This is a genomic window from Bradyrhizobium ottawaense, assembly GCF_900099825.1.
GTDB lineage: Bacteria > Pseudomonadota > Alphaproteobacteria > Rhizobiales > Xanthobacteraceae > Bradyrhizobium > Bradyrhizobium ottawaense_A.
On sequence record NZ_LT629693.1, the window covers coordinates 5,998,417 to 6,056,087 of the forward strand.

A 57,671-nucleotide genomic window follows, 5' to 3' on the forward strand; every position below is an offset into this window, starting at 1 on the left:
GAACTTGATGACCAGGGTTCCATTTCAGTTAGTTGGCGCGCCCCAGTACTAACACGGGTGACAGCCACATCGTCCCGACTAATACGGAACCCATGGGAGCTTATTCACCGGCTGACAGCGTCAAATTTGCTGCAGTGCATGAGTCTCTTGATGGCAGATTTTGGTGCAAAAGTCGGTTGAGAGAGGCCGCGAAGCGTGATTCCGTTGTGTTGAGGCGATTCTCGGTGAGGTCGATCCATGATGGGCCGTCTGAAGAGTGACCAAGGTCAACTGTTCTACGAGTTTCATCTTGGCGACGCTGTTCCTGAAGATCAGTCGCGGCGCGAGCGCAAAAAGATTGAGATGCGGTTCGCACACTTGAAGCGCATCCTGCGGCTCGATCGGCTTCGACTGCGCGGCCCACGAGGCGCCCAAGATGAGTTTGTTCTGACCGCCATCGCCCAGAACCTGAGGCGGCTTGCGTCGCTGGCTGCGCGACCACCACCCGCTCATGCCCTGTGTATTGCGTAGCGTAGGAGTGGCGTAGCGAGCGTCAGGGCCGGCGGATCAAAGCCGGTCGGCCTCAGCGAATGGCCTAACGACATCCATCAGTTACAGCCGACTTTTGCAACAAAATCGGCACAAAGCTGACGTAACCGCCCCTTTGGTGAAGGTCCGTTGTTGAGTGAAGAGCAGACATCAAAGATTTGCTGCTTGAGGTTTACTTCAACCGGAACTACGCGCGTCGTCAGACCTTCGGGGTGGGGGGTGGTCAATTCTCTGGCGCGAAGAGAATGCGGACCGGTGGTCCTCCTTCATACGCAAAAAATTCGGTATCAATCCGAAAAGCCCACCTTGGGACGACGTCCGATACACGTCGTTTTTTGGGAGAAAAGCGGACACCGCATTTTAAGCGCGTCAAGTCCGTTCATCCAAACCGGACATGGGCTGTTGCTCGTTTGGCCCGCACTGACGGTAACGTTCTTCACGGTAATCTGAGACTCGTCACAGGTCCTTAGTGCTAGTCTGCGTAGAGGCAGGTTCTGCGTCTGTGCGGTCCAAGAGCATGCCAGACAAACTAAAAAAGCTGTGCATCTTCACCGAGAGCGGCCCGCTGATTGCGCTAGCCATCGCGGCGGTGATGGTGCTCGGCATGGTCGGACCCACCTCGGCGCAGTTCTTCAATTTCGGCGGATTTCAGCAGCGGCCGCAGCCACAACGCGGTGGCGGCGGGTTCGGTGGCGGCTGGTTTGGTAATGACACGTTTGCGCCGTTCCAGCAGCACGCGCCCCAGCCTCGTTTGGATCGGCGGCAAACACGATCGCCCGTGCGCGAGGATTATTCAAAAGCGCCGCCGCCCGAGAAACGCGACACCGTACCGGAGCGCCACATTCTTGTGCTCGGTGACGCCATGGCGGACTGGCTCGCCTATGGTCTTGAAGACGCCTATGCCGAACAGCCCGACATGGGCGTGATCCGCAGACCCAAGACCGTCTCCGGCCTGATCAAATATCAACCGAAGGGCGATCCGGCCGATTGGGCCGCCGCCGCCAAAGGCATTCTCGCCACCGAAAAAGCGGACGCCATTGTCGTCATGCTCGGGCTCGACGACCGTGTCGCGATCCGCGAGCCGGCGACCGATAAATCCGACAATAAATCGCCGGACATGAAGAGCGACAAGAAGGACGCCAAGGCCAAACCTGATGGCAAGCCTTCAAGCGCAAAACTCGCCGCGAAGCCCGATGGCGCAACCAAGGCGACGGATTACGAATTGTCGCCGGACGATGCCGCCGACAACAGTGATGCGCCGCCGGTCATAGTACCGGAGAAAAGGGCGCGCTCGCCGAACGGCCTCTATGAGTTTCGCGAGGAACCCTGGGTCGAGCTCTACAAAAAAAAGATCGAAGAGATGATCGGCGTGCTTAAGTCCAAGGGTGTGCCGGTGCTATGGGTCGGTCTGCCGGCGGTATATGGCCCCAAGGCGACCGCCGACACGCTGTTCCTGGATTCGCTCTATCGCGATGTGGCCGGCAAGGCCGGCATCGGATATGTCGATGTCTGGGACGGCTTTGTCGACGAGGCCGGCCGCTTCTTGCAGAGGGGCCCGGACTTCGAAGGTCAGATCCGACAGCTACGCTCTTCCGATGGCGTGTATTTCACCAAGGCTGGCGCGCGCAAGCTCGCGCACTATGTCGAGCGCGAAATCACGCGCCTGCTCGCCGCGCGTTCGGCGCCGATCACACTGCCAACTGAGCCTGCGACGCCCGATGCCAACGCCGTGCCCGGTCAGCCCGCGCCGCGGCCTCTCGCAGGGCCAATCCTGCCGTTGGTCGCCTCCTCGGTCGGCACCGATCGATTGCTCGGGGGGCCGGGAACGCGACCGGCCGCGGTCGATGCGCTCGCCGCACGTACGCTGCTCAAGGGTGAAGCGCTGACGCCGCCCCCCGGCCGCGCCGACGATTTTGCGTGGCCGCGCCGCGAAGTCGGACGCGAAGAGGCCAAGGGTGAGACGCCAGTGGCATCGACATCGCTCGATGCCAACGCCCGGGCGCCGGCGGCATCGCTAATGTCGAAAAAGCATCGCCGCTAGAGTTAAGGATTATCTTTTGACGGTTTCCTCCACTGTATCCACCGATCAGGTGATATTATCGTCGCCAGCGCGCCCCCCGCAAAAAAGGACGGCAGCATGTCATGGAATTGACGGGACTTGGTTGTCTTGACATTCTTGGTGCTCCTGTTCGGCCTTGGTGCTCCTGTTCGGCGCCGCAATGATAGCGAACGTGAGTGACGGACCCGATGTACGTCCGGTGCCGCGAGCAGGTCGGCACCTTCCTTGCGTGAACTTGATGTAAGTAAGCCGGTAAGGACCGTTGCACTGCCTTTGCCTCATCCCATGGCGCGCATCAAGCACCTGCACAGGTGGATCTCGTTTCCACACCCGAGGAGCAACAACATGAAGCAACACATCCCGGAGGAATTTTCCACCAGGTTGATCGACTGGGGTCCCTTCGTGACCATGGGCAACACGATGCCGCCGCGAGATCCCGATGAGGACGAAGAGGACGAAGAGGACGAAGAGGAAGATGACAACGCCGACGAACCGTCGGTCGTGCGGGAGCCGGACGAAGACTAGACTAGCCTGTAGTTGGCAGTCGGCGTATAGTATCTCCCATGTGTTGGGACGCGAAAGACGTTGCGCTGCTCAAAAAATTCTGGGCCGGAGGACAGAGCGCCTCGCAGATCGCGCGCCGTCTCGGGTGTAGCCGGAACGCGGTCTGCGGCAGGCTAACTCGTTTGGGCCTGAAGCGTGGTCACAAGCCGCCAACAGCAAAACCCAAGATAAGGCCGGTCCCGAAGCGAAGGCCGGCGTTGTTGGCCGCCTGTGCCCGCCCGGTGGCAAAGAAGGTGTCGCGGAAGACAATAGGGAGGCAGCCGAAGAAGTTCAGCAAGCGCCAGCTTTACGCCATGCTAGCTGACGCGGTCAGGAACACGGGCTAGCCCGCTCACCCCGACATCGTTGCCGCGCTGCCTCCCACCTCGTTCAGTTCGAACGGCTTCCTTATTGCCCGCAATCCCCGACGCACCTGAACGCGCCAGGGCGGTAATCCGAGACTCAGCAGTGACTGAACGATATCGTTCAGCGTCGTACAGCTGATTGCGTGCCGCTTCACTTCCGAGTTTGTGAAGGTTTGCGGATGGCGGCCCCATGATGGTGGCGCGGCGGGCAGGGTGGGGCCGGCGTACGCAAACCTCCAATGGAGGAAACCGCGGAAGGTGTGGAGGCGAGGTCTTGCGTCAGGCGCTATGGGGATTTCGACGCTGGCGGTCTGTTGCCGAGGTGCGTTGAAGGCTTGTTTGGGAAGCGATTGAGGGGGCGACGAACGCGGTCGGCCGATTGCGATAGGCAGAATCGGCGTCGCGCAGCGGACGACGGCTATCGAGAGCGACGCGAGGGCAAGCATGATCATTGCCAGCCAAGAGCCGGCGAAGCAGCAGGGCCGCGATGGGGTGTGGCCGCGAATCTGATCTGATCATGATGTGTCGATCCTGATCACGATTGGAGATGCCGCCGGCCGGTAACGCGGCGAGGCGCCGCGCTGGAACCTCTCGATGACGATCATGCGACCGCCGCAGCACGGACACGGGTTCGGCTTGGGTTCGGTGGCCTCGGGGCAGCTGGTATCGCCAGCCTCGGGCTGTGCCGCCGTCACGTCGAGCATGCGGCGCGCTTGAACGATGTTGTCGGCGCGGGTTCCGCTGGCAAGCAGGCCGTAGTGGCGAATGCGGTGGAATCCTTGCGGCAGGACGTGGATCAGGAATCTGCGGATGAACTCGACGGTGGCGAGTGTCATGACCTTCCGGCGATCACGACCTTCAGCGCGATAGTCCTTCCATCGGAAGGTTACGCCGTTGCGGTCGCAGGCAATCAGCCTGCTGTTGGCGATGGCGACGCGGTGGGTATAGCGCGACAGATAGGCCAGCACGGCCTGTGGGCCGCCGAACGGACGCTTGGCATAGACCACCCATTTGGCTTGGCGCAGCGGAGCCAGATGACCCGCGAACGCCTGTGGGTCGGCGAGAGCGGCGTGAGCGCCGAAGAACTGGAGACGACCGGCCTCGTGTGCGGCGAGGAGCTTCTCCAGAAATAGCCGGCGGACAGTCGCGAGAGCACACGCACCGGGAGGAAGAAGCCGGGGCGGCACGTCACCCAGCGCTCGCCGTCGAGCGAGATGCCGCCGCCCGGCACGATCATGTGCACGTGCGGATGATGGGTCATGGCGGAGCCCCAGGTATGGAGGACCGAGGTGATGCCGACGCGGGCGCCGAGGTGCTTGGGGTCGGCGGCGATGGTGCTCAGGGTCTCGGCCGAGGTCTTGAACAGGAGGTCGTAGACGACCGCCTTGTTGTGATAGGCGATGTCGGCGACGGCCGCTGGCAGCGTAAATACGACATGATAGTACGGCACCGGCAGCAGATCGGCTTCGCGCGCGGCCAGCCATTCCTTTGCCGCCGCGCCCTGGCACTTCGGGCAATGCCGATTGCGGCAACTATTGTATGAGATCTGGCTGTAGGCGCACTCCTCACAGAGCGCGACATGGCCGCCGAGGGCTGCCGTGCGGCAGCTCTCGATCGCCGACATCACCTTCAATTGGCCCAGGCTGACATGGCCGGCATTGGCCCGGCGCCATGCCGGGCCGTGGCCGCGGAAGATATCCGCGACCTCCAGCGATGGACGCGACACGAGGAGCCCGCGTCAGGTCGGCGGCTCGGCCTGTGTCAGCGTGATGCGGTCGAGCGGGCTCATGACTTGCTGGATCGTCTTTGTGGCGACGCGGGTATAGAGCGCCGTGGTGTCGAGCTTGGCATGGCCGAGCAGGACCTGGATCACCCGGATATCGATGTTCTGCTCGAGCAAGTGAGTGGCGAAGCTGTGCCGCAAGGTATGGAGCGATACGCGCTTGTCGATCTCGGCTCTATCGGCGGCGGCATGGCATGCGCGGTTGAGTTGGCGCATCGTCAGTGGGTTCAGCCGGTTCTGTCCCGGAAACAGCCAGCCTTGTGGCCGCGCCAGCTTCCACCAGGCCCGCAGCAGAGCGAGCAGATGCGGGGACAGCATGACATAGCGATCCTTGCGGCCTTTGCCTTGCTCGACCCGGATCACCATGCGCTGGCTGTCGATGTCGGATACCTTCAGTGCCACCACTTCAGAGCACGTAATCCTGCTCCGTAAGCCACGCTCAACGCCGTCTTGTATTTGAGCGATGGTGCCGCATCGAGCAGGCGCGCCACTTCCTCCGGACTCAGCACCACCGGCAGCTTGCTGGGTTCATGGACGAATGCCGTGCGCTCCACGATATCCGGCCGCCCGAGCGTGACCTTGAAGAAAAACCGCAGCGTCGAGATGGTCTGGTTGAGAGTAGGAACACCGGCGCCGCTCCCCGCCAAATGGAGTTGGTAGCGACGGAGGTCTTCGAAGTTCGCCGTATCGGGCGAGCGGCCGAGATAGGCGGCGAAGTTCTTGACCCTTTGAAGGTAGTCATGTTGGGTCTTCGGCGCGAACTTCCGGATCGTCATATCTTCGATCATGCGCCGGCGTAACGGGCTCATTGCCTGGTCGGTCATGGGGAGGCTCCTGTCTGGAGTGAGGGTTGCAACTCCTCATCTTCAGACAGGACGCGCCTCTTATCTCTCCCCACCCCGCGCGGTTGGCTGCGGAGCGCTACCGCGCGAGCGGTTTAGTCCTTTGGCACAAAGCTGACGTAACCGCCCCTTTGGTGAATGTCCGCTGTTGAGGCGATATTGTTGCAAAAGTCTTTTTGGAGTGCCGAACGAAAATTCTTAGAGCTGCTGATGCGTTTTCCGCGCGGCGACCTAAGGGGCCATATCGTTTCATCCAAAATCGATCACGGACCTCCGCTGTGGCGTTGAAAAGCGGCGCAGCAGCAGAGAAGTCCAAAAACCAACTTTCGCGAGATTTTCAGGGTCGTTCGATTTTCGACTTTTGCAACAATATCGAGGCAAGAGCAGACATCAAAGATTTGCTTTTGACGTCGACTTCAACCGGAACTAGGCGCGTCGTCAGACCTTCGGGGTGGGGGGTGGTCAATTCTCTGGCGCGAAGAGGATGCGGACCGGTGGTCCTGGTTCATACGCAAAATTTTCAGTTTTTTAAAACAGAAAACCCACTTCTATGGTTGAAAGCTACAAGACGACCTATGGGCACAAGGCTGACATAACCGTGGTCTTGATGTCCGTTGTTGAGGGAAGAGGCGCGCATATTGAGGCGTTGCCCCATTTGCGAACCGACTAGCACATCCCCGCAGACTTCGCGCCAGATCCGTCTTGCCTCGACTGGCGCCCCATGCTTCGCCAGAGATCGATGATGTACGTTCGGGCCTCCGCTAGGTCAAACCGAGATCCGCGCGCCGCCGCCAACTCAAATGAACCGTCGCCCAATCTGTCTTTAGCTTTATGGACGGCGTTTCGGGCCGATCTGTCTAGTCTTAACGGCGAAGCCATAAGGGCACCTGCCAATACAGCAACGTCTTCATCTGCTCCGAGCTGAACCAGCGGCGAGAGCAGGGACCGGATCGTTGACCAGTTGTAGAAGGTTGCCCCGTGCTTCGGAAGATCAATCAGCAAGCGAACATGAATAGCCAAGGCTTCGGTCGGCTCGGCCTGCGCCGCTTGAAGATCAGCAATCAGGTGCTTGATCCGGTGGGTGCCCAGATGATTGCCCCCCATGTTCGCCCATTCCACGGATGTCTGGTACTCATCGATCGCTTTGTTGGGGTCCTTGAAGCTTTCTACGCCGCCTCGGGCATAATGAATGTACCCCATCAGGGTGGGCTGCATGGCCGTCTGCCCAATTTGGGTGACTTCGCTGACCAGTTCGGCGGCGCCATCGAGATCTCCAGCCCGCGCCTTCACGAAAGCCGCCATGCATAGGGACATGATCTCACAGGTGGTGTTACTCGCGCTTCGTGCCTGTTCGACCGCCGTCATGTGGTGCTCGATGCACCGGGTCGTGTCCCCGGACCACTGGGCCATCTGACCGGCAACACCGGAAAGCCAGCCTTGGCTCGATCGGAACCCGGCGGCTTCGATCTGGAAGCCCCGTTCGATGAAAGCGGCGGCCTTCTTCCGATTTCCCTCATCGTGGAAAACGTGGCCGGCAGCCCCGGCAAGGAGGATGGGTGCCTGTTCGAGCTCATCGGCGCCCGGCCTGGCCATGATCCGCTCGTACCACTTACCGGTTTCCACTCCGCGATGTGAGTAGTTGAACAGGAACAGAGGGGCCGCCAAGTCCGCTGCCAGTTTCAGATCGCGCGTTAAGGCCCGCTCGAAGGCTGCGCGGAGATTAGACAACTCATCGTAAATCGCGATGACGGCGCTGGCTTCTTTGGCGCTTGCGATTTGTCGGCTGAGCTTCCGGCATCGGGCCGCATAGACCTCGGCATGCCGGGTTTCCACGGTCTGCAGCAAACCTGCCTCGTCGAGCTTCTCCCGCCCGAAGGCTTGCACGGTTTGGAGCATTCTAAAAAGCTGATGGCCGCCCACGTCCCGCGCCAGGAGCGAGGATTCGACCAGTTCGTCGATCCCGCTGAGCACGTCGGATTCGTTGGGCATGTCCCCGGCACAGACAGCCAAAGCCTGTTCTTCGTGGAAGGAACCGGAGAACACGGAGAGCCGCTGCAGAACCTGGCGGCTGTTCGGGTCGAGTAGGTCGTACGACCATTCGAGCGTCTGCCGAAGCGTTTGCTGGCGGCCGGCGCGGCGCCGAAAGATACTCGAGTGAAGATCAAGAGGTTTTGCTACCCCGTCCTCAATGCTCTCCAATGTAAGGCGGCGCAGATGACCGGCCGCAATCTCGATGGCGAGGGGAATGTATTCGAGATTCGCGCAAATCCTCTGGATGAGGGCGAGATCGTCCGGGGTCGGCTGAAACCGCCGGTCGACTAGTCGGCTCCGCTCCACGAACAGGCGAACGGCCGCTGACTTCCCGGGGCCGTCCCGCAGGAATCCAGGGAGGAGACCTGGTAGAGGGCCTCGCCCTCTACTCCAAGCGTGCGCCGGCTCGTGTTGATCAGGAACAGCTCGCCACAGGTCGAACCCAGCTCGGTGACCGCGTCGCAGATCGGGTCGAGCACATGCTCGCAATTATCCATCAGCAGGATCGCCCGGGCGTCGTGCAGACGCTCGAGGACCTGGATTCGCCGCTCTACGCCGGGGAGTGGCGGAATCAGCAGGGACTCTGCTATGGCGGGCCAGACCTCGCTGCCCCGCTCAAGCGCCGACAGATCAACAAGCCATGCGCCATCGGGGAAGGAGGATTCCAGAAACCGGGCGAACTCTATGGCCAGCCGCGTCTTACCGATTCCGCCAGGACCAACAAGGGTTATCAACCTCGACTCGTGGGCCATTCGGCCAAGATCGTCCAGCTCCCGCTCGCGGCCGAGGAACGAGCTCAGATTTGCAGGCAGATTGCCTCCGGCGGTCTCCCGCTTGCCGCCGATCGGCGGGAAGGCGCTCGGCAGGTCCAATGTGCAGACCTGGTAGACGCGGATCGGTTCGATGCCCTTGAAGTGGTGTTCGCCCAGGTCGGAAAGTTCGAACGGCGTCTGAACACGGTCGATCGCCAGCCGCTCCGCCGTGACGTCCGAAAGCAGGATTTGATCAGCGTTGGCGGCGCTCTGCAACCGCGTGGCCGTTGGCAGGGCAGGGCCGAAGAAGTCGCTTCCCCGCGCCCGCGTCAGGCCCGTGTGGATGCCAAACCGTATCTGAAGCCGCCCGGTGGGACCCCAGGCGGCGCCGCGCATCTCGCGTTGCGCGTCGATCGCCGCCAGCACCGCGTCCCGCGGCCGCTCGAAGATCGCTAACACACCGTCCCCTGTGTGCCTGAACGGATCGCCGGAACGGCGGCGGATGGCCGCGTGGAGGATCTGGTCGTGCAGATCCATGGCGGCCATCATATCGTTGGGATAGCGGCGGAGCAGGGCGGTGCTGCTCACGACATCGGTTGTGAGAATCGTGCTTTCCCGGCTGCACGCCGACGATTCAGTCCTGACCATGGATGGGTATTCAGCCAAGAAAATGCGCTCTGCTCTTTCCCCGTCCTCAGGCCGAGGCCATCGGCACGGCCCCTAACCTGGGTCGTAGGTTCAAGTTAAGAAAACGGCCGGCCCCCGCACAAGGCGGTCAGAGGCATCGAAGTTCTACGTCAGATCACATCGCTCCGCAATCTCGAGGCTGTTTCCCGGCCTAGCTCCGACTACAACCGCGCTCACTCGGCCGCCCGGCCTCATGCCGCGCGAATCCTGAAGATGGCAATAGTGCGCGTTGGCGGTAGGAGTGTGATTGGAGCCGATTGGCGTTGTTGCCGACTTTCGAGATTGGCACAAAACGGGCGCATGACTTGATGCGCTTGACGTCAGCTTACGGCACGAAAGCAGACGCCCTTGGCAAGCTTTCGTTGCAGCATGTTCCGGATGCACGCTCTCCATGTCCGTTGCTGAGATGACAGACGTTGCCAACGCTAACGCCAGATCGCCCGCTGCCATTTACAAAATGGTCATCCGCTTAGGCGCCCCCTTGAGGCCTGTAAGAACTGGGGCCGAAGGCGACGGGGAAATAATGCCGCATCGCGTGTCTGGAATTCCGCACCGCGGACTGCATCGAGAACTAAAACTCAATTTAGTGGTGTTGGCAGATTGCGAACCTACATCACCTTCAAGCATTCGGCGTTCTAGTGAAACCCCCCACTATGGATTGTCACCACTCCAAGCTCAACGGTACTGTGTTTGGCACGCATGATTGGCCTGACTCTCTACGGGGCCAAGCGGCCATGTATCGGAAACTTGCCGAACAGACCGACGATCCTTTCGTGAAGAACGAGCTGCTTGAGTTGGCGTCGGTCTGCGACGAGGTCGCCAATAACATCGAAGACCATCTGACAGGCGGGTAAAGCAGACAATGCGTTGCGAGCAGCGAGATCTGATTTGACCCGAAGCCCCTGTGACCAGAAGCGAGTGCAGGAGCTTCCATGCCGATACAGGTCCGGTAGGATCGGTGCGATTCCCACGGGCTCGAGAATTGGAGTATGGTGTCCCGTACCGAGCTCTTGGTCTCTGAAAGCGCCATGACTGTCTTCTCTGTCCATCATAAAACGACGTATCGCTACAAGCGCCCGATTAGACCTGGTCTGCATCAGCTCCTATTTCGCCCGCGAGACAGCTTCGACCAACGACTGCTGGATTGCCATCTTAAGGTCGTTCCCGAACCTGCTGAGGTCAGATGGATCCACGACGTGTTTGGCAACTGTTTGACCCTGGTTGATTTTGGCTTGAAGTGCGAATTGCTGGAATTCGAGACATTCATCCGCCTCGAGCACACGCCCGAAAATGCCCCTGACTTCCGGATAGAGGATTACGCCCGCTCGCACCCATTCTCGTATTCCGAGGATGAATCGCCGGATCTCGCGGCCTATATCCGTCGCCACCATCCGCAGGATATCGGAGTAGAGGAGTGGTTGGAAAAGTTCTTGCGGAAGGATACTGGCCGTCCAACTGGGCAACTCCTGATGACGCTCAACGAAGCAATAGCAGAAGGGTTCTCATACAAACGGCGAATATCCAGCGGAACGCAACTGCCTGGAGAAACACTCAGGAATCAACAAGGCACCTGCAGAGACTTTGCGCTGCTAATGATGGAAGCGGCGCGAGCCCTCGGGTTCGCGGCTCGGTTCGTTACCGGTTACGTCTACGTACCAACCCGCGATGGGCCGATTCGGCTTGGGGGAGGCTCAACGCACGCCTGGTGTCAGATTTATGTGCCGGGATCAGGGTGGGTAGAATTCGATCCGACGAATGGGATAGTCGGTAATCGCGACCTCATCCGCATAGGAGTTGCTCGAACGCCGGGACAAGCCATCCCCCTCTCTGGAAGCTATTGGGGAGATGCTGAGGATGAGCTTGGTATGGAGGTCGAGGTTAACGTGAAGACCGACGGTGACTCGACTGCTTGGGCTGCAGTGGCCGGCTAGAAGTCAAGCTTCCGACATAGATCCACACGGCGTTGCGGCTTCTCTAAGCCGTTCGTAGTGCTGGGGGGTAGTCAAATCTCTGAAGCTTACGGTCACCGGACCGGGACCGCCGATCAATTTGCGCTCGACAACGGAGGTGCGGTGCTCTGACTTGGCCATGTGCCAGGCCAGATATTCGGCGGCACGCGGTTTTCAAGGCAAAACTCGCGCGCATATGCGCGGTGGCTACTTGGAAGCAACCCAATTGTTCAACGCGAATGCACCAGCGTTTGCTGGGCCTCTGACTCTTAAAATTCAATTTAATGGTAGCGGCGGATTGCTAACCTACATGAGCCTCGCGCCTAACGCCTATGTTTCTGCTTTAGGTTCTTGTGGAGAAGCACAATGTCGAAACTTCGTATGGTCGGGGCTACGGCCCTGTCACTCGCGTTAGCTGTTGCAGGCCCGGCCTTCGCGGCGGGGATCGGCGGCGGCGGTGGGATGCATGTAGGCGGCATCGGCGGTGGCGGTGGGATGCACATCGGCGGCGTCGGCGGTGGCGGTGGGATGCACATCGGCGGCGTCGGCGTCGGCGGTGGCGGCGGGATGCACATCGTCGGCGGTGGCGGCGCGATGCACGTCGGCGGCGGCGGGTTCCGCGGTGCTCAAGCAAGCATCGGCGATGGCCGAGTTGGCTCAGTGAGCGGCGGAAATTTCACTGGGCACAGCGACGGACAGTTTGCGCACGGCGGGTATCGCGGCGATCGCGACCGGCGCCACGGTTATGACCGAGGAGTCGGCTTTGCTGGCGGATTAGCGGCCGGTAGCGCGCTGGGTTATGGCTACGGTGGCTACTACGACCCCTATACTTATTTTGGATACTACGATCCCAATTATTATAACGACGGCTACGCTTACAACGACCCCGGCTACGACGGGTACTCCGGCTCCGTGGTATCGAGCGGCGCTGATCCTTCCTATTGCGCCCAGCATTACCAGTCCTACGACCCGGTGTCCGGGACGTATCTCGGCGACGATGGTCTGCGACATCCTTGCGGAAAAAACCAAGAAAGAGCCGCGACGGCGGCGATTGCGCAGCCGGCTGGTTCGGGAAATCCAGCCGCAGCTCCGTCGATGAACTCGGACCAGCAATTGCTGCCGGAGGCACTGGTGGGGCACCGCCAGCCGCGTGCTGATCAAGTGACCTCGGAAAAAAACTTGATGAATCCGAACGATCCAGTCAACCAGGAGAACGCGGCGCTCGACCGCATGATCAACGGCATCTGCCGCGGTTGCTAAGTACTCGCCCCTCACCTGATCGCCCGGCCGACCACCTCTTCGGAGCCGCCCTTCGAATACGTGTTGGCGTTACCGTTCTGGAATCGCGGCGCAGCTCGGCATCGATCGGCCGGGCCCAGCACAGAGGGTTGGCGTAAATCGCAGGGCCTGGACCCCGCCTGAAGTAGCGCGCGACGGCCGCAGGGCGTCGCGTCACCACGTAGTGACATTGGGAGAACAGAATTCTGACAACACTGAAAAGGGTGCAACGCTGCCGCACAGCCGCCGAGATTTCCTCGGCTTGGCCATTCAGGGCTCGGCATTCGCGGCAACAGCTACCTTGCCGAGCATTTCGGCCGCCGCGCAGACAAAAGGGCAAACCAGCATGCAAACAACTACGTCGAACACTACAAGGCCCCGGTCCGCTTCGGCCTGGGCGGAGTGCCGCTTGGCAATGAGTTCGCGGTCATCACGGAAAAGGACGCCTAAAGATGGTGTAATCGGCCGGCCAGCTTGTGGATAGCTGAAGATTTTGGGTGCTGCGCTTCAGGCTGATGGTGAAAACGAGGTCCGTGGTGACGGCCTCAAGCGTCAGAAGGAGAAGCGCAGCATGGACCATTTTGGTGGATTGGACGTATCGGTCAAGGAGACCAGCATCTGCATTGTGGATGACACGGGCAGGATCGTGAAGGAAGTGAAGGTAGCGAGCGAACCTGCAGCCCTGCTGAAGGTTCTGGGGAACCCCACCTACCGCTTCAAGCGGATCGGACTGGAAGCCGGGCCGCTATCGCAATGGCTATTCAGCGCTCTCGCCGAAGCCGAGTTACCAGTGATCTGTGTCGAGACGCGGCACATGCAGGCGGTGCTGAAGGCGCAGATCAACAAGACCGACCGCAATGATGCGCGCGGCATCGCTCAGATGATCCGGGCGGGACTGTACCGTCCGGTGCATGTAAAGACGCTCCGCAGCCAAAAACTGCGAATGCTGCTGACCCATCGCAAGCTTCTGCAGTCGAAGGCCATCGCCATCGAGAACGATCTGCGAGGTACTTTGCGCAACTTCGGCCTCAAGGTCGGAATGGCTGGCAAGGTGAGGTTCGAGGCCCGCATCCAGCAGCTTGTCGAGAATATCCCCGACTTGGCGGTATTGGTGGAGCCGCTGCTCATCGTCCGGCGGGTGCTCCGTGAACAGATCATCATCCTGCACCGCCGCTTGCTGGCTATCGTCCGGGAGGATGAGGTATGCCGGCGCCTGATGACGACCCCGGGTGTCGGCCCCGTGGTGGCGCTGACTTATCGCGCCACCGTCGATGTGCCAGCCCGGTTCCGCAAATCCAAGTCAGTCGGGGCGGTGTTTGGGCTGACCTGCTCCAGGTATCAATCGGGCGAGATCGATTGGAGCGGCAAAATATCGCGCTGTGGCGATGAGATGATGCGGACGATGCTCTACGAAGCAGCTCAGAGCATGATGCATTCAAAAAAATGGTCCTGGCTCAAGGCGTGGGCCATGCAGATCGCCAGGCGCCGCGGGATGAAGAAGGCGATCGTGGCCCTGGCTCGCCGGCTGGCCGTGATCATGCACCGCATCTGGATTGACGGCACCGAGTTCCGGTGGACCCGGGAGCAAGCCGCGGCAGCAGCATGAAAACAGTTCAGGATCAAACCCGATAGGAGAAAACCAGAGCTCCACCGAGCGGTGGAAAGATGTCCCTCGCGGGACGATGGATGAGGTGAGTTCGTATGTCTGCTTGGACCTGCCGTCACACACTGACGGCAAGGTCGTCCAAAAGATTGTTCCGCCTCGTCCTCGGATCCCATGATGGAAGGGCCCAGGTGCCGATTCCGAAGAGAAGCACGAGCCCGCGAGTGACATCGACACCGCATAGGTGGATAGTCTGAAAGCGCTTGACCCCGAATGGCCGATTAGAGAAGCAGACATTGCGTTGCGAGCATCGAGATCTGATTTTGACCCGAAGCGCCTATGACCATAAGCGAGTGCGTCCGCTCAAGCCCATGGTGGGGGGTGGTCAAATCTCTGGGGTATTATCGCCGCGGACCGGTGGTCCTCCTTCATACGCAAAAAATTCGGTATCAATCCGAAAAGCCCACTTGTGAGTTACGTCACCCCTAAGGTTTTAAGTCGCCTAAGAGCTTTCGCGCGAGGCCACTTGTCTTTCATCATCCGTCTCGGCCCTGCCATCTGATGCGGTTTCAATGTCCGTTGTTGGGGTAAAGCAGACATCCCGCCGCAAGGCCGCGACTTCCGTTTTTGGACGGTGGTCTCAACCGGTCGATGCAACACTTTATCTTGAAGGCGAGATGGAGTGTGGTTTGATGGCTCACATATTTCATAGAGGATTTACTGCGGCAGAGAAAACGGAGTTATGGGATCGCTGGAAGCGCGGAGAGTCGCTAAAGGCAATCGGACGAGCTTTTGGCAAGCAGTCATCGTCGATCTATTTTTTGGTGGCGCCGCATGGTGGGATTCGTCCTGCCGAGCGGTGTCGCTCCAGGCTGGCATTGACGCTCGCAGAACGCGAGGTGATTTCCAGAGGCGTTACGGCACGTCAATCGGCCCGATCGATCGCCAGGTTGCTTGGCCGCTCACCCTCGACGGTGAGCCGGGAAATGAGCCGCAATGGCGGCTGTGATCGCTACCGTGCGGCGCTTGCGGACGAGAATGCCTGGGCGCGGGCTCGTCGTCCAAAATGTTGTAAATTGGCGAACAGTCCGCGGCTACGGCGAGCTGTGGCGGGGAAGCTCAGATTGGATTGGTCGCCCGAGCAGATAGCCGGTTGGCTGAAGAGAACCCATCCTGAAGACGAGTGTAATCAGGTGTCACACGAGACGATCTACCGCAGCTTATTTGTACAAACACGTGGCGTGCTCAAGAAAGAGCTGCTTAGTCATCTTCGATCGAAGCGCTCAATGCGTCGCTCCCAGCCGGTTGATCCGAACGGCGACAGACGGGGGCATATCAAGGATATCGTCTCAATCCGTCAGCGACCGGCGGCGGTTGAAGATCGAGCGGTGCCTGGCCATTGGGAAGGCGATCTCCTGTCCGGGCCGAACAACAGCTACATCGCGACCTTGGTCGAGCGTCATACGCGTTACGTGATGTTGGCCAAGGTGGCCGGTAAGGACACCCGAACGGTCGTCACCGCACTCATCAAGCAGGCGAAGAAGCTACCAAAGGAGCTGTATAAGTCCCTGACCTGGGACCGGGGAAAGGAACTGACGGATCATCGCCGCTTTACGTTGGCGACCAAAATCGACGTCTATTTTTGCGACCCGCAAAGCCCGTGGCAGCGCGGGTCGAACGAGAACACCAATGGCCTGCTGAGACAGTATTTTCCGAAGGGCACCGACTTGTCGGTACATTCGCAAGCCCATCTGAACAAAGTGGCTCGTCAGCTCAACGAACGACCACGTGAGACCTTGCAATTTGAAACCCCAGCAGAGAGATTTAACGCCTGTGTTGCGTCGACCGGTTGAGCCGGCAGACCCGGAACGGACATTGGGAGCACCGTGGTTTCGGTTTCCCAAGCCGTTCATCAACATTAAATTTCGCGGAAACCCTTCCGCCAACGACCGTCGGGGGAAACTAAAGCCGGACTGTTGGTTGAAGTTCCGGGAACAACGGAGGCTTCGGAAATGAGGAAAGCAGCATTGACGTTAGCGACAGCTGCCACCATCGGCGTCTCTGCCTTGGTGGCCCCGTCACCAGCTCAAGCATGGAGAGGTGGTGGCTGGGGCTGGGGTGGTGGACTCGCGGCCGGACTAATTGGAGCGGCGGTGATTGGTGGCATAGCCTCCAGCGCCTACGCCTATGGCCCAGGTTACGGCTATTATGGCGGCTATGCCCCGGCGTATTACGGCGGTTACGCCCCGGCGTACTACAACTACGGCTACGCCCCCGCATACTACGGCGGGTACCGGTCAGGTTACTATGCTGGTCCCGGGTATCGGCGCGTTATTCGCCCCGCATACGCGTACGGCGGCCCCAGGTATTATCGCGGCGGGTATCGCTATCGCTGGTGATCGGCAGCGGCGCCCCTGAAGTCCGGACAACGAAAGGTCGCGGGGTGGCCATGCCCTTTTTCGTGCCCGCGGGTGCTTGAGTGATCGCAGCGAGCGGCGAGACGACCGTGAGCATTGACGTTGGCGGCAGACAAAGACCGATGGCCGGCGTGTCTCCTGCTGGCGGCACTTTTGAGACATGCCGACTGCATCGACCGATGTCCGCTATCGGGGGTATCGCAGAAGACATTTGCTCAGGCTAAGTTCGAGTCTGACCCGTAAGCGACATCACGGCGAAACCGCTTTTTGGCGTCGTGTCGCTGGATCGCTCACGTAGCCGATGGGGAGCGGCCGCGATTTCCATCGCTCAGAGCTCCACCCGGCAGGGAACTCGCATTCGCAGACGGAGTTGCGTAGTACAATCGGAACCGGGAAAGGTCACCCCATGATATCGCGCCGCACCTTCGTTCTCGCATTTACCGCCGGTGCTTCGCTAGCCGGTGCCTCGCCGGCCTTAGCGAAGTCCCGCCATTCGAATTGGATTCGAATGTTCGACACGGATAACGATGGCACGGTCGACCTCGCGGAGGCGAAAAAGGCCGCATCAGCGTTGTTTGACAAGTTAGATCGCGACCACGATGGCACTCTCGACAAACGTGAATTGGCTCGCAGATTGACTCAGACGGAGTTGGCCGCTGCCGATCCTGACCACGATGGAACGCTCACGAAGGACGAGTATCTCGCGGTAGTCGAGCAGCGTTTCAGTGCCGCAGATCCAGATCATGATGGGACGTTGGATGCCAAGGAATTGAACTCAAAAGCCGGTCAATCTCTTTTGCGACTTTTGAAATAGTCGCACGCCAAACTCCCGGGTCAGCAAACGTCTGTTTATCGGGGTAAACCGGAGTGCGCCGGGAGACCGGCAAGGAGTAGATGGTGGAAGTCCATCACGATGAAGGAGTAGCGAACCGCATCGACCCCGAGTCATGCGCAGATGCCCGCGAGGGCCTCGGCGAAGCGTTGACAGGGGAGCGCATAGGCCAGCCATTGAGCCGCGAAAGTACCCTCATTCTGGGTGCCGACGTCGTTCCGGTGACGGAAGGCAACACGGATGGGCGCGATAACGCGAGCGCCCAGACGGCCCGGCGTGGTCTTAGACACTGGCATGTGCGCACGCTCTTTGCTTGGGAACCGGGAGATCTCATGGTCGGCCAGCACCAGTATGCGTGCTGCACTGGCCCGCGTCGGGAAGGCGAGGAGCCGTAGCCGATGATGTACGATCATGAGAAGTCTGACCCCGCCATAGTAGCTGTGAAGCCAACGAACAAAGCTGGGCAACCGGCTGTGGAGTTGGTGGAGCCAAGGGCGGGGGCCGAGGGGAATGTGCGTCAGCAAAGCACGGGCCGGGCACAGTACCGGGGAACCGTGTCACAGGCGCTGGAGCGCATACGGCAAGCCGCAAGGCAAAGGAAGAAGGAGAAGTTCACCGCGCTCTTCCATCACGTCAGTATTGACCATCTCGCAGAGGCATTCTCTGAACTCAAGGGGAATGCTGCAGCTGGAGTGGATGGGCTGACATGTCGGGATTACGAGCAGCACCTTGAGCGCAATCTTGAGGACCTGCATGCTCGCGTCCATCGGGGAGCGTATCGGGCACTACCGTCGCGGCGGGTTTACATACCCAAACCGGATGGTCGGCAACGCCCGATCGCGGTCGCCGCCCTTGAGGACAAGATCGTCCAGAGGGCCACGGCTGCGGTGCTGAGCGCGATCTACGAGGAGGATTTCCTCGGGTTCTCGTATGGGTTCCGACTCGAACGCAGCACGCACGATGCGATGGATGCGCTCATGGTCGGGATCACCAGCACAAAGGTGAACTGGATACTGGACGCTGACATCCGCTCGTTCTTCGACACGGTGAGCCAGGAGTGGCTCATCAGGTTTGTAGAACATCGCGTCGGCGACCGACGTATCATCCGCCTGATCCAGAAATGGCTCAAGGCAGGCGTCCTGGAAGACGGAATCGTGACGGTCAGTGACAAGGGGACCGGGCAGGGATCGGTGATCTCACCGCTTCTGGCCAATCTCTACTTACACTACGTTTTCGATCTCTGGGCCGAGCGCTGGCGACGGCGTGAGGCAGCGGGCAATATGATCATCGTGCGCTACGCCGACGACCTCATTGTTGGCTTCGAGCACGAGACCGACGCCCGTCGCTTCCTCGACGAGATGCGTAAGCGGTTACAGGAGTTTGCACTGTCGCTTCATTCGGAGAAGACCCGGCTGATCGAGTTTGGACGCTTCGCGGTGGAAAACCGCAAGCGGCGCGGGCTCGGCAAACCGGAGACCTTCACCTTCCTGGGCTTCACCTTTATCTGCAGCAAAACTCGTCGGGGCAAATTCCAAATCAAACGAAAGTCCCGGCGCGATCGCATGCAGGCAAAGTTGCAAGCCATCAAACAGGAACTGCGACGGAGCATGCATCAGCCGATTCCCCAGCAGGGAAGATGGTTGCAGCAGGTCGTCACCGGTTACTTCAACTACCACGCGGTGCCGACAAACAGTTCGTCACTGTCCGCGTTCCTATTCCACGTTACCAATCTCTGGCGGCGAACGCTGCAGTGGCGGAGCCAAAAAGATGGGATGACCTGGGAGCGGATCAAGCGGTTGGCCGACCACTGGCTCCCGAAACCGCGAATCCTTCATCCGTGGCCAGAGAGTCGCTTCGCCGTCAGACACCCAAGGTGGGAGCCGTATGCCCGAATTGGGCCCGTACGGATCTGTGCGGGGGGCGCGAGGTAACTCGCGTCCCTACCGCGAAAAACATCTGCTCTGGTTGAGTGTTTCGCCTTTTGACCCAAAGGCAGACTTCCAGCGACAGTTTGATTTCGGCCTGCTTTTATTTTTGCGTGCATAGCAACACGATGGAGCAAGCCGAATGTCAAACGAGGTCCGCGATCTATTCGACCGATGGGAACGGGTTTGGCATGAAGGCCAATACGACTTGAAACCTGTCTGCGTCGGATCGCACTACATTCGACACGACGAACAGGGCGACCGGACTGTAACGCGAGAGGCTTACGCGGCTGAGCTGGCGAGCGTCCATAACGACCGACCGGGTATTCGCGTGGTGGTCTACGATCACTCCTTTACTGATGATCGCGCATGGTTTCGGTTCTCGTTTCAATGGCCGGACCCGTCGACCGGCGAGAAGCAAAGCCGGGCTGGGATGCAGAGCTACCGGATTGAGGGCGGCAAGCTAGTCGAGACGTGGATCACGATGCGCCCAGTGGGCACGTCATGGACAGAGGTTCCGCAACAAAGTTGGACGAAGAGATAAGGTCGCCTCACGTAGGAACGAAATAGCCCATTGCCGCGACCGGGTGCTTGTTCCAGTTAAAGTCCGGCCGGACATCCGCGCCTCTCTTGCCACAGCCTCGGCAGGTGAACCGGGGCTCGATGTCTGAGAGCCGAACGTCACCCGCCAACGTCGGCGATGAATAATCAACTGTAGATGTGAAGCAGTTCATATTTATAAATCGCCGGTAGAGCTATTCAGCGGCGTGCCCAGCGGTCGTGGGGATATCCTTGCCAGTTAGGTAAGCACAACTGCTTTTCATAAGGGCTTGTGATTGGTTACCTTTGATTCCCCTCGAATTGGACCGGCGATACAAACGGCGCTTTTACTCCTTTTTACGAACTGAAACGCGATCTTTTTTTCGGGGAGGATTGCATGATCATCAAACGCAGCGTCCCATGGCATACCTGCTCGACCTACAACAGGTTGGCGCACGTCCTCGAACGGCTCGGACTCGCTTTGATCGGGGCCTCCTGTGGGCTGTTCGTTGCAGGGGTAAGTAGCATCGACCTAATTGGTTCGGCTCAGGTCGTGCTCGCCATGATGCTTTACGGGGCCGCCGGCTTCTATCTCGGGATCGATCTGCCCCAAGCTCACCACATGCACCTGCAGCGACCGCACGGGCTGGGCATCAGTGCGGATAGGTTGGAGCTGCTAACTGCGGCCGGAACTTTCCTCATCGCGGTGGTGACGGTGGTGTCCATCTCCAATATAGTTCTGGGTGAAACCGTGAGCGCCCGAACGGCTGGCATCATCGGTTTGAGCTGGGTAATCAGCGCCACCATGCAGATCGCCGTCGGCGTCATCGCGCGAATAAAGTTAGCCCGTGCCGCGGAAACGGCGAAGCGCGCGCTCTTCTTCGAGTGATAGGTCACGAGAATTTCGGCTAAGGGAGTCGGAACATGCCGCTCTATATGTATCAGGCAGCCTACACAGCAGAATCATGGGCAGCGCAAGTGAAGAGCCCGCAAAACCGTGTTGAATCCGTTGGACGGCAGGCGACTGAGGCCGTCGGAGGCAAGATGGTCGGTGGTTGGTACTGCTTGGGCGACTATGACGTTATTCTGATTGCCGACGTACCGAATATCGAGAGCATGGCTGCCATCGCCGTAGCGATTGCGGCGGGTGGCGCAATCAAGTCCAGCCATACCACTGCGTTGATGACCGGAGTGGACTTTGTGGCGGCCCTGAAGAAGTCGGAGGCCGTCGTCAAAGGTTATAAGCCCGCCCGATAGAAATCGTCCGGCTTCGATCACTGCTGGCGTCGCCGAAAAGCTCGACCAACGGCGAGGGAACCGGAAGCACGCACTTGTCTGCTCTTGAGGGGTAGAACAGACATGCCATTCATACGGGGCCACTTCCGTTTTTGGCACTTAACGGACCTGCTGGCTCTTACGAATTAGTCCGTACCCCGAGGCTAAGCGGACATGCTCGCATTGCAATTGTGGGAAATTCCCAGATCGGGCCAGTGGCGTCCAGAGACTAGTTCGAGCAGGAATGCGTGAGTCTGCCGGGCTTCCCAAGAGACTCGGGAATGGGCCGGAAATCCCGGCTTTTCGCGCATTCGCTTTGGTCTCCGGACTCCCGCTCTGCCGAACTTGAGGCGGAAATCCCCGAAAGTCTCCGGCCGTTTCCGGGAATATTCCCGTTTTGGGGAGACTATCGCCGGAGACGGGTTCGACCAGGACTGCCGCCCGATGAACGCAGTCGATTTCGCAAACTGATAAGGCTTTTGAGTAATTACTTGTCCGTTTGTGTTTGTTCCCTGCTCGCGACGCATTTGGTCGGCTCGCCCTTGTGATCGCGGTGATCGAAGTCAGAGGCGGGTTTATTCGCCTCCTTCTCAGTAACTTGCTCCTGTCAGGGGTATTCGCCATGTGAATGGTTGATTACTGCTATGGCCACATTCTAAGGTAGGTCCTCGCTTTGGCCGGGGGAAGAATGGCTGTCGATTTTGGAAACGTTCCGCAGTGGATCACTGTGGGCATCGCCGCAATGGCAGGATGGCTGGCGTATACCTCCCTTCAGTCGCAGCGGGTCATTGCGCGACGCCGCGCAGCTTTCGACATGTTCCTCAAGACTGAAACCGACGAAAAGATGCTGACTGCCTTCGACAAGTTTCACGCCGGCATTCAGGCAATGAGGAAAGCATCAAGCGTTGAGGCATTCTGCATCTCCGAAGACAAAGAGACGCGTGAGCACTACTTCTGCATCCGCAAATATCTCAATATCCACGAACTCATTGCGGTCGGCCTCCGAGAAGAGGTCCTCGACGCCGACGTAGTTTACTTCTATTGGGGCGACACGCTCACGAACCACTACAGCGATGCGAAGCCCGTCCTCGATTTTCTCGCAAAGCGGGAGAAGAACAAGTACACGTACGCAGACCTGCACGAGCTGAATGCGAAGTGGGTCGCTCGAAAAGCAAAGGCTACCGGCTAAGCTTCAACCTGTAACGGCGACAATTTCGTGCCTCGTATGGCTACAAGTAAGTGGACTGATATGCTTTCGAGCAAATGCTTATCAGTCAGTGACAGGATAGATTTCTAACAAACGCTAGTCAGTCGTCCGAGCAAAAAATCAGAATGCTGGGTCGGGGGTTCGGGTTCCTCTCGCGCACAAGAAAAAGTACCTTGAATCAGATGCCGACGCCTCAAATCTCGATTTGCAGAGGCCGAACTCTGCCGATCGGCGCGAACACCAGACCGTCCGGTCCGACGCTTGTACCATCCGACGACCTTCGAACAGGACGAGGCTCGAGGTCCGACTGATCCCTCAACCGTCTAATGTCGTCGATTTGCATTCCGACGAAGCGGATTTGGCTGGCGAGTTCCGGTGGCATTGCGGCGGCGGCCACTCTTGCCCGGTCCAGCGTCAAATGAAGCAATCCGAAGGGGCCCACCACCGCGCCCAAGTATTTGATCGGCGGTTCGCCCTCGATTTCAATAGTGGCCGTCTGCCGCGGGCGCGCAGCACCTTCCAACCCGGCAACGCCGAATTCGCTCGCGAGATCGGGGTAACCCAACCCCTCCAACGTTTGAGCGACGTGAAGACGTGCAACGTCCTGCACCAGATGCTCGCGATCGCCGTCGGAGAGGGGTTCCCCGTCGGTGGACGGGTCGAGCACGTACTGGAAGGCATCGCGGTCGGGCTCCTCGACGCCCCACCGCGACATCACCGCCCAGCCTTTGACGCTGCGGGCTGTCCATATCTCTACGCCACTGCGACCAAAGCTCCGGATTTCGAGGACCACCCCGCCAATTTGCTTTTCCGCCGTTTTAAGAGGGCCCGGCAGGGTTTGCGCGGTCACGTTGCTTCGTTGATGCGATCCTTTGGCTTCGGCTACCGCCACCTGGCCCGGCTGTGCGCAGAACCAGTCCGGCATCTCGGCAGAGGAACCGGGCTTCTGTACGATCCTGGCTCTATTCGAAAGTATCGTCGGACTGCCGTCGATCGGCACGAACCACGTGAAGCCATGGTAACGCTGAAGATATGCACGCGCAAAGAAACGGCCGAAAAGACCGGAAAACGCCCGCCGCATTTCGATGCCGCGTCCGGGGCCGCGGCCCCTCCAAATGAGTTCGGTGCCGCCTGGGGCCAGCAGTTCGTCGAATAGTGCGGACATCGGCGCCGAGTTCTTACTTGTCTGCAGAATTTCGCCGATTGCGCATCTTGCGACGAAATCGGTGTCGACTTCACAAGTATCCTTTGGAAGACCCCACGGGGTTTTCAACTCCTCCGGACAAGCGGAGCGAGGTCGAACGAAGTAGCGGACGTTGTGAATCGGCCATCGTCAAGAACCTTCGGGCTCATCTCAGCGGGATCGGATGCGCGACCTTTGTCACCGCGCGGACGACGTTGGCTATCACACGCGCTGCACGGCCTTCTACGAGAATGCCGAGCTCCATCGAGTGGCGAGAAAACATCGTCATGTTCGCGCTCCCCACGTACGCGAGTGCGCTGTCGGCGAGCGCGACTTTTGCGTGGAATGTCTCGAATCCGTCGAGGGATTCCACCGTGTAGTCGAAACAGGAGATGCCGGCAGCGGCGACGTGGTCGATGACCGTACGCCTGGCTTCCCCCATTTGGCGCACGATGAGGTTCCGTGTTTTGGCACGCGTGAGATCGAAAAGGAACAGAACGAACGACAACCCGTCCTTATTGAGGAATGGTGTCATGACCGTAAGGCTGTCGACAGCGTTTTCAGCAACGGTCTTTAACGCATCGCGAGTCGAGAGCAGCGAAGCGTATGCCAAACCGGACGTGGGCAGCGCTGTCGCTATGGCACTTGGGGCCGGCGGCATTGTAACGACCGCCGTCGAGGTCTCCTCGTCTGGATTATTGGCCCGCATTGCAGCCGCGCCCTCCAGGAACGGCACAACTCCGTTTGGAATGGGGAGTGGACCTACACGCCATCCGTTTGGGACCGCTGTCAGCCAACGTCGTCCGACGAAATCCGCCGCCACGCGTACCAGTGCAGGGCGCGATGCGAATGTCACGCTGTCGGCATCGATCGTTCCGCCCGCCCGGTCCGCGACCAGTCGCGCCAGGTCGGCGGCAACTGCGCAGTCTGAACCAAGTGACACGACGAGTGAGCGGGACAGCGATGCCCCCAACGCCGAATTCATCGGACGCCGCCCGCCCGCTCGTTTTGGAGCCGCCTTGCGATTTCATAATAGCCGACCAGAGGGCGTCCGGTGGCGTCCCATCTCGGAACGCCGCGGCCGATCAGTACGGAGCGCGAAAGCAGTTCGTTCCGCGTGAGGCAGGCGTTCTCCGGAATGAGCACGCAGTCCGGGCAGGCGCCTCCACGATGATTGCCCACTCATGGCGGATTTTGTTGATTTAGTCGCCGCTTTGTTTCGGACTCCTCCGCTTTCAGGGTCATGGTCTATTTTTTGGGGTGTTGTCTCAGGATCGGGCCGGGCATCGGCGCCGATTTCTTTGGAGCCGTCATGCCGACACGGGGCAAGCGGCTGGCATCGCTCGAAGCTTTGCGAGCTTCCTCAGATTCTGCGCCGTGGCCGCGAGTAGGAACTCGTCTCGCGCACCGCTCGGACCGCGCAGTCTAAGGCGACCGAGTCTGAGGATGCGCTTGAGATGGGCGAACAACATCTCGATCTTCTTCCGGCGATGTCGCGAACGCTCATAGGCCGGCGTGATTGCCAAGCTTCGGGCAACATCCCGCGCATCTTCGTCGAGGTCATACGAACTCACCTCATCCATTGTCCCGTGAGGGACATCATTCCACCGCTCGGTGGAGCTCGATTTTTCTCCTATCGCGCTTGATCCTGTACGATCAGCATTCTGGGCGTTGGTGGTTTGATGGAGGCAATCCGGGCATAGGATCGCCTCATCGTTGCCAACCTCTACCGCCAACCTCAATCTCCGCGTTTTTACACAGGCTGGACCCAATTCGGACATTGCGGGCGAGTAGTTGGCGCGAGCTGCAACTGGAAAGAGTTTGTTAACCTCGTTGTTGTCTTATCATTAGCGCCGTTGATCGAACTGGTTTTGATTCGCCATGCAGCTTCTTGCTTCGCGAACGTACCCATTTATCGATTCTGAATCGCTTGAGGAAAATCAGGCACGCGACTCGCTTTTCCGAACAGACCGCGGCGCGTTTGTATTGCACTTGTCATCTAGCCGCACACCGAACGACGGCGACCGTCTGGTATGGCTCAGTTGCCGTTCCGCGTTGATATGGATCAATAACACCACTGAGGATTTCGGGACGGAGTGGGAGTAGCGAACTACGACACTAGTTCGTCCTGCCATTAGCGAATTGTGTCAAGCTTGGCTTGGTGATCTCCGGTAGGGAGGTTTTCCTACACCAGTCAGTCATTAGTTGTCGAATTGCGAGATTGAGACCTGCGTTTTTTAGTCGTCAGGTTTTTGCAAAATGCTTGTTCATTTCGTCACCGATGAACCTACGAAGATACCGGCCATCCGGGCGATGCTGGAACCGCGATATCACGTTGTCCCCCAGCTGCTGGGAGGTGGTGTCACGCAAATCAGCTCAAACGGCGCGCTGATGGTTGATGCAGACCTGCGCAAGAAGGTTCGTGTCGAACAGATCAGGCTTGTTTTGCTGGAGCTGAGTTGCATTCCTGAAAAGCTGTTTATCGTTCGGAACCACGCTCGTTCCATGGTTGCGCAAGCGTATGCGCTCGGAGCGACCGCCGTGGTGTCGCGCCCAAGAGAAATCATATTCAAGCTGGCGCAGATTGAAGTCGCGGAGAAGGCAGCACGAACCGACTTTGCCATTAACTCACGCGAGATTGCAGATGGCGCGGCGACCTTCTCGTCAATGTTCTCGGCCGTGCGGTGCGTTAAACCGATAAACCTTTCAGACGCCGAGCGCGCAACGTCCGAAATCATCAATAGCATCGCGCAAAGCGGGCTTAGCGCGTGGCTTGACCACGTGCGCCGCTATCATGAAGGAACGTTTCAACATTGCTTGCTGGTAGCGGGGGTGGCAGTCGGCTTCGCAATGGATATCGGGTTTGCCAGCCTTGATGTAAGGCGACTCGGAATAGCAGCAACCCTCCATGATATCGGGAAGGCCCGCATTCCCTTATCAATTCTCGACAAGCCCGGACGCCTCGACCCAGCTGAAGAAGAGATCATGAGACGCCATCCGGTCATCGGATATGAGTTATTGAAGGATATCTCAGGCGTTAGCCCGGAGATTCTTGACGGAGTGAGGCACCACCACGAATATCTCGATGGTTCTGGCTATCCAGACGCGCTGATGGCACCGGAGATTTCCGATCTAGTAAGATTACTGACGATTTCCGATATCTTCGCCGCGCTTATTGAGTCGAGGCCGTACAGCGCGGCAATATCCCGCCAAGATGCCTACAAAATCCTTTGCGGTATGGACGGAAAGCTGGAACGATCGCTTGTAAAGGCGTTCCGGAACGTAGCGCTTGTGGCGTGAAGCAAATCCGTGGAAGTGAGACAAATGCCGCGTTCACAAGCGTAGTGCCGTTCTTTGTTCAAGAATATCATCTCATCGAATAATGGATAAGCTTAGCATGGATAAGCCTGAGCCGCTGCACGATCCACCAAATTGCATCAATTGTGGTGAGAGGATGTGGTTTTCTTGCACCGAGATTGAGAAGCCCGGGTTTGTCCATCACGTCTACGAGTGCAAAAAGTGTCGGAGTACCCAGAGCTTCGTAAGGGCCAAATAGGTCGCTTCGTTGGCCGAGAGATCTGACCGTGCTTTCGATCTTTGTATGTCCGAGCAGAAGCTGGACGGCCCTGAGATTGCCAGTCCGCCGGTAGATGAGAGTAGCTTTTGTGCGTCGCAGTGGGTGCGTCCCGAACTACCCTGGGTCCAGTCCAACGCTGCCAATCCAATCCGAAACAAGGCGTGCGTATTACCCATGCTTTTCCCCACGGTTTGGAAGCGCTCGGAGGACTTCGATCACCTCCCCGGTGAGAAGTCCATTAAGAAATCGAGGATACTCTGTTTGTGTCGATAGGTCACAGGAGGTGCACTTGGTGCAGCCCCGGCAGTTGGCTCGCGTTCGACCATTAGGCAAGCTTTATGGTGTGGCCAAATTGATCGTTGGTCCCAAAGCTCCCGTTATTGATTGCTGCGTTGTTACCCATTTCCCTGGTGCGCCCGCCTTGAATCTTACTAGCAGGTGCATCGCTTAGAACTTCTGGCGGGCGATTGGCGCGATGTCATTCCTGCATGAACTAGAAGGTGCGGTGTCGCGGGGATCGGCAGAGAGCCGCGAGCGAGCGTTGTGGTATGCGACCGATGTATTGATAGCCGGCCGTTATACCGACGACGAGATTTGGATGTTCGGAGAGGTAATAGGCTTGCTAGAACGGGATATTACCGTAGCGGCCCGCGCCCAACTCGCGAAACGACTGGCTCGAGTCGACAATGCGCCCACACGTGTCATCAAAAAACTTGCATTCGATGACTCGATCGATGTTGCAGGCCCTGTACTTCGTCAGTCCGAGCGTCTCGATTGTCGAACCTTGGTCGCCAACGCCAAATCCAAAAGTCAGCTACATCTGCTCGCAATTTCTCAGCGAAAGTCCATAAGCGAGGACGTTACGGATGTGCTTGTGACACGAGGTCACAACGAGGTTGTGCGCTCGGTTGCAAAGAACGACGGTGCCTGCTTTTCGGATTTTGGCATCTTGCACATGATCAAACGCTCTGAGAGCGATTCGATTCTTGTCGAGCAACTCGGCCACCGCAAGGACATCCCCAGGCATCTATTCCAACAGCTGATCGCCAAGGCGGCTGACAACGTTAAGAAGAAGTTCGAAGCTGAACACACGGCTGAGGCGAGCCAGATTCAAACCATGGTGACGGACGTCACGGGTGCACTGCATTCGAAATTCGGGCCCGCGTCGAAAAGCTATTTTGATGCAAAGAGGAACGTGGCAAGAGAGAGATACGTCGGTGATCTGAATGAAGGCAAGATCTTTGAATATGCTCAATCCCACAAGCTCGAGGAGGTCACGGCGGGATTGGCATTGTTGTGTTCATTGCCCGTCAATATGGTCGAACGAGCACTGATTAACAGGAGCAAAGAAACGCTGCTGATCTTGGTTAAAGCTCTCGGCTTCTCCTGGGAGACCACGATGTCGCTGCTGTTTCTAGGCGCGCAGGACCATCGTATCGTTTCGCATGATCTAGGTGACATGAAACGAGAATTTGCTAACCTGAACATTGAAACGTCCCGAAGTGTTCTGAAGACCTATCAGTCGCGCAAGCTCGCCGCAGGGGCTGATTCCGGAGAACGTCGTCTGCCGCAATTGCATGGTCAGTGACGCGGCACTCTTGTTCGCTGTGCTTATGTTGCGTTAGTCGGCCGGCTTTTTACCATTTCAATCTTCTTTATGACCCTCTGTACGGCCGCAGCACGCCATCTCGTTGTGGCCGGCATATCCGCGGCTTGCGTTGTCGCGAAGGGGGGCCACGCATCAGCGCTTTTCCCGGCTTTCTCGTAGATGCGAAGCCGCAACGGTGCGCTTGGCATAGAAGCCAAAATTAGGACACCCGTAAAATTTGCCTGGTATGCTTCTGCTCCGAAATCGAAGAGGCATGCGGTGGACGATAGCAGGCGGGGCCTAAGACGCCGCGTCTTTAAGGACTGGGTAGTTCAGGCAAAAGGTCTCGGCACGGCTTGTACGCAGTCTGTCCAACGATGGCGCTCTTTTGAATGCAGAAATAGCAGAAACACCGGAGCACCTGACGCTGGTGGTCGTTTCCGAAAAGCTCGTCAGAAAATGCAGGTCATTTGGCGCGATGGCAAGAAAATGGGCGTCGCGTTCATCTGACACTGCACCGGAATTTATCGTGGATCCATGCTGTTCGTCCAAATGGCTCGCCAGAACGTGAGCTTGTTTCAAGATCAGTATTTGATATGATCAATATGTTGAAGCGCAATATGGTCGCTCGCGGTCCCGTCGATATGATTGACGGTAAGCTGAGCATGGTCGCCTTGCGCAAGTGTGATGTTGTGATCAGACTGCGCTGATCCGTCAACCACTAGTCCGGTCCAGCTTTGGACGATGTGGCCGTCCGGCGCGTATTCCGTCAGATTGAAACTCGCACTCTGCCCAATATTGTGAAGATCGACAGCGTCGGTCCAGTCGTTGCTGCCTGTGATCGCGATGTCTCCGCTATGTGAGGAGATGAAAAATGTATCGTTGTGGTCGGCGACCGCTAAATTTAGGTGTTCGCTGATTGTCTGACCGTGCGCGTCGGTCGCCGTGACCGTGATTGGGTTGTTGCCTATATCGCTGTTGGTTGGGGTGCCCGAGATGATGCCGGTATGCGCATCGATGCTGAGGCCGGTTGGCACCGTGGCCGAAAAGGTCAGCGTATCGCCGGCTGCAGGAGCGGCGAAGTGGCTCGAGACATCAAGCGAGAAGCTCTGGCGTTCGTGAGCGCTCTGGTCTGCGATGGGCGTGGCGGTGGGCCCGCTATCGCTTACTGCAAGATGGAAACTCTCGCTGATTGATTGACCGTGCGCATCGGTCGCCGTCACTGTGATAGGATCGCTTGCAGAAATGGCGGAGATCGTGAACGTACCGTCTTGTCCGGAATACGCCGTCCCGTGAGGACTGAGGGTCTCGATGAGCTGATAATTACCGTTTTGGTAAAATATATTGTACTCAAGCCCATTGGACGTGAACAGGAGGCCGCCGTAGTCGAGTGACGGGCTGCTGTTCGAAAGCAGTACGTTATCGTAAATGAATACGCCGTCCGGACTGATTGATTCGGCTGAAGGGTTGGGATTGCTTATCAGACCGCTGATCGTCGCGCCGTTCAGCCCGACGACGGATCCTGCAATTCCAGTGACGTCATATCCTCCAACGGCATCGAGCGAGTTAGCGGTGTTGAGCTGTCCTGTAACCGTAAAGGTGCCGTCGAACGAGGTAAAATTAAAATTGTAGGCATGCGCATTGCTGGTGTAGTCACCGTCGGTCGGGGTGCCCGAGATGACGCCGGTATGGGAATTGATGGTGAGGCCGGCCGGCAAAGACGCTGAAAAGGTCAGGGCATCGCCGGCGGCAGGGGCGACGAAGTGGCCGGCGACGTTGAGTGAAAAGGCTTGCCCTTCACCAGCGCTCTGGTCTGCGATGGCGGTGGCCGTCGGGCCGCTGTCGCTGACCTGGAGATGGAAGCTTTCGCTGATCGCCTTGCCGTGGGCGTCGGTCGCCGTCACCGTGACCGTGTTGTTCCCGTAGTCGCTGTCGGTCGGGGTGCCCGAGATCGTGCCGGTGTGGGCGTCGATGCTGAGGCCAGTCGGCAGCTTGGCTGAGAAAGTCAGCGCATCGCCGGCGACAGGAGCGGCGAAGTGGCTGGAGACATTGAGCGAGAAACTGTTGCCCTCGTAGGCGCCTTGGTCGGAGATGGTGGTGGCGGTGGGGCCGCTGTCACCGACGGCAAGATGGAAGCTCTCGCTGATTGCCTTGCCATGGGCATCGGTTGCCGTCACCGTGACCGCATTGTTGCCGTAGTCGCTGTCGGTCGGCGTGCCCGAGATGACCCCGGTATGAGCATCGATGCTGAGGCCGGTTGGCAGCTTGGCTGAGAAGGTCAGAGTATCGCCAGCGGCGGGAGCGGCAAAGTGGCTGGAGACGTTGAGCGCGAAGCTCTGTCCCTCAAAGGAGCTTTGGTTTGAGATGGTGGTGGCGGTCGGGCCGCTGTCGCCGACGGCAAGATGGAAGCTCTCGCTGATCGCCTTGCCATGGGTGTCTGTCGCCGTGACCGTGATCGTGTTGTTACCGTAGTCGCTGTCGGTTGGGGTTCCCGAGATGACACCGGTATGGGCGTTGATGCTGAGGCCGGCCGGCAATGATCCAGAGAAGGTTAGCGTGTCGCCGGCAGCGGGTGCTTTGAAATGGCTTGAGACATTCGACGAGAAGGCGTGGCCTTCAAGGGCGCTCTGGTTTGCGATGGCGGTGGCGGTCGGGCCGCTGTCGCCGACGGCAAGATGGAAGCTCTCGCTGATCGCCTTGCCATGGGTGTCGGTCGCCGTGACCGTGATCGTGTTATTGCCGTAGTCGCTGTCGGTTGGGGTTCCCGAGATGACACCGGTATGGGCGTTGATGCTGAGGCCGGCCGGCAATGATCCTGAGAAGGTTAGCGTGTCGCCGGCAGCGGGTGCTTTGAAATGGCTTGAGACATTCAACGAGAAGGCGTGGCCTTCAAGGGCGCTCTGGTTTGCGATGGCGGTTGCGGTCGGGCCGCTGTCGCCGACCTGGAGGTGGAAGCTCTCGCTGATGGCTTTGCCATGGGCGTCGGTCGCCGTGACCGTGATCGTGTTGTTCCCGTAGTCGCCGTCGGTCGGGGTGCCCGAGATGACACCGGTATGGGCATTGATGCTGAGGCCGGTCGGCAGCTTGGCTGAGAAGGTCAGAATATCGCCAGCGGCGGGAGCGGCAAAGTGGCTGGCGACATTGAGCGAGAAGGCTTGGCCTTCGAAACCACTTTGATTTGCGATGGCGGTAGCCGTCGGGCCGCTGTCGCCGACGGCGAGATTGAAACTTTCGCTGATGGCTTTGCCATGGGCGTCGGTCGCCGTCACCGTGATCGGGTTATTGCCGAAGTCGCTGTCGGTCGGGGTTCCCGAGATGACGCCGGTATGGGCGTTGATGCTGAGGCCCGCTGGCAGCTTGGCCGAGAAGGTCAGGGCATCGCCTGCAGCCGGGGCCGCGAAGTGGCTGGCGACATTGAGCGAGAAGGCCTGTCCTTCAAAACCAATTTGATTTGCGATGGCGGTAGCTGTCGGGCCGCTGTCGCCGACGGCGAGATTGAAACTCTCGCTGATGGCTTTGCCATGGGCGTCGGTCGCCGTCACCGTGATCGGGTTGTTGCCGAAGTCGCTGTCGGTCGGGGTTCCCGAGATGACGCCGGTATGGGCGTTGATGCTGAGGCCCGCTGGCAGCTTGGCCGAGAAGGTCAGGGCATCGCCCGCGGCAGCGGCGAAGTAATTGGAGACGTTGAGCGAGAAGCTATGGCCCTCATAGGCGCTTTGGTCTGCGATGGCGGTTGCGGTCGGGCCGCCGTCGCCGACGGCAAGATAGAAGCTCTCGCTGATCGCCTGACCGTGAGTATCGGTCGCCGTCACCGTACCTGGGTTGCTGCCGAAGTCACTGTCGGTCGCGGTTCCCGAGATGACGCCGGTATGGGCGTCGATGCCAAGGCCCGTCGACAGTTTGGCCGAGAAGGTCAGGGCATCGCCGGTGGAAGGTCTGAAGTGGCCTGAGACATTGAGAGAGGAGGTATGGCCTTCATAGGCGTTCTGATCTGCGATGATGGTTGCGATCGGGTCGCGATCGCCGACGGGAAGACGCGAGCTCTCGCCGATCGTCTGGGCTTCATGTAACCCCGCTTCGGCAGAAGCTACGACGGATCCGGATTTACTTACGATTTGCAGAGTTGGCGCATACTTGGCCTCTGCGCCGTGGTGCAGGTTCGGATTTGTTAGATCGTATCCGCTTTCATCCCCTTGGTTGCTGCGCGCGGGTTCGACCACGCCCTCTGCCTTCCGAATGACCTTGTCCGGTCGGACCAGCAAATCATCTAAAATGTCATTGTTGGGCATGAATCACCTGCAAACGCAGTGGCCGTCAAAGATCGATTAAAAACGCTTTCAGCTAACCTACTGGCAATTGATTAAATCCGTGCCAATCGACCCAAGGTAGCCTGGGGTCAGGCTTTAACGATTTGGAAACAGATTTTTCGCCCAGCGCGCGGGGCTCCCGACGGCCAAGTTTACCTTAACGTGACGCTAAGCAAATTCAGTCAATGGTTAGGGGTGTTTTAATGTAACGGCGTATTGGTTGTGTTCATTAAGCGTTTCATCGCGGAAGCAAAGCCGGGGCTTTTGAGCCGTCGGTCGGCTCGCGCGGCGCGCAAGAGCCCGGTTAGCTTTGTATCCATAGGCGGAGCCCTCGTTCGCGAGCCAACGGTTCCGGCAGCGGTCTATTTTGCGTCCTTTGTCATTAATCTCCTGGCCTTGTCGCTCCCGCTTTCGATCATGCAGGTGTACGATCGCGTTATTCCAAACCGATCGTTTTCGACGCTTGCATGGCTCTTCTTTGGTCTCGCGATAGTGCTGGTTATTGACTTCGTTTTAAAAACGTTAAGATCGGCTCTCTTGTCCTCGCAGGCGGTGCGCTTCGCCCGAAACGTGGAAAACGAAGGGGTCGCCCGTTTTCTTCGCGCGCCCAACGGAGGGTTTGAGCGCGAACCTGCCGCCGTGCACGTGAACCGCTATGGCGCGGCAGCCGCACTGGCTGATTATCACAGCGGCCAGGCACGGTTGGTCCTAATCGATCTGCCGTTTGTGGGTATCGCGCTTTTGGTGATGGCGATCGTGGGCGGCGCAATGGTGCTCGTGCCGGCAAGTCTGTTTTTCGGGTTTGCTGCGCTTGCCATAGGTCGCGCTCGCGAATTCCGAAGGATACTCGATACGCGCACCACGCAGGATAATCGGAAATATGATTTTATCTCCGAGGTATTGACCGGGATTCACACGGTCAAGGCTATGGCGATGGAGCCGCAGATGCAGCGCCGCTTTGAGCGGCTGCAGGAAGCGGTGGCGAAAACGACGATGTCCTCTATCTCGACTGGGCAAGCAAATCAAACCGCCGCACTGCTTTTCGGAAGCGTCGCGCAATTGGTCGTGGTGGCGATAGGGGGCTCACAAGTCATAAACGACCAGCTGACAATGGGAGCTCTAGCGGCTTGCACGATGCTGTCGGGTCAAATTCTGCAGCCTCTGCTGCGGGCGATTTCTCTCTGGACCGAGAAGGAAACCGTGGATCATCGCCGAGCCGAAGTTAAGTCGCTCCTCGATCTACCTTCAGCCGAGGCTCCTTTCGAAATTCATGCGTCGGTGAAGGGCAATATTCGATTTGAGAACGTCGTCTATCGACATCCAACAGATCTCAATCAAACTTTGGCGGTTCGCGACATTTCGATCGAAGCCGGTGCAATGATAGGCCTGAAAGGAAGGGAAAGTTCGGGGCGGACCACGCTGCTAAAGTTAATGCTGGGGGAGATTGAGCCAACCTCCGGTCGCGTCACGGTCGACGGGGTATCAACGTTAGTCTCGCAATTTGCGGCGATACGCCAACACATCGCCTATGTCGGAGCTGTACCCGCCATATTTTCTGGCACGATCATGGAAAATCTCACTTTGTTCGCTCCGGAGAAGCGCGATTTCGCGCGCAAGATGGCGCAACTCCTAGGTCTTGAAGCAACGATCAATCTCCTCCCAGATGGGTACGAGACGAAGCTTGGCAAAGGCATCGGTGACGATCTGCCTATGTCGATCGCGCAGCAAGTGAACATCGTCCGAGCGCTGACAAATCGTCCGCGCGTGCTTGCGCTCGATGAGGCAAATATGCTGCTGGATGCGATTGCCGAGCCCGCGCTCATTAAGGCGCTGAACGTTCTCCGTGGCAGCTTGACCGTGCTTGTTGTGACGCACCGTCCGTCGCTGTTGGCTCTGTGCGACCATCAAGTTGCTCTTGAAGACGGTTGTGCTGGTTGGTCTCTCTCCTCCTTAGGCAATACGCGGAAGGTGGCGACGTGACGACGCATAGTGACCCAGGATCGCCTCTCGTCGGTGCAAACCAAACCCCGGCGTCGGAGCTGATTGAAAATCCGGTGCACGCTAACTTGGCGCGGCTCGCCGCCGAATTTGCGAATGTCTCAGACGATTTGTCGTGCTCCCCGCAAGAATCTCTGATTTCCACAATCAACAGTATCGTTCATCCCGAAACCGCCGCGGAGGCCTGTCTGGCCCCGACGCTCGCATTGTTTGGCTGGGCTGGCGAGGGACGCCTGATTCAGGAGGCCCTGCCGCATTTTGGTCGTATCGACAATGTCGAGGCGCTGCGTAGCGCTCTTTCTTTATTGGGTTATGGGACAACCCGAAAATTCCTGAAGCAATCAAAGATCAAGTCCCACTCCATCCCATGTTTGTTCACGCGCGACGGTACCGACATCACGCTGATCGTAGACCGTGAGCCGGACGGAACCCTTCTTGCATTCGACGGCAAGTCCACTTCCTGGAAAACAATAGAGCCAGGGAAGCAAGGTGGTTGGGCTTACTTTGTTTGGGACCAGTCGGTTAAGACCGAAACCGTTGAACCAGGGGCATCCTGGCTATTTTCCGCAATTAGACAATTCAAGCCGACAATCGTAGCGACCCTCGGGTTTAGTCTGTTGGGAAACCTCGCAGCGCTTGCGCTGCCGATCTTTGTCATCTGCGTGTATGATCTGGGAATCGGCACGAAGTCGATAGATACCGTGATTATGCTGGCAATAGGCGCCGGCATCGTAATCGCCACGAACCTTGCACTGCGCAGCGTTCGCGCGCGAGCGATGGCGTATTTTGGTGCCCGGATCGACGCTCTCATTGGCATGAAGGCCTTCGAGGTGATCCTCAACATGCCGGTTTCAATGGTCGAAGCCGCTCCGGTCGGAACTCAAATCTCGCGACTGAAGCAGTTTGAGAGTATGCGAGATGTCTTCACCGGAACCTTGGCTTCATCAATTGTCGATATTCCATTCATCTTCATCTTTCTCATTGCTATCGCGACGTGGGGCGGGAATCTTGTCTGGGTGCCGGTGTCACTCATTGCGGCTTATGTTGTGCTCTCCGCGATAACAATTCCGGTGACCCGAAATTATATTCGAACGATCAGTACCGCCAAGCAGCGTCGCAACATTTTGCTTCACGAGATCTTCACCAAGCGCCGTGCGATCCGCTCGCTAAGCGCCGAACACATTTGGATCGCACGGCATCGAGGTCTGGCCCAACTGATTTCGGACCAGACTCATCGGGCGCATAGGTTCAATAACGCAGTGCAAAATATGGGAGAGCTGCTGGTCAGCATTGCCGGAATCGCGACGCTTGGTCTCGGTGCGGTAAGCGTGAGCAGGGGTTCAATGACTTCAGGGGCACTGATTGGCACCATGGCTCTGGTGTGGCGGGTGCTGTCGCCGCTTCAATCGACCTATCTCTCCTTGCCCCGGCTAGAACAAGCGCTCCAGACCTTCAAGCAAATTGACCGGCTCATGAAGATCCGGAGCGAACGAGATGTGCGGGCGCCACGTTCCTTTTTCCGGCAATTTAGCGGGAAAATATCCTTACAGCGCCTTGCCTTTCGTTACGCGCAGAGCCAGGAGGCAGTACTCCGTGGTGTGCAACTCGAGATCAAGCCAGGCGAGATGATCGCCATCACAGGCGCGAGCGGCGTTGGCAAAACAACACTACTCAGACTTATAGCGGGGCTTTATCCCCCTAGCCTTGGCGCTGTACTGGTCGACGGCATGGATTTGCGGCAAATTGATCCGACCGAATGGCGTTCTCAGATAGCATTTTTACCAGAAACGACGAATTTCTTCTATGGCACTTTGGCGCAAAATATTCGGCTCTCCCGACCGGATGCAAGTGACGCACAGATTGTGCGGGCTCTAAAGGAAATGGGACTGGACAGCGAAGAACAGTTGATGGGCGAGGGCATCGAGCGCCGGCTCACGGCTGCAGATATTGAAAATTTCTCGGATGCCTTGAAACAACGGCTGGCGCTGGCGCGCTGTTTCATAAAGGACGCGCCCGTTTATTTGCTGGACAATCCCGCGGCCTCTCTCGACACAGCATCAGAATTGCACTTGCTTAAGAAGCTTGCGGCGCTGAAGGGGCGTGCGACGGTCCTATTTACGACATTCCGCCCGAGCCATATGCGATTAGCCGACCGCGTGATCCTGTTGAAGGACGGACAGGTATTATTGGATGGGCCGCCGGATAGGGTCTTGGAGCGCATATCCGCGGCAGCCTAATATTTTCTAAATCCAGCGGCATATTTTATTAATGCGAGCTATCTATAATTTGCGTGTCTTGTATCGGCCATTTTTGAGGCTTGAACACCTTGGTTCCAATGCTTGCCCGGCGGACAGAAGTTGCACGACGTCTTACCCAGCCACTCGTGTTGGAAGACGGTCGGCCGCCGCGTGTACTGGTCGCGACCCTAATTACCATCTCTGGCTTCGTCATTGCCACGATCGTTTGGGCGTCCATGACGCGGGTTCGGGAGGTTACTATCGCGCAGGGTCAAATCGTGCCACGGGGTCAAGTTCAAACGGTCCAGCATCTTGAGGGTGGAATCGTCGCCGAGATTTTTGTCAAGGAGGGCTCGAGGGTGACGGCCCAGGAGCCCCTGATTCGGCTGCGCCCGGAATCATCGGTTGGTGAACGAAACCAATTCGAAGCCCGACGTGCAGCTTTGAAACTTCAGCTTATCCGCCTTGAGGCCCAGAGCCGCGATGAGACACCGGGCTTTGACGACTTGGCTAAGAAATTCCCAGATTTGGCTTCAGAGCAAGAAAAGCTTTATGTCAGCGCAATTATCCAGAGGCGACAGGAAAAGGCAACGTTGGCTGCCAAAGTCGCTCAGAAGCACGGTGAAATTGCTATGCTGACATCTGGGCTGGAATCTGCGAGCGCTCAGATGGAGGTCCAGCGTGAACTGGTCGAGATGCAGGATAGCCTGAAAAGCTTGGGTACTGGATCACGAAAGAGTTGGCTCGAGGCGAAGTCTGCCTATCAGCGCAGCGATGGTGATCGACTCACTCTCCAGGGGAGGCTCGATACAGCGAAAGAGGCCTTGATAGAAGCCGAAAGCAGCTTGTGGGAAGCTGATGCCAAGGCACAGCAAAAGCTAGGCGAGGAGAGGGTTAAGGCCGCCACTGATCTGGCAGAAACTGAACAGCAGTTGGTCAAGCTTGCCGATCGTTCCGATCGCCTGTTAGTTCGGGCGCCCTCCGACGGGATCGTACAAGAACTCGCTCCGAAATCGATCGGAGAAGTAGTGCGACCTGGCGACCTCGTGGCCCGGATAGTCCCAACAGAGCGGGAGTTGGTCGCTGAGGTGCACATCGATCCGAAAGATTCTGGCCACATACGTGCGGATGCGGATGCGGAAATTCGGCTTTTGACCTACGACAGCACAATCTTCGGTCCCGTTCGAGGCAAGGTCGAATATTTGTCGGCTACGACATTTTCGCCGCCGCCCACGCAACAAAACCCTTCGGGCCAAAATCAAGGTGCTGCCGAGCCCTACTACAAAGCTACGATACGACTGCTGCAGGACCACGTGCGCTCCGGCACCACCGACTATCCAATTACGCCAGGAATGGTGCTACAAGCGCACATTCAGACCGGCTCAAAGTCAATCATTCGATATATGTTCAAACCGGTGTTCAACTCGCTGGACGTGGCATTTACCGAGCGATAGCCGCGCGATCCCCCTGAAGGATCGCCGGATCGACCGGCTCCGCATTACGTGCTGTTTGCCCTCCCAACCTTCACATCAGGCCGGTTATTCCGGGTCTTGCCCCGGTTCCCGGTGGGATCCGCGGACGTCAACCCGCCTGACGCCACCACGGCCGGTCCTGGCATGCAAATCGTCAGACGGGACGTAAAACATGACATGCAAGGACGCCGCTGACGCTGGAACGCTCAAAGACGGTGGACGAGGAAATTTCGGCCAAGGTCATCGACTATCTCGACCGCAACGGCCCCAAGAAGACCAATAAGCCGTTCTTTATCTGGTACAATCCGGCGCGCATGCACATCACCACCGTATTGCCGCCGAAAAACGAGGCCATGATCGGTGAGCTCGGCGGCAAGGACTGGGGCCTCAACGAGGCCGGCATGAAGCAGATGGACGACAACATAGGCTATGTCCTCAAGAAGCTTGAGGACATGGGCCAGTTCAGCAACACCCTTATTGTCTTCACCACCAACAACGGCGCGAGAACATCACCTTTCCGGACGGCGGCCCACCCCCTTCAAGGGCGGCAAGCTGACCACCTGGGAAGGTGGTATGCGCGCTCCGCAAGTGGTTCGCTGGCCGGGTCACATCAAACCGGGCACCATGCACCCGGCCTGACCATCAGGCAGCATCTGAGAAAGTTTCGCTGGAAGAACCCGGCAGACATTGCGCGCTATCGCGATGGCCTCTTCCGCGCCGGGCTTCCCTTGGGGTGACCGGCCTGTGAAATGCGCACTCCGCAATACCCCCAAAAGCCGACATCACGGGGACAGCTCGGCATGTCCGTTTCGTGCCACAAAGCGGCTCTCACTGCCCGAAGTCCGACTTCAGCTTTAGCCCCGAAAGCAGACACCCGGCAGGCAAGCAGGCATGTCTCAAAAGTGCCAACAAAAGACTCACGCACCGCAGCAATTTAACAGTCTATTCGATCACCTCGTCGGCGCGAGCGAGGAGTGCCCGCGGCGCGCCAGGCGTGAATTTCTGCAATCCGATTAAGATTGATGAAACCAGATTTATTCGTTTGATCGCGGGTTGTCTTAACTTGCGTGAACTAGAATTGTCCAGCGTTAGCCAAATGATCGCGTCAAATTTTAGGGATCATGGCGATGTACACAATCATCCATGTCGAAAAAGGCTGGATCGTTTGCGATGGGCAAACCAAGCTCATTAGATTTAACCGGAAATCCGTGGCGGTTCGGACTGCCCATGATGCAGAAGAACTTCTGCGCACGAACGAAGCAGCAGAGCATAAAACAGCAAAACCCATTCCGGCGGGCAAGGTAGCTATTGCCCGATGATTCGGTCGGAATCAGTCGAATCTTTCCTTCGCAGGCACGGCCTCACGTAGCTAGGCCGCGTAACTAGACTCTTGCGATCAAACGTGACGGGTGTAGATTCTGCCCTGCAGTGCTGAACTTCCAGCCAACGGGAGTGATTGCGATGCGAACGGACAAGTCACGTTACGTGGACTCTGTTTTGGTGGCTGCGCTTTTCATGCTGGCTCTATCGGGCGCGATGGCCATCCACCGGTTCTTGGCATCTAACCCAACCGCCGAAGGCATCCAATTCCAGACCGTGCGGTATTGATGGGATTGTCTGCGCCTTGACACTAGCAGACCGGGTCGATGACCGCTCAGGCGTTGCCTAGATTGCGAGTGCTGTAGCTCGTTACTAGCACTACTTTGGTAGATTTGGCTTAAGGCGGCCTGCGAGCAGCATCTCACAGTGCGTGCATCGTAGTGGTGGGGGCCGCACGAAGAGGTTGAGGATGGCTTGTCTAATGGCCGGCATGCTCGGTTGTGGCGGTGGGCCTGAGACTCTTTTTTTCCGTCCCGCTGCGGTGAGGCGGCGGGATTGAAGGAAGGCGTAGGCAATCATCGTCATCAAGGCATGTCGGTGTAATCCGGCCCATGACCTGCCTTCAAAATGGTCGAGCCCCAGTTCTTCCTTCAATTGCTGATGCGCCTGTTCACAGATCCAACGCGCCTTAACGGCAGCTGCCAGTGTCTTAAGCGGAACGTCAGCGGGCAGATTCGAGATGTAGTACTTCTGCTCTCCGCTCGATCGTCGTTCGCCCAGGATCCACACTTCATCGCCAGGCATACGCTCGACACCTTTATCGAACACGCGGTGCTTTGGGCCGTCCGCGATGCGGACGCGCCGTGCAGCGAAAAGGCATGTCAGCGGGCCCTTTGTACCCCCGCGCCAGCTGATCTTCTGCCACTTTACGCCGACCAGCATCGTCTCGGCTGAAACTGGCGACATATCCGGGATATGGTGTTTGCGCGGCTTACGGGCTTTCTCCGTCGGAAAGATCATGGTGACATCGGTCGGATAGACTTTCTGGCGCCGCGACATACCAACTGCCCATAAGAGGCCGCGTTCGCTCAGAGCATGACGGAACGGCGCGCTCGATCCGTATCCCGCGTCCGCCAGCACACAGCCAAAGCGAACACCGGCGATCACGCGATCGATCTCAGCCAGCGCGATCTCTGACTTGGACCGTGCCGTGCGATGCTCGATTGGAACGCCGGCGCGCTTCAGACGTACCGGGTCGCTCGTCCAATTCTCGGGAATGAAAAGACGTGGCGCCACCATCACCGGCACCTCACCGCGCGCAAGTGTCAGCGACACCAATGGTTGGCAATTCGCCGTCTTACCGAGAGTTGATGCATATTGTGGAGCTACACCAACCGAGCGATCGCCCTTCTTCGGCATCGATGTATCGTCGATGACCAGCACTGCATCTTTGCCGCCGACGAGCCGGTCGGCCTGAACGAGCAATTCTGCTTCCAACGGCGCCGCGTCCCAGACGCCATCAGCGATGAAATGATGCAATTGGTCATAGTCGCCCGGCGCCAGCCGCGCCGCCATTGGTTGGACACTCTTGCGATCACCCGGTCCAATCAGTCCGGCGACATATAGCGGACACATCCGCCGCCGAGCTTTGTGACCCAGACAATCCAGAAACGGCTCAAGCCAACGCGCAAGCTCTTCTTTCCAGTTCGACGGTCTGTCTACCATGGCCGGCCCTCCAAAAGCCGACCACCCATGAATCATTGAAAACCTGATTCGGGAATCCTATTGAGCGATAAATCTGCCAAAGTAGTGCTAGATCGACCGTCCATCTCCAAGTGCCCCGCATATTCGATGCCGCGATACGTCATAAGAAAAACTCCAAGAAAAAATTGCTGTCCAATTACTTGAAAACGAAAATTTAATGCAAAGTCCTAAGGTGGACAGCAAATCCCAACCTGAGGGCGAGCGCAGCAAATCCACGAAAGGGGATTTTTAAGTGTCGCAGAAAGCGCTCCAGAGGCCGATCGCTATGGGGATGAGAGCGACGCAAATCCATAGAGCGGGCGCGCTGAAGCTTAGGCCGGCAATAAGGATCCAAACACCGAAGCCGACGATTAAGGCTGAGATCGCATAGGCGGCCGCTTTGTCCATGCTCAATCCAAAAGCAAAACTGGGATCGATTGCCATTGCTACTACTTGCTACAGGCCAAAACGTTCCAATCAGGACTTTGGCCTCGTCTTAAGCCTGAGCTGGACCTAGCGGGCGGACGCCGTCGATTAATATGTTCCCGTCAGCGGCAGTACTCGTTGCAAAATCGCGCCGAGGCAAATGAGCACCACGAGCAACTTGAGCAGGTTTGCTAGTCGACCATCGGTGGCAAACTTGTCGATGGCCCAAAAGCAGATTGCGCCGACGACGACGATAATCAAAACTCCTATCAAGGCTGAAATCATGGCAACCTCGTTGTGCTGTCGAAACTCATTTCCCCTTCGCCTTGGTCTGGTCGACCCGATCTTCGCGAAACTCCGGTGGTCCCTTGGTAAGCCTGCGCCGGCGCTGGGCGCGTTCTTCCGGCGGTGCGGCAGGATCGATAATCTTTTCGATGGCCTTTGTGGCGAGCTCCTGAGCGCGCAATCTCCGGCCGGGCTTGCCGATGGGCTGCGCGGGCGTCTTGACCCTGAGCCCGAGCGCGACTAGGCGGCGAATGGCGTGCGCTCGGGTAATGTTCTTGTCGGGTGATGATGCGATCCAGGCATCGATCGCGGCGAGTTCAGTGGGGTGCCAGCGCTCGCCCACTTGCGTACCGCGCCCGGTCGTGGCCGGCCTTCCCCTTTTCTTCTTAGTGATAACCCGAATTGACTTGGTCATGAATTATGGTTACCACTAAAGCAAGTCGAGGGGAAGCTGGAACCACGGACCGGGAACTGGTGTTTGCGGTTATGCACACAGCGGAAATGCTCACGGCACCCAAGGCGCACTATGAAGCGGCACGGTACGGTGAGAAGAGGGGTGCTTCGTGAAGCGCTGGCGCCGATCGCGCTGAAACGACCTGCCGCCCGGCTCACCCCCGGGGCGGTTTTTGTGATGCCGGCCACACCACGCGGCTTCGGTCGCGGGCCTCGGCGAGAGGCCCAACTGACGCGGCCTTACTTGGGTGGACTTAATCCGCTTTGGCTCCAGCCTGTATTGGCTGATAGGAACGGATCCTGAGCCAGCACCTTGTGGACGTGCTCGCACTTGGGGCACTCAAACGTCCGCAGATCGGACCCCGCGGGGCCAGGTTCGATACGGGCCAGCATCATGCGCCCGCCCTGACACTTTGGGCAGCGCGGTCGCTCGGTCGGGAGAAGCGAGGGGTCTTGCCGAATATGAGCTAGGGGCATGTGACGCATCCCTTGATCCGGCGGAAGTGCAACACTCTCAGTCACCGGTAGAGGCCGGAGCGGATCGGTGATGGAACTATGATGGAACCAGTGCGGTTCCGCCGCTGTTCAATTTTGCTCATTCGCGAAAAGTTAGTGAGAAGGCTGCCCCCACAACTGAGGCGGACTTAGCTACGCCTGGCATCGACTGAGGACGCCATCTTGAGCCATTCCTCAGCGAGCCGGTGCCACGCCTCCTTATCGATAGGACTGACCGCCTTGGCGGCCTCCTCTCGGCATTCCTCGGCCTGCTTGCGAAACCCGGCTGCATGATCATCGGACATGGCAACCGGATAACGCACCAAGGGGTACTTGGACCCTCGCTCTGACGAATTAAGAAAGAGTCCTTGGAACCATTGGCCGAAGAAAAATCTTGGAATAGTCGGGTGCGCCCACCGCCGCGGCGCTAACTGATCCGGAACGGCCTCAGCCTTGCCCCCCCTTACGCTGGGGCCGTTTCTTTTTGACAGGCGGACGCGCATGCGCCGGTGCCGATCGGCTGGCACCACAATGGCCCGCCACGAACTTAAAAGGCCGCAGGCATTTTCGCGCTGCGACCTACCGGGCTCAAAATAATTTGGTTTTACAAAATGGTTGATCCGCCGTTCAGCCCCGGTCGTCAAAGACTGAGCCAAATTTTTATGAGCGGGGAGTCAAAACCGTGGTTCCAGCCCGAGGAACACGGCAGGTGTTGCAAAACTGCAGCGCACGAACACCACGAAGAACGGAAGAGGCCGCCAACTGAGGCGGCCTTACTGCTAAGTCGGGGCTGCAAGCCGGGCGATGAAAGCCACTCGTTCATGTGGATGCGGTCTCCTTACATAGTCCTGTTTTTTCTTGATGCAGCCGTCACAATAGTTGGCTATCGTGGTTCCATCATCGGCACACCCAGGTAGTTATCCGATGACTGTGAGCAGAAGACTCGCGCCTTAAGTGAGCGCGAGCACCCATGCTCAAAAACGCTCCCCGCCCGATCTGCCGGAAATGTGGCAAGCCGATGCACTTCGTGATCGTCAAGACAGGCGGTCGCAAATTTCGCTGTATCAGGTGCGATAACATCGACCCAATGCAGGTCCCAGACTTTCAGGCAGGGGCCAAGAGCGAATTGCGGTCGCCGAAAACGACATGAAGGCCGCCTGAGTTGGGGCCCTCTTTACTTCGAATGTCGCCTGTTGGCACTTTTGCGACATGTCGGGATGGTCTGGCAACGTCTGCAAACCGACGTGAATGACCCATACGTCACATTGTTCGCTGGCCCTACGGTAATACGCCGAAGCAATCCGGGACATCTTCCCGGGGACGCATTTGAGCGGTTACAGTGCTGCCTCGTCGGCAAGACCAACTCGCTGCGTCGCCTCATTGTCGCAATACAAGTTGATAGTTTGTGGGGAAGGCGATTGGCTGTTGCCATCAGTCCGGCTTATCTGGTGACCTAACACGATTGCCCGGAAGGCTGTTTGCTGTCGGCAATCAAATTTCTGTTCTGGGCTGCACATTGATCGAAAATCCAGCAACTACTGCCGCCGAGGCAGCGCGACAAGCTCCGCCGGGTAAGCTGCAAACTCTCGGCTTGTCGGCGCTTGGCATCGTATTTGGCGATATCGGGACCAGCCCTCTTTATACGTTCAAGACCATTCTCGGTACCACCGAAGGCGCTCCCGACGCAGGTGTTATCCTGGGCGCGCTTTCGCTCGTGCTCTGGACTCTCTTTATCATTACAACGGTCAAATATGTCTCGTTCGCTATGCGCGTCGACAATGACGGCGAGGGTGGCATTCTGGCCTTGATGGCCTTGTTGGGAGTTAAGAAGCAACAGCGGCCGACCATCGTGGCAGTCGGCCTGTTCGGGGCGGCTCTGATTTACGGTGATGGGGCGATTACGCCGGCGATTTCGGTGCTGTCGGCACTGGAGGGCCTGAACATGGCGACTCCGGTATTGCAGTCCTATGTCGTTCCCGCCGCCGTTGCGATCCTGCTCGCGCTGTTTGCCATCCAGTCGCTGGGAACAGCAGCGATTGGCAATTATTTTGGCCCGGTAATGCTGCTCTGGTTTGTCGCCCTGGCGTTGATGGGGATTTCAGGCATTGTCCAACATCCTTCCGTGTTCGCCGCACTCAATCCTGTCTACGGTCTGTCGTATCTGTTCTCACATGGGGCCACCGGCTTTCTGGTTTTGGGCGCGGTGTTTCTCTGCGTCACCGGCGCTGAAGCTCTCTATGCCGATATGGGTCATTTCGGTAGGCGGCCCATTACACTGGCATGGTTCGCGGTCGTCTTCCCCAGTCTGATCCTCAACTATGCCGGGCAGGCGGCGCTGGTTCTTGAAGGCGTCCCGACGGACGGCAATATTTTCTTTCGGCTTTGTCCCGGAGGTCTCCTGATTCCGTTCATCGCGCTTGCGACAGTAGCGACGATCATTGCCAGCCAATCGATTATAACCGGGGCTTTCTCGATGACACGGCAGGCAATTCAACTCGGCTGGCTGCCAAGGCTGCGGATCAAGCAGACCTCATCGGAAGGTTACGGCCAGATTTACGTCGGTGTCGTCAACTGGCTGCTAATGATCGTAACCCTCGGGCTCACAATCGGGTTTGGCAGATCCGATAATCTAGCGGCTGCCTACGGCATCGCGGTTTCGCTGACGATGCTGATGACGTCGGCACTGCTTTTCATTGCAATGCGCGAGATCTGGGGTTGGAGCATGTTGGCCGCCGGATCTGTCGCAGCCTTCTTTCTCATCGTCGATTGCGCCTTCTTCCTTGCCAATCTAACCAAGATCGCCGAGGGCGGATATGTACCGCTGATCTTGGCTGCTTCTGTCTACAGCGTGATGTGGATCTGGCATCGCGGAGCGGCTGCCGTGATGACCAGAATGCATGAATCTCTGATCCCCGTCCCGGAATTCATGAAGGATATTCAATCCAAAAGCATTCCACGCGTTCCCGGTACGGCCGTGTTCCTGACCAGGACCGAGCGGGATACGCCGCCCGTCATGATCTGGCACGTCAAGCATAACCGCGCATTGCATGAACATCTCTTCGTGCTGCGCGTGGAAATCCTGTCAGTGCCGTGGGTCGCGCCCGGCAACCGCATGACAATCGACGAAGTCGCGCCGAATTTCTGGCGCGCGGAAGCGCGTTTCGGCTTCATGGAGCGCCCGCATATTCCGGAACTGCTTACGGTCGGCAAGGCGTTGGGATGTACTATCGATCTCGACGACGTGACCTATTATGTGGGACATGAGACGGTGGTCGGCCGCGAAGACGGCATGGGCTTGCCTGCCTGGCAGGAGCGGTTCTTTGCTGTGATGGAGCGCAACGCCGTCCATGTTAGCGACTTCTTCAGCCTCCCCAGCGATCAGGTCGTTGAGATCGGGCGGCAGGTTTCAATTTAGACACCACGACTAAGCTGTTCCGTCGACGCTCTCGATTGCTGCGGCGCATGAGTCTCTTGTTGGCACCTTTGGGACATGCCCGCTGATCCTGAGAACGTCCGCTTATTGGGGGTGGACCGGAGTGCGCCGGGAGACCGGCAAGGAGTAGATGGTGGAAGTCCATCACGATGAAGGAGTAGCGAACCGCATCGACCCCGAGTCATGCGCAGATGCCCGCGAGGGCCTCGGCGAAGCGTTGACAGGGGAGCGCATAGGCCAGCCATTGAGCCGCGAAAGTACCCTCATTCTGGGTGCCGACGTCGTTCCGGTGACGGAAGGCAACACGGATGGGCGCGATAACGCGAGCGCCCAGACGGCCCGGCGTGGTCTTAGACACTGGCATGTGCGCACGCTCTTGCTTGGGAACCGGGAGATCTCATGGTCGGCCAGCACCAGTATGCGTGCTGCACTGGCCCGCGTCGGGAAGGCGAGGAGCCGTAGCCGATGATGTACGATCATGAGAAGTCTGACCCCGCCATAGTAGCTGTGAAGCCAACGAACAAAGCCGGGCAACCGGCTGTGGAGTTGGTGGAGCCAAGGGCGGGGGCCGAGGGGAATGTGCGTCAGCAAAGCACGGGCCGGGCACAGTACCGGGGAACCGTGTCACAGGCGCTGGAGCGCATACGGCAAGCCGCAAGGCAAAGGAAGAAGGAGAAGTTCACCGCGCTCTTCCATCACGTCAGTATTGACCATCTCGCAGAGGCATTCTCTGAACTCAAGGGGAATGCTGCAGCTGGAGTGGATGGGCTGACATGTCGGGATTACGAGCAGCACCTTGAGCGCAATCTTGAGGACCTGCATGCTCGCGTCCATCGGGGAGCGTATCGGGCACTACCGTCGCGGCGGGTTTACATACCCAAACCGGATGGTCGGCAACGCCCGATCGCGGTCGCCGCCCTTGAGGACAAGATCGTCCAGAGGGCCACGGCTGCGGTGCTGAGCGCGATCTACGAGGAGGATTTCCTCGGGTTCTCGTATGGGTTCCGACTCGAACGCAGCACGCACGATGCGATGGATGCGCTCATGGTCGGGATCACCAGCACAAAGGTGAACTGGATACTGGACGCTGACATCCGCTCGTTCTTCGACACGGTGAGCCAGGAGTGGCTCATCAGGTTTGTAGAACATCGCGTCGGCGACCGACGTATCATCCGCCTGATCCAGAAATGGCTCAAGGCAGGCGTCCTGGAAGACGGAATCGTGACGGTCAGTGACAAGGGGACCGGGCAGGGATCGGTGATCTCACCGCTTCTGGCCAATCTCTACTTACACTACGTTTTCGATCTCTGGGCCGAGCGCTGGCGACGGCGTGAGGCAGCGGGCAATATGATCATCGTGCGCTACGCCGACGACCTCATTGTTGGCTTCGAGCACGAGACCGACGCCCGTCGCTTCCTCGACGAGATGCGTAAGCGGTTACAGGAGTTTGCACTGTCGCTTCATTCGGAGAAGACCCGGCTGATCGAGTTTGGACGCTTCGCGGTGGAAAACCGCAAGCGGCGCGGGCTCGGCAAACCGGAGACCTTCACCTTCCTGGGCTTCACCTTTATCTGCAGCAAAACTCGTCGGGGCAAATTCCAAATCAAACGAAAGTCCCGGCGCGATCGCATGCAGGCAAAGTTGCAAGCCATCAAACAGGAACTGCGACGGAGCATGCATCAGCCGATTCCCCAGCAGGGAAGATGGTTGCAGCAGGTCGTCACCGGTTACTTCAACTACCACGCGGTGCCGACAAACAGTTCGTCACTGTCCGCGTTCCTATTCCACGTTACCAATCTCTGGCGGCGAACGCTGCAGTGGCGGAGCCAAAAAGATGGGATGACCTGGGAGCGGATCAAGCGGTTGGCCGACCACTGGCTCCCGAAACCGCGAATCCTTCATCCGTGGCCAGAGAGTCGCTTCGCCGTCAGACACCCAAGGTGGGAGCCGTATGCCCGAATTGGGCCCGTACGGATCTGTGCGGGGGGCGCGAGGTAACTCGCGTCCCTACCGCGAAAGGCGTCTGCGCACGGTCAAAATGACGCGTTTGACCCTCAAGAGCCGTTGAGGCGAAGCGCCGATCGAGAGCGTTTCGCTGTTGTTAGCCTGACCTATTCCGAGCGGCCTGCAGCATTGGGTTAGAGGGATTGGTGTCAAAGCGGAGTGATCGGCCCTACCGCGTCTATGACGGCGATGCCGGGTCTGTGCCTCGAACGGCGTCACCCCCATGCTAGGGTAGCGGCGGGGTCCGCAGCTCAGCCCTTAAGAAGATACATTCGGGAGATTGCCGTAAATGGGCTGTTTCCGGCGTTGGGTGCGTCAGCGGCGACCTCGACTGATTTGTTACCGTTGACCGCCGCAATTCCGACCGCGAGCATCTGGGTTTGTCCGCCGCTTCCGGCATAGAACCAAGTGTTGGTGAAGCTAGCGCCCTGGTCTGTGAGGTTAAGATAAATGACGGGAGCCGGTGTATCCGTAGCGTCGATCGCCGGCCCCACCTCATTGACTGTACACTTATACCAAGGCATTTCGATTCTCCTTACTTGCGGCGGTAGCCTGGTTGTATTTTGCTGCCCCTCAAGGACACGTAAACGGTCCGGCGGTTGCAGAGGCGGTCTTGTGGCTCGTCTGACCGGTAGCTGTGATCTGAAACGTCTGACTTGGCTGCAGCTGTCCGAAGGGCACCGTTATCGGACAAAGTCCTTCCGGGACTACTCCGGAAAATGGCACACTAAACTCACCGAGGCTGTTAGCGGTCCCTAGGACCGGGAATGTTGCTGGCTGCTCCCCAACCACGGACCACACGACGGCGATGTCAACCGGCTCGTTATTTCCGAAGTTGGTCCCGGTGATCGAGAGAACGAAATTGCCCGAGGAAGGAATTACGGCTGCAGAGAGAGTGGCGGCCGGAGGGGTGTCGGGGACCGTGACCAGAATCGAGTTCGACGGCGCCGAATAGCCAGCGTTATTGAAAGCTGCGACGTAGATCGTGTAGTCATGCCCGCCATCGAGAACCATGTAGCCCGTCGTTGAATTGGCCGGGACACCATACTCGCCTGGCACGCCGTTCGGCTGCTGTTGAAATACAAGAACGAAGCCATCTTCGTTGTCCGAGTTATCGTTCCAACCAACGAATAACTGTCGTTGGCTCGGGCTAAGCGCAGGCTGTATTTCAATGAGGTGCAAGTTGGTGGGCGCCGCGGGCGGCCGGGGTCGCATTTCGTGGATGCGGTCAATTTCCGTATAGGGCATGCCCCCAGCGTTCGGCCCCGTGGCGACCACATCGACGGCATTGTCACCGTTGATCGCAGCAATTGCGACATCGAGCATCTGATTCTGGGCTCCATCAGCCGCATAGAACCAGGTGTTCGCAAAGCTCCCCTTGGTATCGGTCAGGTTGATATAAACGACCGGCGAAGCTGTTTCGGTTCCGTCGACGGCGGGTCCGACTTCATTTACGGTGCACCTATACGATGGCATCCGCCGCCTCCTAGCTTCGCATTAAAAGGTCTGAACGTAGACCAATTTGGCGGGCTTGTGAGCCTGGCGCCGATCCTCGGAGGCCAACTATAGCATACGCGGCGAGGGCTTCACACATGCTTGATGGAGGAATCCCGCGCGGCGTTCGCAAGAAAAAAGCCGCCGAGGTGACCCAGCGAGCAATCCCTAAAATTTGAGATATATTTGCAATTCGATTTCAGGAGCTAGCCCGTCTTATTCGCCAGAGGGCGCCTGAGAGGCTGGCGAGCGTGGTGTAAAGCGCTGATGCGGCGTAGTGGCGTATCGCCTTCGTAAACTCGCCACTCCCATCGCGTTGGCTCCAAGGGGATTACTGTGATTTCAAGCAGGCGTGGGTGGGACTTCTTGGCCATCCAAGGAATATGCAATGCGGATAGAGCAGACGCCGAGCGGCTGTTTGGCCGTACTTCCCCTTAAGTAGTACCCCGTTGCGACGCGCTCCGCGTTGTGACGGGTTTTTGCTGCGGTGCATGAGTCCGTTCATGATGCTGTGGACGGCTCCTCCACCGGCACGAGAGTGCCACGGATGTGGGGGCTGTTAAGGCTCCCACGATTCAGAGGAGCGAGCCATGCAGACGATTACGACAATCGGTTTAGACATCGCCAAGTCGGTTTTCCAGGTACACGGCGTTGATGCAGCGGGCCAGGTGGTCATCCGTCGCCAGTTGAAGCGGCAGTCTGTGCTGGCGTTTTTTCAGAAGCTGCCATCATGCCTGGTTGGCATAGAGGCTTGCGCCTCGTCTCACCATTGGTCGCGCGAACTTCAGGCGCTCGGCCATACCGTTCGGCTGATGCCGCCGGCCTACGTGAAGCCCTATGTAAAGCGGCAGAAGAACGACATGGCTGACGCAGAGGCTATCTGCGAAGCGGTCGCTCGAGCCAACATGCGGTTCGTACCAACGAAGACGCCTGAGCAGCAGAGCTGCTTGATGCTTCATCGCACCCGCCATCTCTTCATTCGCCAGCAGACCGCGGTGATCAATTCGATCCGGGCACATCTTGCCGAGTTAGGCATTGTCGCGCCGGTCGGACGCAAAGGAGTGACCGAGCTGCTGCATATTGTTGCCGACCCGAGCGACAATCGGGTGTCAGAGGTTGCCCTACCCCGGAGCCAACCATTGATTCGCGCGGAAGGCGAATCAAATTTCGGAGTTTCAGAAATTCGGTTTGGTCGTAGGTCTTGGCTCCAGAGCCAGTGGAGAAGGTTCCATTCCGTTTGCGATCCCCGCCCGTCTGCTTCGCGCTATCACCGCGCCGGAAGGACAAAGATTTGGCCGGGATGAATCAGATTCGGATTGCGGATCTGCTCCCGGTTCGCCTTGTAAATGACGGCGTAGTGCGTGCCCACACCATAGGTGTGGCGGCTGAGGCGCCAGAGGCTATCGCCGCGGGAGACGGTGGTGGTTGCGATCTTCGGCACGACCACGGTGGAGGGCGAGCCTCCGTCTGGCAGAACGGTCGCCACGGCGGCCGCCAGCTGCGGCTGCTGTGCAGCGGCAGTGTCCGGCCGCTTGGAGGCTGTGGCCTGCGCCGGCACGGACGCCGTGACCATCGTGTCGGGAACGTTGAAGGGTACCTCGGCGCGTGCGCGCACCGCGCCGGAATTGGGCTCCACCTCGTCCAGCCTGACGCGGTAGCTGCCGGGCGCGACCCCTTCATTGATCGTGACCGCAAAACGTCCATCCGCGCCGGCCGTTGCTGACGCAACAAAGGTGTCGTTGAGATAAAGCCTCACCGCGACGCCGGGGCGCGCGCGGCCGCTCGCATGGAACTTGCCGCCTGGCTCGATCTCGACCGATTCCACAACCACTGCGCCGGCCATCGCCTTTGGCGCAGGCGGCTGCGACAGCACGACGGTGGGTTTGCTCGGCGTCATCAGCGCCACGACCGGCCGGTCGGTCGGTCCCGGCTCAATCGCCACCGCCACGCTCTGTTTGGACGTGGTCTGCCGGCCGTCCGGCTGGTTAGAGCGCAGCGTCAGGTCATAGGTACCTGGAGGAAGCCGGGGTGGGACCATGGCGAATTGTCCGGATTGATCCGCGACCGCGCGATCATGCAGTTCGCCGTTGCGCAGCAGTTCCACTGTTGCGCCCGGCATCGCCCGGCCCGCGATTACCGCTTCGCCCGTCGGTTCGATGCGGGCAATGTCGAACGCCGGCACGCCGTCGTCGCTGTCCGGCGGTACGGACGATCCGGCCAGCGCGGCCGCCACGGCGTCTGCTTTTGCTTGCGCCGCTGCGAGCGCGTCCGGACCCGGATCTTGCGCGCCCGATGCTGGCTTAGAGACCGCCGGCGCGGCTGTTGCGGCCTTGGTGTCAACCGGCGGCTCGCGGCGGAAGTGCTGGATCGCGAAGACAAGCGGGATACCACAGGCCGCAACAAACGCCAGCAGGACCATTCGGCTCATCGACGTGGCGGTCATGATGTTCGTCCATCGGCCGGAACGTTACCTCGTCGGCATTGTACAGCGTTTTCCAGCAAAGTGGGGACCGGTTTTGCGCGCCAAGAATACCCGGCTAAGGAGGGGCAAGCTCCGAGCGACGCGAACGCGGCAAGCCGTCAGAGATGACACACGCCGGAAACTAACGGTGGCGGGTGCTTTGGCCCTATAAACGCTCGTTGTCGTCCTTTCCTAGCATCGCCCGCCATTGGCCAAGCCTTGGCAGGCCGCCTGCAGGCGCGCCGTACGCTGGGATACTTTCCTCCACGTTGGCCCACGTGGAGAAGGTTCGACCCCAGTTCCTCTCCCTCCAGCGAAACGAACCAAGATTCAGAATTGCTGCGGGACTGCTTCGAGTCTTTCGGGTGCCTTTTCGTCTGTTGTGAGCTTAGTAAGACAAGGGCGAAATGGCCGGTTTCCGCTTACGACGTCATCTGCTGGATTCTCTATATGCGAACAGGCCCGAGATCGGCGATCTATCGCATCCCGCCTGATCGCATCGTCTGTCCACGTATCGTTCGGTCATCAGAGGTCAACCGTGCGGTCTGGTCAGGAACTCCTGATCGCCGCCGAGCCAAGCTTGCGGCGAAGCCGTCCAGGAGGTCTGGCAAACGCCGGGCGCGTCCTGACAGGATCTGGCCGCCATATGCTGATCGAGCAACCCTGCGAGCGTCGTATACGCCGACGGCGCCAAACCGGGCGGCGGTGCGCCGCCTCTCAAGTCCGACATCGTAATGGTCGGAGGATTGGCTGGCGAAATCGATTGCTGCGGGCTTGACGTGATCGCCGGCCCGGCAATGCCGTGGATCGGCGTTGCAGGACTCGGTGAGCCACCGGCTGTCGCCGCTGGTGGGTCCGTGACCGTGAGGGTCCGAGAAGCGGAGTTCGCCGTCTCTCCGGACGTCGTATTGCTTGCCGTCACCGTCAGTGGGGCAACCGGATGACCCGTGCCCGTGTAGCTCGAGGACAGCGTGAGCCCGGTGAGAGGTTTTCCTGCCGTGGAGGCACTCTCCGTAATAGTCCAGTTATAGGTGCCGTTCGATTGCAGCTGCCGGCTGACAGTGTCTCCACTAGGAGCCGTTATCCTTTCGTAACTCGGCACGCCATTGATCTTCACCGACACTCTGTCGTCGGGATCGACGGGCGTTGCCGTAATTCCCAACGCTACCGAACCGCCCGCCAGCACCGTGAGCGAAGGGCTTGCGATCGTTAGCGTCGGCGTCTCAGCCACCTTCTCCTCATCGACTGTCAAGGCGTGGCTAGCCTGCGGTGATGAATTACCGGCCTTATCCGCGACATTGGCGGTCACGGTGTAGCTGCCATCGGCCAGAGCCGTGGCCTGTGCGCTCGTCACCCTGACAGACCAGGCATTGTTCTGGTCTGTAGTGGCGTAGCTGTCCACAACGGTATTTGCGCTATTGAGGATATTGATGGTGACGGCCTGGCCGTTCTCGGCATCGGTCGCAGTGCCGCTGATGGTGAAGCCCGTCGAGGCTTTCGCGGCATTGATAATGTTGTTGCTGGCGATCGTGTTGATGGCGATCGTTGGCGTCGTGGTGTCGATCTGCAAGATGCCGGCCGGGTTGTAATTGGTCGCGCCCGACAGATCGGCGTTGTTGGTCGCCGCGTCCTTGATCGTCGCGCCGTTCAGATTGAGCGAGGACACGACGAGGTCGGAGGTGTTTTGGCCCGTCGCGACCGTGTAGCTGAAGGTCAGGGCTGAGGTGCCGGAACCGCCGACATAGGCCGCAGTCCCGCTATCGTTGAGCGCGAGCGTCGGCGAGCCGCCTGCGGTATTGACCGTCACGGGCGCGCTGAAATTGACGGTCAAGGTCACCGCCTTGCTGGCGTTCAGGTCGCCATTGCCGTTGGTGATCCCAGTGCCCGAGGTCACGATCGAGCTCACCGAGGGCGCGGTCGTGTTGAGCGTGTAGGTCACGGGGCTGCTCACGCCGGTATTGCCGGCCGGATCCGAGTCCTGCGCGGTCAGCGTGTTGGTGCCGTTGGTCAAGGTGACGCTGGTCGACCAGCTGCCATCGGCCTGGACCGTCGCCGTGCCGGCTGCGATCGTGCCGTCGAGCACGGTGACCGTCGTTCCGGCTACGCCGCCATCGGCGTCGGTAACCGTTCCGGCCACCGTCTGCGTCGCCTGATTAACCAAGCCGCCCGCGCTGGTGATCGCCACAGCCGGCGTCGTGGTGTCGATCTGCAAGATGCCGGCCGGGTTGTAATTGGTCGCGCCCGACAGATCGGCGTTGTTGGTCGCCGCGTCCTTGATCGTCGCGCCGTTCAGATTGAGCGAGGACACGACGAGGTCGGAGGTGTTTTGGCCCGTCGCGACCGTGTAGCTGAAGGTCAGGGCTGAGGTGCCGGAACCGCCGACATAGGCCGCAGTCCCGCTATCGTTGAGCGCGAGCGTCGGCGAGCCGCCTGCGGTATTGACCGTCACGGGCGCGCTGAAATTGACGGTCAAGGTCACCGCCTTGCTGGCGTTCAGGTCGCCATTGCCGTTGGTGATCCCAGTGCCCGAGGTCACGATCGAGCTCACCGAGGGCGCGGTCGTGTTGAGCGTGTAGGTCACGGGGCTGCTCACGCCGGTATTGCCGGCCGGATCCGAGTCCTGCGCGGTCAGCGTGTTGGTGCCGTTGGTCAAGGTGACGCTGGTCGACCAGCTGCCATCGGCCTGGACCGTCGCCGTGCCGGCTGCGATCGTGCCGTCGAGCACGGTGACCGTCGTTCCGGCTACGCCGCCATCGGCGTCGGTAACCGTTCCGGCCACCGTCTGCGTCGCCTGATTAACCAAGCCGCCCGCGCTGGTGATCGCCACAGCCGGCGTCGTGGTGTCGATCTGCAAGATGCCGGCCGGGTTGTAATTGGTCGCGCCCGACAGATCGGCGTTGTTGGTCGCCGCGTCCTTGATCGTCGCGCCGTTCAGATTGAGCGAGGACACGACGAGGTCGGAGGTGTTTTGGCCCGTCGCGACCGTGTAGCTGAAGGTCAGGGCTGAGGTGCCGGAACCGCCGACATAGGCCGCAGTCCCGCTATCGTTGAGCGCGAGCGTCGGCGAGCCGCCTGCGGTATTGACCGTCACGGGCGCGCTGAAATTGACGGTCAAGGTCACCGCCTTGCTGGCGTTCAGGTCGCCATTGCCGTTGGTGATCCCAGTGCCCGAGGTCACGATCGAGCTCACCGAGGGCGCGGTCGTGTTGAGCGTGTAGGTCACGGGGCTGCTCACGCCGGTATTGCCGGCCGGATCCGAGTCCTGCGCGGTCAGCGTGTTGGTGCCGTTGGTCAAGGTGACGCTGGTCGACCAGCTGCCATCGGCCTGGACCGTCGCCGTGCCGGCTGCGATCGTGCCGTCGAGCACGGTGACCGTCGTTCCGGCTACGCCGCCATCGGCGTCGGTAACCGTTCCGGCCACCGTCTGCGTCGCCTGATTAACCAAGCCGCCCGCGCTGGTGATCGCCACAGCCGGCGTCGTGGTGTCGATCTGCAAGATGCCGGCCGGGTTGTAATTGGTCGCGCCCGACAGATCGGCGTTGTTGGTCGCCGCGTCCTTGATCGTCGCGCCGTTCAGATTGAGCGAGGACACGACGAGGTCGGAGGTGTTTTGGCCCGTCGCGACCGTGTAGCTGAAGGTCAGGGCTGAGGTGCCGGAACCGCCGACATAGGCCGCAGTCCCGCTATCGTTGAGCGCGAGCGTCGGCGAGCCGCCTGCGGTATTGACCGTCACGGGCGCGCTGAAATTGACGGTCAAGGTCACCGCCTTGCTGGCGTTCAGGTCGCCATTGCCGTTGGTGATCCCAGTGCCCGAGGTCACGATCGAGCTCACCGAGGGCGCGGTCGTGTTGAGCGTGTAGGTCACGGGGCTGCTCACGCCGGTATTGCCGGCCGGATCCGAGTCCTGCGCGGTCAGCGTGTTGGTGCCGTTGGTCAAGGTGACGCTGGTCGACCAGCTGCCATCGGCCTGGACCGTCGCCGTGCCGGCTGCGATCGTGCCGTCGAGCACGGTGACCGTCGTTCCGGCTACGCCGCCATCGGCGTCGGTAACCGTTCCGGCCACCGTCTGCGTCGCCTGATTAACCAAGCCGCCCGCGCTGGTGATCGCCACAGCCGGCGTCGTGGTGTCGATCTGCAAGATGCCGGCCGGGTTGTAATTGGTCGCGCCCGACAGATCGGCGTTGTTGGTCGCCGCGTCCTTGATCGTCGCGCCGTTCAGATTGAGCGAGGACACGACGAGGTCGGAGGTGTTTTGGCCCGTCGCGACCGTGTAGCTGAAGGTCAGGGCTGAGGTGCCGGAACCGCCGACATAGGCCGCAGTCCCGCTATCGTTGAGCGCGAGCGTCGGCGAGCCGCCTGCGGTATTGACCGTCACGGGCGCGCTGAAATTGACGGTCAAGGTCACCGCCTTGCTGGCGTTCAGGTCGCCATTGCCGTTGGTGATCCCAGTGCCCGAGGTCACGATCGAGCTCACCGAGGGCGCGGTCGTGTTGAGCGTGTAGGTCACGGGGCTGCTCACGCCGGTATTGCCGGCCGGATCCGAGTCCTGCGCGGTCAGCGTGTTGGTGCCGTTGGTCAA

At 58.9% G+C, this 57,671-nt stretch carries 33 protein-coding genes and 8 pseudogenes (1 of these 41 running past the window's edge); 24 read left to right on the forward strand and 17 right to left on the reverse strand.

Annotation, left to right across the window (positions count from 1 at the left end):
* Positions 1-315: 315 nt before the first annotated feature.
* The 4 genes and pseudogenes from BLR13_RS28045 to BLR13_RS28060 all read left to right on the forward strand — a co-directional run.
* Positions 316-510, forward strand: a pseudogene (locus BLR13_RS28045) (transposase); the annotation flags it as partial.
* Positions 511-1,045: 535 nt separating this feature from the next.
* Positions 1,046-2,569: an SGNH/GDSL hydrolase family protein gene (locus BLR13_RS28050; protein ID WP_074817222.1), complete on the forward strand. Its 1,524-nt coding sequence runs from the start codon at positions 1,046-1,048 to the stop codon at positions 2,567-2,569.
* A 363-nt stretch (positions 2,570-2,932) separates the two neighbouring features.
* A complete protein-coding gene (locus BLR13_RS28055) occupies positions 2,933-3,112 on the forward strand; it encodes a hypothetical protein (RefSeq protein ID WP_074817217.1) in 180 nt (59 codons plus the stop codon).
* A 38-nt stretch (positions 3,113-3,150) separates the two neighbouring features.
* On the forward strand, positions 3,151-3,477 hold the full coding sequence (locus tag BLR13_RS28060) for a GcrA family cell cycle regulator (protein ID WP_074817212.1): 327 nt from the start codon (positions 3,151-3,153) through the stop codon (positions 3,475-3,477).
* Positions 3,478-4,010: 533 nt separating this feature from the next.
* Here BLR13_RS28060 and BLR13_RS28065 read toward each other — a convergent pair.
* From BLR13_RS28065 to BLR13_RS28080, 4 genes and pseudogenes are all read right to left on the reverse strand, one after another.
* Positions 4,011-5,221, reverse strand: a pseudogene (locus BLR13_RS28065) (IS91 family transposase).
* 12 nt (positions 5,222-5,233) lie between these two features.
* Positions 5,234-6,102: pseudogene (locus tag BLR13_RS28070) on the reverse strand (tyrosine-type recombinase/integrase).
* A 684-nt stretch (positions 6,103-6,786) separates the two neighbouring features.
* Entirely contained in the window at positions 6,787-8,457 is a 1,671-nt protein-coding gene (locus tag BLR13_RS28075) for an ATP-binding protein (protein WP_074817209.1), read from the reverse strand.
* Positions 8,439-9,551 (reverse strand): ATP-binding protein, encoded by a 1,113-nt coding sequence (locus tag BLR13_RS28080; RefSeq protein WP_074817206.1) that lies wholly within the window; start codon positions 9,549-9,551, stop codon positions 8,439-8,441. Before BLR13_RS28080 ends, BLR13_RS28075 begins: the two co-directional genes overlap by 19 nt.
* Before the next feature lie 1,067 nt (positions 9,552-10,618).
* Between BLR13_RS28080 and BLR13_RS28085 the strand changes: the two genes are divergently transcribed.
* From BLR13_RS28085 to BLR13_RS28145, 10 genes are all read left to right on the forward strand, one after another.
* Positions 10,619-11,521, forward strand: coding sequence for a transglutaminase family protein (locus BLR13_RS28085; RefSeq protein ID WP_074831019.1), 903 nt, complete (start codon positions 10,619-10,621; stop codon positions 11,519-11,521).
* Between the two features lie 384 nt (positions 11,522-11,905).
* Positions 11,906-12,799, forward strand: coding sequence for a BA14K family protein (locus tag BLR13_RS28090; protein WP_083387566.1), 894 nt, complete (start codon positions 11,906-11,908; stop codon positions 12,797-12,799).
* Positions 12,800-13,388: 589 nt separating this feature from the next.
* Entirely contained in the window at positions 13,389-14,423 is a 1,035-nt protein-coding gene (locus tag BLR13_RS28095; RefSeq protein WP_074831017.1) for an IS110 family transposase, read from the forward strand.
* A gap of 689 nt (positions 14,424-15,112) precedes the next feature.
* On the forward strand, positions 15,113-16,273 hold the full coding sequence (locus tag BLR13_RS28100) for an IS30 family transposase (RefSeq protein WP_074817198.1): 1,161 nt from the start codon (positions 15,113-15,115) through the stop codon (positions 16,271-16,273).
* A 970-nt stretch (positions 16,274-17,243) separates the two neighbouring features.
* A complete protein-coding gene (locus tag BLR13_RS28110; RefSeq protein ID WP_074817190.1) occupies positions 17,244-17,651 on the forward strand; it encodes an EF-hand domain-containing protein in 408 nt (135 codons plus the stop codon).
* 416 nt (positions 17,652-18,067) lie between these two features.
* A complete protein-coding gene (ltrA, locus tag BLR13_RS28120) occupies positions 18,068-19,600 on the forward strand; it encodes a group II intron reverse transcriptase/maturase (RefSeq protein ID WP_171944926.1) in 1,533 nt (510 codons plus the stop codon).
* Positions 19,601-19,736: 136 nt separating this feature from the next.
* Entirely contained in the window at positions 19,737-20,138 is a 402-nt protein-coding gene (locus BLR13_RS28125) for a nuclear transport factor 2 family protein (RefSeq protein WP_074817187.1), read from the forward strand.
* Positions 20,139-20,531: 393 nt separating this feature from the next.
* Positions 20,532-21,023 carry a hypothetical protein gene (locus BLR13_RS28135; protein WP_074817181.1) on the forward strand — a complete coding sequence of 164 codons (492 nt, stop codon included), beginning with the start codon at positions 20,532-20,534 and terminating at the stop codon, positions 21,021-21,023.
* Between the two features lie 35 nt (positions 21,024-21,058).
* Entirely contained in the window at positions 21,059-21,391 is a 333-nt protein-coding gene (locus BLR13_RS28140; RefSeq protein WP_074817178.1) for a GYD domain-containing protein, read from the forward strand.
* 706 nt (positions 21,392-22,097) lie between these two features.
* Entirely contained in the window at positions 22,098-22,598 is a 501-nt protein-coding gene (locus BLR13_RS28145; protein ID WP_074817175.1) for a DUF4760 domain-containing protein, read from the forward strand.
* 211 nt (positions 22,599-22,809) lie between these two features.
* Here BLR13_RS28145 and BLR13_RS28150 read toward each other — a convergent pair whose 3' ends face one another.
* The 3 genes and pseudogenes from BLR13_RS28150 to BLR13_RS28165 all read right to left on the reverse strand — a co-directional run.
* On the reverse strand, positions 22,810-23,781 hold the full coding sequence (locus BLR13_RS28150) for a hypothetical protein (protein WP_244524951.1): 972 nt from the start codon (positions 23,779-23,781) through the stop codon (positions 22,810-22,812).
* 184 nt (positions 23,782-23,965) lie between these two features.
* The gene (locus BLR13_RS28155; protein ID WP_074817169.1) at positions 23,966-24,784 is read right to left on the reverse strand and encodes a phospholipase D-like domain-containing protein; all 819 of its coding nucleotides are present in this window, start codon (positions 24,782-24,784) and stop codon (positions 23,966-23,968) included.
* 325 nt (positions 24,785-25,109) lie between these two features.
* Positions 25,110-25,358, reverse strand: a pseudogene (locus BLR13_RS28165) (transposase); the annotation flags it as partial.
* 700 nt (positions 25,359-26,058) lie between these two features.
* On the opposite strand from BLR13_RS28165, the gene BLR13_RS28170 reads away from it, so the two are divergent.
* Positions 26,059-27,099: an HD-GYP domain-containing protein gene (locus BLR13_RS28170; RefSeq protein WP_074817166.1), complete on the forward strand. Its 1,041-nt coding sequence runs from the start codon at positions 26,059-26,061 to the stop codon at positions 27,097-27,099.
* Between the two features lie 268 nt (positions 27,100-27,367).
* On the opposite strand, the pseudogene BLR13_RS41920 reads toward BLR13_RS28170, so the two are convergent.
* Positions 27,368-27,544, reverse strand: a pseudogene (locus BLR13_RS41920) (tyrosine-type recombinase/integrase); the annotation flags it as partial.
* A 307-nt stretch (positions 27,545-27,851) separates the two neighbouring features.
* On the opposite strand from BLR13_RS41920, the gene BLR13_RS28180 reads away from it, so the two are divergent.
* Positions 27,852-28,964 (forward strand): DUF2336 domain-containing protein, encoded by a 1,113-nt coding sequence (locus BLR13_RS28180; protein WP_074817162.1) that lies wholly within the window; start codon positions 27,852-27,854, stop codon positions 28,962-28,964.
* Between the two features lie 584 nt (positions 28,965-29,548).
* Here the strand turns inward: BLR13_RS28180 and BLR13_RS28185 are convergent.
* Entirely contained in the window at positions 29,549-33,253 is a 3,705-nt protein-coding gene (locus BLR13_RS28185) for a putative Ig domain-containing protein (protein WP_083387565.1), read from the reverse strand.
* Between the two features lie 240 nt (positions 33,254-33,493).
* Between BLR13_RS28185 and BLR13_RS28190 the strand changes: the two genes are divergently transcribed.
* The 5 genes and pseudogenes from BLR13_RS28190 (at position 33,494) to BLR13_RS40480 (ending at position 40,297) form a co-directional block, all read left to right on the forward strand.
* Positions 33,494-35,251 carry a peptidase domain-containing ABC transporter gene (locus BLR13_RS28190; protein WP_171944929.1) on the forward strand — a complete coding sequence of 586 codons (1,758 nt, stop codon included), beginning with the start codon at positions 33,494-33,496 and terminating at the stop codon, positions 35,249-35,251.
* Positions 35,248-37,506, forward strand: a complete 2,259-nt coding sequence (locus BLR13_RS28195) for a peptidase domain-containing ABC transporter (RefSeq protein WP_171944928.1) — start codon at positions 35,248-35,250, stop codon at positions 37,504-37,506. Before BLR13_RS28190 ends, BLR13_RS28195 begins: the two co-directional genes overlap by 4 nt.
* Positions 37,507-37,604: 98 nt before the next feature.
* Positions 37,605-38,960 (forward strand): HlyD family type I secretion periplasmic adaptor subunit, encoded by a 1,356-nt coding sequence (locus BLR13_RS28200; RefSeq protein WP_074817152.1) that lies wholly within the window; start codon positions 37,605-37,607, stop codon positions 38,958-38,960.
* Between the two features lie 115 nt (positions 38,961-39,075).
* Positions 39,076-39,605: pseudogene (locus BLR13_RS28205) on the forward strand (sulfatase-like hydrolase/transferase); the annotation flags it as partial.
* Positions 39,606-40,105: 500 nt separating this feature from the next.
* Positions 40,106-40,297, forward strand: a complete 192-nt coding sequence (locus tag BLR13_RS40480) for a hypothetical protein (protein WP_143039643.1) — start codon at positions 40,106-40,108, stop codon at positions 40,295-40,297.
* Positions 40,298-40,776: 479 nt separating this feature from the next.
* On the opposite strand, the pseudogene BLR13_RS28215 reads toward BLR13_RS40480, so the two are convergent.
* From BLR13_RS28215 to BLR13_RS28220, 4 genes and pseudogenes are all read right to left on the reverse strand, one after another.
* Positions 40,777-42,059, reverse strand: a pseudogene (locus BLR13_RS28215) (IS701 family transposase).
* 231 nt (positions 42,060-42,290) lie between these two features.
* A complete protein-coding gene (locus BLR13_RS40485; RefSeq protein WP_143039642.1) occupies positions 42,291-42,485 on the reverse strand; it encodes a hypothetical protein in 195 nt (64 codons plus the stop codon).
* A 90-nt stretch (positions 42,486-42,575) separates the two neighbouring features.
* Positions 42,576-42,752, reverse strand: a complete 177-nt coding sequence (locus BLR13_RS40490) for a hypothetical protein (protein WP_154070753.1) — start codon at positions 42,750-42,752, stop codon at positions 42,576-42,578.
* Positions 42,753-42,777: 25 nt separating this feature from the next.
* Positions 42,778-43,167: a hypothetical protein gene (locus BLR13_RS28220; RefSeq protein ID WP_074817147.1), complete on the reverse strand. Its 390-nt coding sequence runs from the start codon at positions 43,165-43,167 to the stop codon at positions 42,778-42,780.
* A 2,049-nt stretch (positions 43,168-45,216) separates the two neighbouring features.
* On the opposite strand from BLR13_RS28220, the gene BLR13_RS28235 reads away from it, so the two are divergent.
* Together BLR13_RS28235 and ltrA (BLR13_RS28245) are read left to right on the forward strand one after the other, a co-directional pair.
* The gene (locus BLR13_RS28235) at positions 45,217-47,115 is read left to right on the forward strand and encodes a potassium transporter Kup (protein WP_079585715.1); all 1,899 of its coding nucleotides are present in this window, start codon (positions 45,217-45,219) and stop codon (positions 47,113-47,115) included.
* A 483-nt stretch (positions 47,116-47,598) separates the two neighbouring features.
* Positions 47,599-49,131, forward strand: a complete 1,533-nt coding sequence (gene ltrA / locus BLR13_RS28245; RefSeq protein ID WP_171944926.1) for a group II intron reverse transcriptase/maturase — start codon at positions 47,599-47,601, stop codon at positions 49,129-49,131.
* A 257-nt stretch (positions 49,132-49,388) separates the two neighbouring features.
* Here ltrA (BLR13_RS28245) and BLR13_RS28250 read toward each other — a convergent pair whose 3' ends face one another.
* Positions 49,389-49,661 (reverse strand): hypothetical protein, encoded by a 273-nt coding sequence (locus BLR13_RS28250; protein WP_074817138.1) that lies wholly within the window; start codon positions 49,659-49,661, stop codon positions 49,389-49,391.
* 49 nt (positions 49,662-49,710) lie between these two features.
* Positions 49,711-50,613 carry a fibronectin type III domain-containing protein gene (locus BLR13_RS28255; protein ID WP_074817135.1) on the reverse strand — a complete coding sequence of 301 codons (903 nt, stop codon included), beginning with the start codon at positions 50,611-50,613 and terminating at the stop codon, positions 49,711-49,713.
* 608 nt (positions 50,614-51,221) lie between these two features.
* On the opposite strand from BLR13_RS28255, the pseudogene BLR13_RS28260 reads away from it, so the two are divergent.
* Positions 51,222-51,704 (forward strand): annotated as a pseudogene (locus BLR13_RS28260) (IS110 family transposase); the annotation flags it as partial.
* Positions 51,705-51,898: 194 nt separating this feature from the next.
* Here BLR13_RS28260 and BLR13_RS28265 read toward each other — a convergent pair.
* Positions 51,899-53,074, reverse strand: coding sequence for a LysM peptidoglycan-binding domain-containing protein (locus BLR13_RS28265; RefSeq protein ID WP_074817130.1), 1,176 nt, complete (start codon positions 53,072-53,074; stop codon positions 51,899-51,901).
* A gap of 550 nt (positions 53,075-53,624) precedes the next feature.
* On the reverse strand, positions 53,625-57,671 hold the end of the coding sequence (locus BLR13_RS28270; RefSeq protein WP_074817127.1) for a beta strand repeat-containing protein. 4,932 nt of this gene lie beyond the right edge of the window; 4,047 of the gene's 8,979 nt are visible here — the last part of the coding sequence; its start codon lies beyond the right edge, outside the window; its stop codon occupies positions 53,625-53,627.

What these genes read in the sequence shown, in the direction of transcription:
- BLR13_RS40480 (WP_143039643.1), top strand. Translation starts at nt 40,106, where the DNA reads ATGTACACAATCATCCATGTCGAAAAAGGCTGGATCGTTTGCGATGGG.
- BLR13_RS28250 (WP_074817138.1), bottom strand. Translation starts at nt 49,661, where the DNA reads ATGCCTTGGTATAAGTGTACAGTCAATGAGGTGGGGCCGGCGATCGAC.
- BLR13_RS40485 (WP_143039642.1), bottom strand. Translation starts at nt 42,485, where the DNA reads ATGGCAATCGATCCCAGTTTTGCTTTTGGATTGAGCATGGACAAAGCG.
- BLR13_RS28150 (WP_244524951.1), bottom strand. Translation starts at nt 23,781, where the DNA reads ATGTCCGCACTATTCGACGAACTGCTGGCCCCAGGCGGCACCGAACTC.
- BLR13_RS28180 (WP_074817162.1), top strand. Translation starts at nt 27,852, where the DNA reads ATGTCATTCCTGCATGAACTAGAAGGTGCGGTGTCGCGGGGATCGGCA.
- BLR13_RS28095 (WP_074831017.1), top strand. Translation starts at nt 13,389, where the DNA reads ATGGACCATTTTGGTGGATTGGACGTATCGGTCAAGGAGACCAGCATC.
- BLR13_RS28185 (WP_083387565.1), bottom strand. Translation starts at nt 33,253, where the DNA reads ATGCCCAACAATGACATTTTAGATGATTTGCTGGTCCGACCGGACAAG.
- BLR13_RS28155 (WP_074817169.1), bottom strand. Translation starts at nt 24,784, where the DNA reads ATGAATTCGGCGTTGGGGGCATCGCTGTCCCGCTCACTCGTCGTGTCA.
- BLR13_RS28110 (WP_074817190.1), top strand. Translation starts at nt 17,244, where the DNA reads ATGATATCGCGCCGCACCTTCGTTCTCGCATTTACCGCCGGTGCTTCG.
- BLR13_RS28135 (WP_074817181.1), top strand. Translation starts at nt 20,532, where the DNA reads ATGATCATCAAACGCAGCGTCCCATGGCATACCTGCTCGACCTACAAC.
- BLR13_RS28050 (WP_074817222.1), top strand. Translation starts at nt 1,046, where the DNA reads ATGCCAGACAAACTAAAAAAGCTGTGCATCTTCACCGAGAGCGGCCCG.
- BLR13_RS28060 (WP_074817212.1), top strand. Translation starts at nt 3,151, where the DNA reads ATGTGTTGGGACGCGAAAGACGTTGCGCTGCTCAAAAAATTCTGGGCC.
- BLR13_RS28100 (WP_074817198.1), top strand. Translation starts at nt 15,113, where the DNA reads ATGGCTCACATATTTCATAGAGGATTTACTGCGGCAGAGAAAACGGAG.
- BLR13_RS28140 (WP_074817178.1), top strand. Translation starts at nt 21,059, where the DNA reads ATGCCGCTCTATATGTATCAGGCAGCCTACACAGCAGAATCATGGGCA.
- ltrA (WP_171944926.1), top strand. Translation starts at nt 18,068, where the DNA reads ATGATGTACGATCATGAGAAGTCTGACCCCGCCATAGTAGCTGTGAAG.
- BLR13_RS28055 (WP_074817217.1), top strand. Translation starts at nt 2,933, where the DNA reads ATGAAGCAACACATCCCGGAGGAATTTTCCACCAGGTTGATCGACTGG.
- BLR13_RS28265 (WP_074817130.1), bottom strand. Translation starts at nt 53,074, where the DNA reads ATGACCGCCACGTCGATGAGCCGAATGGTCCTGCTGGCGTTTGTTGCG.
- BLR13_RS28080 (WP_074817206.1), bottom strand. Translation starts at nt 9,551, where the DNA reads ATGGTCAGGACTGAATCGTCGGCGTGCAGCCGGGAAAGCACGATTCTC.
- BLR13_RS28170 (WP_074817166.1), top strand. Translation starts at nt 26,059, where the DNA reads ATGCTTGTTCATTTCGTCACCGATGAACCTACGAAGATACCGGCCATC.
- BLR13_RS28255 (WP_074817135.1), bottom strand. Translation starts at nt 50,613, where the DNA reads ATGCCATCGTATAGGTGCACCGTAAATGAAGTCGGACCCGCCGTCGAC.
- ltrA (WP_171944926.1), top strand. Translation starts at nt 47,599, where the DNA reads ATGATGTACGATCATGAGAAGTCTGACCCCGCCATAGTAGCTGTGAAG.
- BLR13_RS40490 (WP_154070753.1), bottom strand. Translation starts at nt 42,752, where the DNA reads ATGATTTCAGCCTTGATAGGAGTTTTGATTATCGTCGTCGTCGGCGCA.
- BLR13_RS28145 (WP_074817175.1), top strand. Translation starts at nt 22,098, where the DNA reads ATGGCTGTCGATTTTGGAAACGTTCCGCAGTGGATCACTGTGGGCATC.
- BLR13_RS28125 (WP_074817187.1), top strand. Translation starts at nt 19,737, where the DNA reads ATGTCAAACGAGGTCCGCGATCTATTCGACCGATGGGAACGGGTTTGG.
- BLR13_RS28220 (WP_074817147.1), bottom strand. Translation starts at nt 43,167, where the DNA reads ATGACCAAGTCAATTCGGGTTATCACTAAGAAGAAAAGGGGAAGGCCG.
- BLR13_RS28085 (WP_074831019.1), top strand. Translation starts at nt 10,619, where the DNA reads ATGACTGTCTTCTCTGTCCATCATAAAACGACGTATCGCTACAAGCGC.
- BLR13_RS28200 (WP_074817152.1), top strand. Translation starts at nt 37,605, where the DNA reads ATGCTTGCCCGGCGGACAGAAGTTGCACGACGTCTTACCCAGCCACTC.
- BLR13_RS28090 (WP_083387566.1), top strand. Translation starts at nt 11,906, where the DNA reads ATGTCGAAACTTCGTATGGTCGGGGCTACGGCCCTGTCACTCGCGTTA.